Raw genomic sequence first — 49,828 nt, 5'->3', positions numbered from 1 at the left:
TTTGCGCTTTTCAAAAGTGAGCCGCTGTAAAAGCGGAACCCATAGCAGCCGTTACCGCAGAAACGGATATGTACCCGGTCCAATCCAACATCCTAGTCGGCTCTGAGGCCGCCATCGGGGGCAAGCCCCCTCCCACATTTGGACCGAGGTGTATCAGATGGGTAACCGTCGGTTGACAGGCCACCACGGGAGCCCCCTCCCACACTGACCAATTACATCCGCTACACCAGTACCTGTCGGGTACTCGCCATGTACGCGTGGATCTGCTTTTCAACCCGTGGATGAATCAGTTCCACCGGCCGCCGGCCATTGGGGCACGGCAAGGTCTTGGTGGTGCCGAACAGGCGACAGATCAGCGGGCGCTCGTCATACACGGTGCAGCCGTCGGGCCCCAGGTGCACGCAATTGAGCTCATCCATGGCCGCTGCCTGCTGGGCAGCTGTCTTGCGCGGCAGGCGCGACATTTCTTCGGGCGAAGTGGTGACCGGCCCACAGCAGTCGTGGCAACCGGGGACACACTCGAACGAAGGAATCTGTCGACGCAGCGCGCTGATTTTCTGACTGTTGCAACTCATCGAAACACACACCGAACCGCGAATAGGCGTGGATTCTGACTCAAAATGCCCCGCGCAGACAGCTTCGTCCGACCGTTGTATCCTGCGTCAAATTTTCCAAACAGGGAGGCTCCCATGATCGCCAGCGCCCGGCACACCGCGTCCTACTACGCCGCCAGCAGCGTGCCGCACCCCGATTACCCGGCGTTGACGGGTGAGGTGCGCGCCGATGTCTGCGTGATTGGCGGGGGATATTCCGGGCTCAACACCGCCCTGGAACTGGCCGAGCGCGGCTTCAGTGTCGTGCTGCTGGAAGCGCGCAAGATCGGTTGGGGCGCCAGTGGGCGTAACGGCGGGCAGCTGATTCGCGGCGTCGGCCATGGCCTTGACCAGTTCGCCAAGGTGATCGGCACCGACGGCGTGCGCCAGATGAAACTGATGGGCCTGGAAGCGGTGGAAATCGTACGCGAGCGCGTCGAGCGCTTCCAGATCCCCTGCGACCTGACCTGGGGCTACTGCGACCTCGCCAACAAGCCCCGCGACCTGCAAGGGCTCGCCGAAGACGCCGAAGAGCTGCGCAGCCTGGGTTATCGCCATCCAGTACGCCTGCTGGAAGCCGGCGAGATGGCCAGCGTGATCGGCTCCGACCGCTATGTAGGCGGAATGATCGACATGGGGTCCGGGCACCTGCACCCGCTCAACCTCGCCCTGGGCGAAGCCGGCGCTGCCCGGCAACTGGGCGTGCAATTGTTCGAGCAGTCCGAGGTGACGCGCATCGACTACGGCGCGCAGGTCAAAGTGCACACCGCCCAGGGCCAGGTACATGCCACGACCCTGGTGCTGGCCTGCAACGCCTACCTCAATGACCTCAACCCGCACTTGAGTGGCAAGATATTGCCCGCCGGCAGCTACATCATCGCCACCGAACCCTTGAGCGAAGCGCTAGCCGCCAGCCTGTTGCCGCAGAACATGGCGGTGTGCGATCAGCGGGTAACCGTGGACTATTTCCGCCTGTCCGCCGATCGCCGCCTGTTGTTCGGCGGCGCCTGCCATTATTCCGGGCGCGACCCGAGCGACATTGGCGCCTATATGCGACCAAAGATGCTGCAAGTGTTCCCGCAATTGGCCAACGTGAAGATCGACTTCCAGTGGGGCGGCATGATCGGCATCGGCGCCAATCGGTTGCCGCAGATCGGGCGCCTGGCGGATCAACCCAATGTGTATTACGCCCAGGCCTACGCAGGCCATGGCCTCAACGCCACGCACCTGGCCGGCAGGTTGCTGGCCGAAGCCATCAGCGGCCAGCAGCAGGGGCGCTTCGACCTGTTCGCCCAGGTGCCGCATATGACCTTCCCGGGTGGTAAACACCTGCGCTCGCCGCTGCTGGCCCTGGGGATGCTCTGGCACCGCCTCAAGGAACTGGTCTGATCAATTGCGCCAGAAAGCCTTCAAGCCTTCATGGCGTGCCTGCTCTGCCGTCAGCCCCACATCGCGCAATTGCTCTGGCGTCAGCGTGAGCAAGGCCTTGCGTGTATGACGGCGGCGCCGGAACAGGCTCCAGCGGTTGTCGCCAGGCAGAGTTGGCGCCCGCTCCTGCTCGGCTTCCAGTTCCTGGCTATGTAACGCCAGCCGCACATCGCTCATGCCATTCATTTTGCCGCCCCTCGTTGGCTTGCCGCCTTGAGTGGCTAGAATGAGCGCGCGAGCAAAACCAATACAGATTCAACCTCCCTTTATTTAATCCATACAGACACTGCCTATGTACCGCTGAATCCTGTATTTTGCGCCTATCTGTACTGGTCTGCTGGGAGTGACCGCCGTGACCCTCTACGTCAACCTCGCCGAATTGCTGGGCACCCGCATCGAACAAGGCTTCTATCGCCCCGGCGACCGTCTGCCTTCCGTACGCGCATTGAGTGTGGAACACGGGGTCAGCCTGAGCACCGTGCAGCAAGCCTATCGATTGCTGGAAGACAATGGCCTGGCGATGCCCAAGCCCAAGTCCGGCTATTTTGTGCCGGCGGGGCGTGAACTGCCGGCGCTGCCCGAGGTGGGTCGCCCGGCCCAGCGGCCGGTAGAGATTTCCCAGTGGGACCAGGTGCTGGAATTGATTCGTGCCGTGCCGCGCAAGGACACCATACAGTTGGGCCGTGGCATGCCGGATGTGTTATCGCCCACCCTCAAGCCATTGCTTCGCAGCCTGGCCCGCGTCAGCCGCCGCCAGGATCTGCCGGGGCTTTACTACGACAACATCATGGGCTGTATGGAATTACGCGAACAAATCGCGCGACTGTCGTTGGATTCCAGTTGCCAGCTGACGGCCGAGGATATCGTCATCACCACCGGCTGCCACGAGGCGTTGTCCGCCAGTATCCACGCGATTTGCGAGCCCGGCGATATCGTTGCGGTGGATTCGCCAAGTTTCCACGGCGCCATGCAGACCCTCAAGGGCCTGGGCATGAAAGCCCTGGAAATCCCCACCGACCCGATCACCGGCATCAGCCTTGAAGCCCTGGAACTGGCGCTGGAACAGTGGCCGATCAAAGTTATCCAGCTCACTCCCAATTGCAACAACCCATTGGGCTACATCATGCCGGAGGCGCGCAAACGCGCACTGCTGACCCTGGCCCAGCGCTTCGACGTGGCGATCATCGAGGACGATGTGTATGGCGAACTGGCCTACAGCTACCCGCGCCCGCGCACGATCAAATCCTTCGACGAAGACGGCCGCGTCCTGCTGTGCAGTTCGTTCTCCAAGACCCTGGCGCCCGGCCTTCGCATTGGCTGGGTCGCGCCGGGGCGCTACCTGGACCGGGTGCTGCACATGAAATACATCAGCACGGGCTCGACCGCCACCCAGCCGCAGATCGCGATTGCGGAATTTCTCAAAGGCGGCTATTTCGAACCGCATTTGCGCCGGATGCGCACGCAATACCAGCGTAATCGCGACCTGATGCTCGACTGGGTCAGCCGCTACTTCCCCGCCGGTACGCGCGCCAGCCGGCCCCAGGGCAGTTTTATGCTGTGGATAGAATTGCCGGAGGGCTTCGATACCCTCAAGCTCAACCGTACGCTGATGGACCAAGGCGTCCAGGTGGCCGTAGGCAGCATCTTTTCCGCATCCGGCAAATACCGTAACTGCCTGCGTATGAACTACGCTGCCAAACCGACGCCGCAGATTGAAGAGGCGGTGCGCAAGGTCGGTACCGCTGCGCACGCCCTGCTGGCCGAAGCGGCAGACTGACCTTTTCCGAGCAATTGCCGTCATATGCCGACAAACGCCTGACCTGGATGCCGCTTCCTTGATGATTAAACGGCTTTTACCGCTTTTCCTGTTGGGAGCACTGGCACTGGGTGGCTGCGCGACGGCCTACACACCGCGCGTGCCCAGTGATGCGCTACCGGCGGCACAGTCCTCCTTCGGCCGTTCGATCCAGGCCCAGGCGGCGCCTTACCAGGGCCGCTCCGGCTTTCGCCTGCTGCCCAACAGCAGCGAAGCGTTCATGGCCCGCGCCGAACTGATCCGCAATGCCCAGACCAGCCTCGACCTGCAGTACTACATCGTGCATGACGGTATCAGCACGCGCATGCTGGTGGATGAACTGCTCAAGGCCGCCGACCGCGGCGTGCGCGTGCGCATCCTGCTGGACGACACCACCAGCGACGGGCTCGACCAGATCATCGCAACGCTTGCCGCCCACGCCAACATCGACATTCGCCTGTTCAACCCGCTGCACCTGGGCCGCAGCACCGGCGTGACACGTGCCATGGGGCGCCTGTTCAACCTGTCGCTGCAACACCGGCGCATGCACAACAAACTGTGGCTGGCAGACAACAGCGTGGCGATCGTGGGCGGGCGCAACCTGGGGGATGAGTATTTCGATGCCGAACCCAACCTGAATTTCACCGATATCGACATGCTCAGTGTCGGGCCGGTGGCCGAGCAATTGGGTCACAGTTTCGATCAGTACTGGAACAGCGCGCTGAGCAAGCCTATCGATGAGTTTGTCTCAACGATGCCTTCCAGGATCGACCTCGCTGTCGCGCGTGGGCGCCTGGAGGCCTCGCTGACCCAATCGCGCCAGCAGAACCACGCCCTGTATAACCGCCTGCGCACCTACCAGACCCAGCCGCGCATGGATATCTGGCGACGAGAGCTGATCTGGGCCTGGAACCAGGCGCTGTGGGATGCCCCGAGCAAGGTGCTGGCCAGGGCCGACCCGGACCCGCAATTGCTCCTCACCACGCAACTGGCGCCGGAGCTGGAAGGTGTCAGCCGTGAGCTGATCATGATTTCGGCGTACTTCGTTCCCGGGCCGCCCGGGCTGGTGTACCTGACGGGCCGCGCCGATGCGGGCGTGTCGGTGAACCTTTTGACCAACTCCCTCGAAGCCACCGATGTACCCGCCGTGCACGGCGGCTACGCGCCCTATCGCAAGGCGCTGCTGGAGCATGGCGTGAAACTCTATGAGCTGCGTCGACAACCCGGCGACCCCAGCGCAAGCAGCGGACCGCACCTGTTTCGTCGCGGCAGCCTGCATGGCTCCGACTCCAGCCTGCACAGCAAAGCGATGATTTTCGATCGGGAAAAATCGTTTATTGGCTCGTTCAATTTCGATCCGCGCTCGGTGCTGTGGAACACCGAAGTCGGCGTACTGGTGGACAGCCCGGAACTGGCGGAACACGTGCGCAACCTCGCGCTGCAAGGGATGGCGCCAGCGCTGAGCTACGAGGCGAAACTGCAGGATGGGCAGATCGTGTGGGTGACGGAAGATAACGGCCAGTTGCACACCCTGACCCGGGAGCCCGGCAGTTGGTGGCGCCGGTTCAATGCCTGGTTCGCCACCAGTGTCGGCCTGGAGCGCATGCTCTAGAAATCAGGTATACCCCATGTGGGAGGGGGCTTGCCCCCGATTGCCATACGTATCTACACACCACCGTAGCACCCAACCGTAACCACGATGCGAAGCGAGTCGCTCTTGATCTGGCTTTTGATCTTGATCTGCTTGTGATCCTAGGCGCCCCGTTAAACCACGCTGGCCGAACGCAGGCTTGAATCCGTGGGTAACCCGGCAGGACGCCGGGTTAGCCGCACTGGGCCAGGGATGGCCCATTGCGGCGGCCCACGGATTCAAGCCTGCGTTCGGGCACACCGAGCCTAAGCGAGGTGCCGAGTGGTGGGGCAAGAGCGTTTTGCTTACTTTTGCGCTTTTCAAAAGTGAGCCGCTGTAAAAGCGGAACCCTAAGCAGCCGTTACCGCAGAAACGGATATTTACTCAACCCAATCCAACACCCTGGTCGGCCCAGAGGCCGCCATCGGGGGCAAGCCCCCTCCCACCGTTGCCCTGTGCTGTTTCCAGCAGGGTTACAGCTTGATCCAGGTCGCCTTCAGTTCGGTGTATTTGTCGAACGCATGCAGCGATTTATCGCGACCGTTACCCGACTGCTTGAAGCCCCCGAACGGAGCGGTCATGTCGCCGCCGTCGTACTGGTTGACCCACACGCTACCGGCACGCAGGGCCTTGGCAGTCAGGTGCGCCTTGGAAATATCCGCCGTCCACACCGCCGCCGCCAGGCCATATTGGGTGTCGTTGGCGATGGCGATAGCTTCTTCGGCGCTGTCGAAGGTGATTACCGACAGTACCGGACCGAAGATTTCCTCTTGGGCAATTTTCATGGCGTTGGTCACACCGTCGAAAATGGTCGGCTGGACGTAGGTGCCACCGGTTTCTTCCAGCGTGCGCTTGCCACCGGCGACCAGCTTGGCGCCATCGGCATGGCCCGCTTCGATGTACGAGAGCACGTTGTTCATCTGCTGGGTGTCCACCAGCGCACCCACGTTGGTGGCAGGGTCCAGCGGGTTACCGGGCTTCCAACCCTTGAGGGCCTCGATGACCAGCGGCAGGAAGGTGTCCTTGATCGAACGCTCCACCAGCAGGCGCGAACCGGCAGTGCAGACTTCGCCCTGGTTGAAGGCGATGGCGCTGGCGGCGGAGTTGGCGGCGGCTTGCAGGTCCGGCGCATCGGCAAACACAATGTTCGGGCTCTTGCCGCCAGCTTCCAGCCACACGCGCTTCATGTTCGATTCGCCGGAGCGGATCAACAGCTGCTTGGCAATTTTGGTGGAGCCGGTAAACACCAGGGTGTCCACGTCCATGTGCACCGCCAGCGCGTTACCAACGGTGTGGCCATAGCCCGGCAGCACGTTGAGCACGCCTTTTGGAATGCCGGCTTCAACGGCCAGGGCGGCGATACGGATGGCGGTCAGCGGGGACTTTTCCGACGGCTTGAGAATTACCGAGTTACCGGTCGACAGCGCCGGGCCGAGTTTCCAGCAGGCCATCATCAGCGGGAAGTTCCACGGAACGATCGCACCGACTACGCCGACGGGCTCACGGGTCACCAGCCCCAGTTGGTCATGGGGCGTGGCCGCCACTTCATCGTAGATCTTGTCGATTGCCTCGCCGCTCCAGCTCAGGGCATTGGCGGCGCCGGGGACGTCGATGTTCAGGGCGTCGCTGATCGGCTTGCCCATGTCCAGGGTTTCCAGCAGCGCCAGCTCTTCGGCATTGGCCTTGAGCAGTGCGGCGAAACGGATCATGACGGACTTGCGCTTGGCCGGTGCCAGGCGCGACCAGACCCCGGAATTGAAAGTGGCACGGGCGTTTTCCACGGCACGCTGGGCGTCGGCGGCGTCACAGCTGGCCACGGTGGCGAGCAGACGACCATCGACCGGACTGATGCATTCGAACGTGTCACCGGAAACGGCGGCGGTGTACTCGCCATTGATGTACGCGCGGCCTTCGATTTTCAGGTCCTTGGCGCGTTGTTCCCAGTCGGCACGGGTCAGGGTGGTCATGCAAGTCTGCTCCTCTTATTGGATACAAGGGCCTGGAAGATTGATCCCGGCGCCTCCACGAATGCTTGCCTGGCCAGCCTGCTGTTCGGCTCAAGGCACTTGCCACCCTAAACCAGCGGCTGGGGATGTTTCAATATATTTGACATAACGCCGGCAAACGCCCTTGCGATGTTCATTTTAATAAACATAGACTTTGGGCTCTCCAAACGCAGGCCAGACGGGATAAGCACATGAGCATCCAGGACATCGTCGATTTCAGCCAAGCCAATACCGCCCCCGATCGCTATCGCCCTGCCGCCGAGAAAATCCTCAAGGGCGACCCTGAACAGACGATCTACAACCACTACAACAGCCCCTGCGGGCAAATGAACGCGGGCGTCTGGGAAGGCGAAGTCGGGCAGTGGACGGTCAATTACACCGAGCATGAATACTGCGAGATCGTGCAGGGAGTTTCCGTACTGCGCGATGCCCAAGGCAATGCCAAAACCTTGCGCGCCGGCGACCGCTTCGTCATCCCGGCCGGCTTCAGCGGCACCTGGGAAGTGCTGGAAGCGTGCCGCAAGATCTACGTGGTGTTCGAACAGAAAGCCTGATCAGCGAATCCCAGGCAAAAAAAAGCCCGTATCGTGAGATACGGGCTTTTTTTCACAAGGAAGGAAATCAATTACTTGATTTTGCCTTCTTTGTAGATCACGTGCTTGCGAACGCGCGGGTCGAACATTTTCTTTTCGAGCTTGTCCGGGGTAGTACGCTTGTTCTTGTCGGTAGTGTAGAAGTGACCAGTACCGGCGCTAGAGATCATTCGAATCAATTCACGCATGATAGAGCTCCTTAGATCTTGCCGGCGGCGCGGATTTCGGCCAGCACGACAGTGATGCCACGCTTGTCGATGATACGCATGCCTTTGGCAGATACACGCAGGCGAACAAAACGTTTCTCTTCTTCAACCCAGAAGCGGTGATGCTGCAGGTTCGGCAGGAAACGACGACGGGTTTTGTTATTTGCGTGGGAAATGTTATTCCCAGTCACCGGACCCTTACCGGTAACTTGACAGACTCTCGACATGCCTCAGCCCTCTAAAACCACATGCCCAACCCGGCATGGGTTGGCCGCTTAATCTCTCAGTCATTTGGCGCCAGGCGCCGCGTTTCTTTAGGGTCTTACCGGCTACACCTACAAGCGAAGGAACCGGGCCCCTAGAAAAGAGCGCTGCTTTATACCAGAAAGACCCAGGTGCAACAACAGCGAGTGTGTTTTTACCTGAGCAAATCTCGGCTATTGGCGCCTGAACCGTTGCCAGGAGGGGCCGCTGTAACAGCCGACCGCTCGTCGCACAGAATGATTTTCAGCGCCTGCAAGCACTCTGACCTGCACGTTGAAACGCGCTGAGGCGCCATCAAAACAGCATTTTGGCCAAAAGCACAGGCAAAAATGGGCTAGTCATTTAATCAACAGGCCACTACGGTAGGGCTTTTCCAGACTGCACTCGCAGATGGGCCTTCGATCTGCACAGGAAACCGAATATGCGCCTCGCTGCCCTACCGCTATTGCTAGCCCCCCTTTTCATCGCTCCGATGGCCGTTGCCGCCACCAATTTAAGCGTTTGCACCGAGGCCAGCCCCGAAGGGTTCGACGTGGTGCAGTACAACTCGTTGACCACCACCAACGCCTCGGCGGATGTGCTGATGAACCGTCTGGTGGACTACGACGCTACCGCCGGCAAGCTGGTGCCGAGCCTGGCAGACAGCTGGGACGTCTCCCCGGATGGCCTGACCTACACGTTCAAATTGCACCCGGACGTGAAATTCCATCGCACCGAGTATTTCACCCCCAGCCGCACCCTGACGGCCGAAGACGTGCGCTTCAGCTTCGAACGCATGCTCGACCCGGCCAACCCGTGGCACAAGATCGCCCAAAGCGGCTTTCCCCACGCGCAGTCCCTGCAATTGCCGACGCTGATCAAGAAGATCGATGCCCTCGACCCGCTGACCGTGCGCTTCACCCTGGATCACGCCGATTCCACGTTTCTTGCAGCGCTGAGCATGGGCTTTGCCTCGATCTACCCGGCCGAATATGCCGACAAACTGCTCAAGGCCGGCACCCCGGAGAAGCTCAACAGCCAGCCCGTCGGCACCGGCCCGTTCGTTTTCGTGCGTTTCCAGAAGGATGCGGTGGTGCGCTACAAGGCCAATCCGGACTACTTCGCCGGCAAACCGACTGTGGATAACCTGATCTTCGCCATTACGCCGGATGCCAATGTGCGCCTGCAGAAACTGCACCGCGACGAGTGCCAGATCGCCCTGTCGCCCAAGCCCCTGGATGTGGGCGAAGCCGAAAAAGACCCGGCGCTGAAGGTGGAAAAAACCGCCGCCTTCATGACCGCCTTCGTCGCCATCAACAGCCAGCACCCGCCACTGGACAAGCCCGAGGTACGCCAGGCGATCAACCTGGCCTTTGACAAAGGCAGCTACCTGAAGGCGGTATTCGAAGGCACCGCCGAAGCGGCCAATGGGGTTTACCCGCCCAATACCTGGAGCTACGCCAAGGACTTGCCGGGTTATCCACAAGACCTTGCCAAAGCCAAGGCGCTGTTGAACCGCGCCGGCCTCAAGGACGGCTTCAAAACCACAATCTGGACCCGCCCTACCGGCAGCCTGCTGAACCCCAACCCGAATCTTGGCGCTCAATTGCTGCAGGCCGATCTGGCCAAGGTCGGCATCCAGGCCGACATCCGCGTGATCGAGTGGGGCGAGTTGATTCGCCGCGCCAAAGCCGGCGAACACGACCTGCTCTTCATGGGCTGGGCCGGTGACAATGGCGACCCGGATAACTTCCTGACCCCGCAATTTTCCTGCGCAGCCGTCAAATCCGGTACCAACTTCGCCCGCTACTGTGACCCTGCGCTGGACAAGCTGATCAGCGCCGGCAAGACCACCAGCGAACAGGGCGTGCGCACCAAGCTCTACCAGCAGGCCCAGGCGCAGATCCAGCAGCAGGCGCTGTGGCTGCCCCTGGCGCACCCCACGGCGTTTGCCCTGACACGCAAGAATATCGAGGGCTATCAGGTGAGCCCGTTTGGCCGGCAGGATTATTCCAAGGTCAGCGTCAAGCCTTGAGCTGCAAGCTGCAAGCCGACTTGTGGCTTGCAGCTCTAAACGTGCAGCCCCCTACATCCATCCGTATTCCGCCATCGACAACGGATCACCATCGCCCACGATGATGTGGTCCAACACCCGCACGTCCACCATTTCCAGGGCTTTTTGTAGAACCTTGGTCAATTTTCGATCAGCCGGGCTGGGGTCCACGCTTCCCGAAGGATGGTTGTGGCACAGGATCAACGCTGCCGCGTTATACGCCAGCGCACGCTTGACCACTTGCCGGGGATAGACCAGGGCGGTATCGATGGTGCCTTCGCAGAGCGCCTCGAAACCCAGCACCCGATGCTTGGAGTCGAGAAACAGGCAGCCAAACACTTCGTGAGACTCATGACGCAGCAGCGCCTTGAGATATTCGCGTACGGCCAGCGGGCTTTCCAGCACCGAATCGTTGCGCAGGCGCTCGGCCATGTGGCGCCGGGACATTTCCAGCACCGCCTGCAATTGGGCAAACTTCGCCGGCCCCAGGCCCAGTTGCTGATTGAACAGCGCCTGGCTGGCCTCCAGCAGCGGGCGCAACCCACCGAATTGCGCCAGCAGATGACGCGCCAGGTCCACGGCGCTCCTGCCGGATACGCCAGTGCGCAGGAAAATCGCCAGCAATTCGGCATCGGACAGACTGGCCGCGCCCCACTCCAACAGCTTCTCTCGCGGCCGCTCGGCAGCAGGCCAATTGCGAATACTCATCCCACCTCCTTTCCATGATGTACGCCGTATGCGCCGCTGTTGCCGGGCGGACGCTGTGTTATCGTAGGCCCTCTTTTTTGCATGCGATTTCACCTGGGGAGGGGTCATCGCAGGCGTCACTGAACTGGCTTCACTGAACTGGAAAGGCAAACCAATGCAGCGTCTGTATCGGAAACGCGTCGTTCTCGGCGTCGGCGGCGGCATTGCCGCCTACAAGAGCGCGGAACTGGTTCGCAGGCTCCTGGACCAGGGCGCCGAAGTGCGCGTGGTCATGACCCGTGGTGGCAGTGAGTTCATCACCCCGCTGACCATGCAGGCCTTGTCCGGCCACCCGGTTCACCTGGACCTGCTGGACCCGGCGGCCGAAGCCGCCATGGGCCATATCGAACTGGCCAAATGGGCCGACCTGGTGCTCATCGCGCCGGCGACCGCCGACCTGATCGCGCGCCTGGCCCAGGGCATCGCCGATGACTTGCTGACCACCCTGGTACTGGCCACCGACGCCACCGTCGCCATTGCCCCGGCGATGAACCAGGCCATGTGGCGCGACCCGGCCACCCAGGCCAACACCCAACTCCTGCAAAGCCGTGGCCTCAAGGTCTTCGGCCCGGCGTCCGGCAGCCAGGCCTGCGGCGACGTCGGCATGGGCCGCATGCTCGAAGCCACCGACCTGGCGCTGTGTGCCGCCGAATGCTTCCAGCACCTGGCCCTGACCGGCAAACACGTACTGATCACCGCGGGCCCGACTCAGGAAAACATCGACCCGGTGCGCTACATCACCAACCATAGCTCAGGAAAAATGGGCTTTGCCCTGGCTGAAGCTGCGGTTGAGGCAGGCGCACGTGTGACCCTGATCACCGGCCCGGTGCATTTACCGACGCCCGATCGTGTGACCCGAATCGACGTAGTCAGCGCCCGCGACATGCTGGCGGCCTGTGAAGCGGCGATTCCGTGCGACCTGTTCATCGCCTCGGCAGCGGTTGCGGACTACCGGCCGGAAGTTGTTGCACCGCAAAAGCTCAAGAAAGACCCTACAAGCGGCGATGGTCTGCTCCTGCAAATGGTGCGCAACCCAGACATTCTGGCCACCATCGCCACACGTGCGGACCGTCCGTTCAGCGTCGGCTTCGCCGCCGAGACCGAACATTTGCTGGACTACGCCGCGCGCAAATTGAAAGACAAAAACCTCGACCTGATCGTTGCCAATGATGTCGCCAACCCGAGCATCGGCTTCAACAGTGAGGAAAATGCCATCAGCGTGATCGACCGCGAGTTGCACGCCACCGTTTTCGCCCAGACCAGCAAGGGCAAGATTGCCCGCCAACTGATCTCTTTTATCGCCCAACGGCTGAACCAGGTTTAATGTCCATGCACGCTTTGCAAGCCAAGATCCTCGACCCACGTATCGGTAGCCAATTCCCCCTTCCGGCCTACGCCACCCCAGGCTCCGCCGGCCTGGACCTGCGCGCCATGCTCCAGCAGGACACGGTCCTGGAGCCGGGCCAGACGATCCTGATCCCCACCGGCCTGTCGATCTACGTCGGCGACCCGGGCCTGGCGGCCCTGATCCTGCCGCGCTCCGGCCTGGGCCACAAACACGGCATCGTGCTGGGCAATCTGGTGGGCCTGATCGACTCCGACTACCAGGGCGAATTGATGGTGTCGTGCTGGAACCGCGGCCAGACCGCGTTCAACATTGCGGTCGGCGAGCGTATCGCCCAACTGGTGCTGGTGCCGGTGGTCCAGGCGCAGTTCGAACTGGTGCAGGAATTCGACGAAACCCAGCGCGGCGCAGGTGGTTTTGGGCATTCCGGCAGTCACTGACTAAGCTGAACAGGGCCGGGCGCAATTGCCCGGCCAGACGCCACCGCCAGGTTTTTCAGGATGAAGAATGCGCGAAAATTATCAGCGGATTTTATTAAATAAAATCAACAGGTTACGCAGGCATGAGCGCAGAACCGAAGCGCCGATGGCATTTTTACACCACGAACTCTCTGCCGAAAACGTCGTCATACCCTTCAGTTTGAGCCTGCCGGCCAGCCACATCAGGCCAGCCTTGCCCCCTTTCAGATGGAGTTCCCCCCGCGATGAGTACCGCAGCCCGCGTAGCCCCGAGCTTTCCCGACAGCATCTTCCGTGCCTATGACATTCGTGGCGTGGTGCCCAAGACCCTGACCGCCGAAACCGCCTACTGGATTGGCCGCGCCATCGGCTCACAGAGCCTGGCCCAGGGCGAGCCGAACGTGTCGGTCGGTCGTGACGGTCGCCTGTCCGGCCCGGAGCTTGTGGAGCAACTGATCCAGGGCCTGGCGGACAGCGGGTGCCATGTCAGCGACGTCGGCCTGGTGCCCACGCCTGCGCTGTATTACGCCGCCAATGTCCTGGCCGGCAAGTCAGGCGTCATGCTGACCGGTAGCCACAACCCGTCGGACTACAACGGCTTCAAAATCGTTATCGCCGGCGACACCCTCGCCAACGAACAGATCCAGGCCCTGCACACTCGCCTGAAAACCAACGACCTGAGCAGCGGCACCGGCAGCATCACCAAGGTCGATATCCTGCAGCGCTACTCCGACGAAATCACCCGCGACGTCAAACTCGCCCGCCGCCTCAAAGTGGTGGTGGATTGCGGCAACGGCGCGGCCGGCGTAATCGCTCCGCAATTGCTCGAAGCCCTCGATTGTGAAGTGATTCCCCTGTTCTGCGACGTCGACGGCAACTTCCCCAACCACCACCCGGACCCCGGCAAGCCGGAAAACCTGGTGGACCTGATCGCCAAGGTCAAGGAAGTGGGCGCCGACGTCGGCCTGGCCTTCGACGGCGACGGCGACCGCGTAGGCGTGGTGACCGAAACCGGCGAGATCGTGTACCCGGACCGCCTGCTGATGCTGTTCGCCCGTGACGTGGTGGCGCGCAACGCCAACGCCGAAATCATCTTCGACGTGAAGTGCACTCGTCGCCTCACGCCGCTGATCAAGGAATACGGCGGTCGCCCGCTGATGTGGAAGACCGGTCACTCGTTGATCAAAAAGAAAATGAAGGAAACCGGTGCCTTGCTGGCCGGTGAAATGAGCGGTCACGTATTCTTCAAGGAACGCTGGTTCGGTTTCGACGATGGCATTTACAGCGCTGCGCGCCTGCTGGAGATCCTCAGCAAGGAAAAATCCACCGCGCAAGCGCTGTTTCAGACCTTCCCGAATGATATTTCTACGCCAGAGATCAATATCCATGTGACCGAGGAGAGCAAATTCAGCATCATTGACGCATTGCACGACGCGCAATGGGGCGAAGGCGCCAACCTGACCACCATTGATGGTGTGCGAGTCGATTACGCCAAAGGCTGGGGCCTGGTTCGTGCGTCCAACACCACACCGGTGCTGGTGCTGCGTTTCGAGGCGGATACCGAGGCTGAGTTGCAGCGCATCAAGGACGTCTTTCACGTCCAGTTGAAACGTGTTGCCCCTGATCTCCAATTACCGTTCTGATTTTTCTACCGGAGCCCTGAATGACCCTCGAACGCGAAGCCGCTGCCAACACCGCCAAGGTCCTGTCCGAAGCGTTGCCTTACATTCGACGCTACGTCGGCAAGACGCTGGTGATCAAGTACGGCGGCAATGCCATGGAAAGCGACGAGCTGAAAACCGGCTTTGCCCGCGACATCGTGCTGATGAAAGCCGTGGGGATCAACCCGGTTGTCGTCCACGGCGGTGGGCCGCAAATCGGCGACCTGCTCAAGCGTTTGTCGATCGAGAGTCATTTCATCGATGGCATGCGCGTCACTGACGCGCAGACCATGGACGTGGTGGAGATGGTACTCGGTGGCCAGGTCAACAAGGACATCGTCAACCTGATCAACCGCCACGGCGGCAGCGCCATTGGCCTGACCGGCAAGGACGCGGAACTGATCCGCGCGAAAAAACTGACCGTGACGCGCCAGACACCGGAAATGACCCAGCCGGAAATCATCGATATCGGCCAGGTGGGCGAAGTGATCGGCATCAACACCGATCTGCTCAACCTGCTGGTCAAGGGTGACTTCATCCCGGTGATCGCGCCTATCGGCGTGGGCGCCAACGGTGAGTCGTACAACATCAACGCCGACCTGGTGGCGGGCAAGGTGGCCGAGGCACTGAAGGCTGAAAAGCTGATGCTGCTGACCAACATCGCCGGCCTGATGGACAAGGAAGGCAAGGTGCTGACCGGCCTGACGACGCAACAAGTCGACGAACTGATCGCCGATGGCACCATCTACGGCGGCATGCTGCCGAAAATCCGCTGCGCGCTGGAAGCCGTACAAGGCGGCGTCGGCAGCTCGCTGATTTTGGATGGCCGGGTGCCGAATGCGATCCTGCTGGAAATCTTCACCGATACGGGTGTAGGTACGCTGATCAGCAATCGCAAGCGTCCGTAAAAACGCTAAAAAAAATGTGGGAGGGGGCTTGCCCCCGATGGCGGCGTATCAGTTGGAGTATCCAGCACTGATGCACCGCTATCGGGGGCAAGCCCCCTCCCACATTTGCCTGCGCCTGCAATACTTCCGGTTTAAACGCCAAACTGCTCACGGTACGCACGCACCGCCGGCAGGTGCTGCTTGAGCTGCGGATCATCCTCCAGGAACTGCAACACCTGGTTCAACGACACAATGCTCACCACCGGAATGCCGAAGTCACGCTCCACTTCCTGGATCGCCGACAATTCGCCGTTGCCACGCTCCTGGCGGTTCAGCGCGATCAGCACGCCGGCGGCCCTGGCGCCGTCCTGGGAGGCGATGATCTGCATCACCTCGCGGATCGCGGTGCCGGCGGTGATCACGTCATCGATGATCAGCACATCGCCGGTCAACGGGGCTCCGACCAGGCTGCCACCTTCACCATGGGCCTTGGCTTCCTTGCGGTTGAAGCACCACGGCAGGTCCTGCCCATGATGTTCCGCCAGGGCCACCGCCGTCGCCGCAGCCAGGGGAATGCCCTTGTAGGCCGGACCAAACAGCACGTCGAAGGAAATACCGCTTTCAACAATGGCGGCCGCGTAGAAACGCCCCAACTGAGCCAGGGCCGAGCCGGAGTTGAACAAGCCTGCGTTGAAGAAATACGGGCTGGTGCGCCCGGACTTGAGGGTGAACTCACCGAAGCGCAAAACCCCGCGATCGATGGCAAAACGAATGAAATCGCGTTGATACGCCTGCATGAAAAAAGCCTCAGATACCACGGATTTAGCTAATTAGGTGGACGGCGTGTATCATACACGCACGCGATTTTTGGGGCCATTTATGCGGATCATCAGTGTGAACGTTAATGGTATTCAGGCTGCAGTCGAGCGTGGTTTGCTCAGTTGGCTGCAAGCACAGAATGCCGACGTCATCTGCCTGCAGGACACACGCGCCTCCGCCTTTGAACTGGACGACCCAGCCTTCCAACTGGATGGCTACTTCCTTTATGCCTGCGATGCCGAAGTGCCCACCCAAGGTGGCGTGGCTTTGTACTCGCGGTTGCAACCCAAGGCGGTCATCAGCGGCCTCGGCTTCGAGACAGCCGACCGCTATGGGCGTTACCTGCAAGCCGATTTCGACAAGGTCAGCATCGCGACCTTGCTGCTTCCTTCGGGGCAGAACGGCGATGAAGACTTGAACCAGAAATTCAAGCTAATGGACGATTTCGCCCGTTATCTGGATAAACAGCGACGCAAACGTCGCGAGTACATTTATTGTGGCTCGCTGTACGTGGCGCAACAGAAGCTGGATATCAAGAACTGGCGCGACAGCCAGCAATCCCCGGGCTTCCTGGCGCCGGAACGGGCCTGGATGGACGAGATTGTCGGCAACATGGGCTATGTCGACGCCCTGCGCGAAGTCAGCCGTGAAGGCGACCAGTACAGCTGGTGGCCGGATAACGAACAGGCCGAAATGCTCAACCTGGGCTGGCGTTTCGACTACCAGTTGCTGACCCCGGGCCTGCGCCGGTTCGTGCGCAGTGCACGCCTGCCGCGCCAGCCGCGTTTCTCTCAGCACGCGCCGCTGATCGTGGACTACGACTGGACCTTGACCATCTGAGGTCTTTCTCCAGGTACAAAAAAACCGACAGTGATGTCGGTTTTTTTGTGGGCAATCCGCTTACTTGATCAGGCGCCAAGTCCACGGATAACGGTAGGCGATGCCCTTATTCGCCTTGATACCGGCAATGATCGTCAGTATCAACGCGCCAATCACCAGCACGGTCATCAACAAAAAGCCGATGACCACGAAACCCAGCAACAGGCACACCAGCCAGGCGATCGCCACCGTGATCTGGAAGTTCAGGGCTTCCTTGCCCTGATCATCGATCAGCGGGTCCACGTCCTTCTTGAACTGCCACAGGATCAACGGCCCCAACAAACTGCCGAAGGGGAATACCAACCCTGCAAACGCGGCGAAATGACACAACATCGCCAACTGGCGTACTTCCCTGGACGGTGCCGGAACCGGTAACTGGCTGTCATTCATCGCGCTTCTCCTGAGGACCGGCTTAGTCAGCCAGTGCGGCGTTCTGCAGTTCGAAAATTTCCGTCATGCCTTTCTGGGCCAGGGCCAGCATGGCGTTCAGCTCGGCCGGCTGGAATGGCGCGCCTTCGGCGGTGCCCTGCACTTCGATGAAGCCACCGGTGCTGGTCATGACCACGTTCAGGTCGGTCTCGGCGGCCGAGTCTTCCAGGTAGTCCAGGTCCAGCACAGGCTCGCCCTGGTACATGCCGACCGAGACGGCGGCGATCATTTGCTTGAGCGGGTCACCGCCCTTGAGGCCACCGCGCTTCTTGATCACTTTCAGCGCGTCGACCAGGGCCACCATGGCACCGGTAATCGACGCGGTGCGGGTGCCGCCATCAGCCTGGATCACGTCACAGTCGACGTACAGGGTCACGTCGCCCAGCTTGGACATGTCCAGGGCCGCGCGCAGGGAACGGCCGATCAGGCGCTGGATTTCCAGGGTACGCCCGCCCTGCTTGCCACGGCTGGCTTCACGCTGATTACGCTCGCCCGTGGCGCGCGGCAGCATGCCGTACTCGGCGGTCAACCAACCCTGGCCCTGGCCCTTGAGGAAACGCGGCACGCCGTTCTCGACGCTGACGGTGCAGATCACCTTGGTATCACCAAACTCGACCAGTACGGACCCCTCGGCGTGTTTGGTGTAGTTGCGGGTGATGCGGATCGAGCGGAGCTGATCGGCAGCGCGACCACTTGGACGTTTCATAGGGAATTCCTGTACTGAGGACGAAAAACTGCCGAGCATTATAGAGCCGCCAGCCGATTCGGGGCACTTCTAAAAATCCGGTTACGAATACGCGCGTTTGGGCGTGCTCGCCCCACTGCGCTACAATCGCGCCCCTTCGTTACTGTGCAGGAGCGAGCTTGCTCGCGAAAAACGTCAACGATCACGCGCTCCTCCTGATTTAACGCGGCGCCCTGGAGTTCTTCGCGAGCAAGCTCGCTCCTACAGGTCGGCCTGGCCAATCTCTATTTCTCCAACGCGAGGTACCTCCATGGTGCACAGCATGACCGCCTTTGCCCGTGTCGAAAAAGCCGGCGCCCAAGGCACCCTGAGCTGGGAATTGCGCTCGGTCAACAGTCGTTACCTGGAGCCGCATCTACGTCTGCCCGAGTCTTTTCGCGACCTCGAAGGCGCCGTACGTGAAGCGTTGCGCCAGGGCATTTCCCGCGGCAAGCTGGAATGCACCCTGCGCTTTACTGAAGAAACCACCGGCAAACCGCTGCAGGTCGACCGCGACCGCGCCGCGCAACTGGTCGCCGCCGCCGAAACCATTGCCGGCCTGATCAAGCAGCCCGCCGCACTGAACCCCCTGGAAGTCCTGGCCTGGCCCGGCGTGCTGGTGGCCGACGCCGCCGACCCGCAAGCCTTGAACGCCCAGGCGCTGGCACTCTTCACCCAGGGGCTGGACGAACTCAAGGCCGGCCGTGAACGCGAAGGCGCCGAACTGGCCCGCCTGATCAACGAGCGCCTGACGTCGATCGAAGCGGACGTCGTCACCCTGCGCGAACTCGTACCGCAGATGCTCGCCACCCAGCGCCAGAAGGTCCTGGACCGCTTCGCCGACATGCAGGCCGACCTCGACCCCGTGCGCCTGGAGCAGGAGATGGTGCTGCTGGCCCAGAAGAGCGACGTCGCCGAAGAGCTCGATCGCCTGAGCACCCACATCCTCGAAGTGCGCCGCGTGCTCAAGTCCGGCGGTGCCGCCGGTCGGCGCCTGGACTTCCTGATGCAGGAACTCAACCGCGAAGCCAATACACTCGGCTCCAAGGCGTTCGATCCGCGCAGCACCACGGCGGCGGTCAACCTCAAGGTGTTGATCGAGCAGATGCGCGAACAAGTACAGAATATTGAGTAAGGCAACCTCCATGACCCACAGCACCGGCACCCTTTACATCATTTCCGCCCCCTCGGGCGCGGGCAAGAGCAGCCTGGTCAAGGCCCTGACCGACGCTGACGAGCAGATCCGCATCTCGGTTTCCCACACCACCCGCGCCATGCGCCCGGGTGAAGTGAACGGCGTGCACTATCACTTCGTCGAGCGTACCGAGTTCGTCAAGATGATCGAACACGGCGACTTCCTGGAGCGCGCCGAAGTGTTCGGCAACCTCTACGGCACCTCGCAAAGCCACCTGCAGCAGACGCTGGATGAAGGCCATGACCTGATTCTGGAAATCGACTGGCAGGGCGCCGAACAGGTACGCCAGCTGATGCCCAGGGCGCGCTCGATCTTCATCCTGCCGCCCTCGCTTGAAGCCTTGCACCAGCGCCTGACCAACCGCGGCCAGGACAGTGACGAGATCATCGAAGGTCGCATGCGTGAAGCCGTCAGCGAAATGAGCCACTACGTCGACTACGACTACCTGATCATCAATGACGATTTTGCCCACGCGCTGGACGATTTGAAGGCGATTTTCCGCGCCAATCAGCTGCAGCAAAAGCGCCAACAGCAGCGTTTCGGCAAGTTACTCGCCGAACTGCTCGGCTGATTGGCCCTTCCCAAAACGGCTGCAAGGGCTTTACATTGGCACTTGTAGCGGTTTTGCGAGGGCCTGAGAAAAATCAGCGCTTCCCTAAACGCTGGTGATTTTTTAAACTGCTCAGTCCGCTCGCCCAACCGGGCAGCGCGCATCTTGCATTCGCTCCGAGGAATACCATGGCCCGCGTAACCGTTGAAGACTGCCTAGAACACGTGGATAACCGCTTTGAGCTGGTCATGCTCTCTACCAAGCGTGCCCGTCAACTGGCCACTGGCGGCAAAGAGCCCCTGGTCCAGTGGGAAAACGACAAGCCTACCGTTGTGGCCCTGCGCGAAATCGCTGAAGGCCTGATGAGCTACGAGTTCATCGCCAACGCTGAAATCGTTGAAGACGAACCGCTGTTTGCAGCGTTCGAGGACGAGTCCAACGAGGCCGTCTAAGCCTATGCCTGGTCGACGTAGCACGGCGCGGGGTCACAGCCTTCGGCAGGAGTTCACACTTTGCCGAGCATAGACGCCCTCGCCGATCGCTTATCGGCCTACCTCGGCCCCGACCAGGTCAACCTTGTCCGCCGAGCGTATTTCTACGCCGAACAAGCCCACGACGGCCAACGCCGTCGTAGCGGCGAGGCGTATGTCACCCATCCTCTTGCGGTGGCAAACATTCTTGCCGACATGCACATGGACCATCAGAGCCTGATGGCCGCGATGCTGCATGACGTGATCGAAGACACCGGCATCGCCAAGGAAGCGCTCAGCGCGCAATTTGGCGAAACCGTGGCCGAACTGGTCGACGGGGTCAGCAAACTGACCCAGATGAATTTCGAGACCAAGGCCGAAGCCCAGGCGGAAAACTTCCAGAAGATGGCCATGGCCATGGCCCGCGATATCCGCGTGATCCTGGTCAAGCTGGCCGACCGGCTGCACAACATGCGCACGCTGGAAGTGCTCTCCGGCGAAAAACGCCGGCGCATCGCCAAGGAAACCCTGGAAATCTACGCACCCATCGCCAACCGGCTGGGCATGCATGCCATTCGTATCGAGTTCGAAGACCTCGGCTTCAAGGCCATGCACCCCATGCGCTCGGCGCGCATCTACCAGGCGGTCAAGCGCGCCCGGGGCAACCGCAAGGAAATCGTCAACAAGATCGAAGAGTCCCTGAGCCATTGCCTGGCGATCGACGAGATCGAAGGCGAAGTCAGCGGACGGCAGAAACACATCTACGGCATCTACAAGAAGATGCGCGGCAAGCGCCGGGCCTTCAACGAGATCATGGACGTGTATGCGTTCCGGATCATCGTCGACAAGGTCGATACCTGCTACCGCGTGCTGGGCGCTGTACATAATTTGTACAAACCCCTGCCCGGCCGCTTCAAGGATTACATTGCGATCCCCAAGGCCAACGGCTACCAGTCGCTGCACACCACGCTGTTCGGCATGCACGGCGTACCGATCGAGATCCAGATCCGTACCCGCGAAATGGAAGAGATGGCCAACAACGGCATCGCCGCCCATTGGCTGTACAAGTCCAGCGGCGATGAGCAGCCCAAGGGCACCCACGCACGTGCCCGCCAGTGGGTCAAGGGCGTGCTGGAAATGCAGCAACGTGCCGGTAACTCCCTGGAATTCATCGAAAGCGTGAAGATCGACCTGTTCCCGGACGAGGTCTACGTGTTCACGCCCAAAGGCCGCATCATGGAGCTGCCCAAAGGCTCCACAGCGGTCGACTTTGCCTATGCCGTGCACACCGACGTGGGCAACAGCTGCATCGCCTGCCGGATCAATCGTCGCCTCGCGCCGCTGTCCGAACCGCTGCAGAGCGGTTCCACGGTCGAGATCGTCAGTGCACCCGGCGCGCGCCCGAACCCGGCCTGGCTCAACTTCGTAGTCACCGGCAAGGCGCGCACGCACATCCGCCACGCCTTGAAACTGCAGCGCCGTTCCGAGTCCATCAGCCTGGGCGAACGCCTGCTGAACAAGGTCCTCAACGGTTTCGACAGCGCCCTGGACAAGATTCCGCAGGAGCGCGTGCAAGCGATGCTCCACGAGTACCGTCAGGAAACCATCGAAGACCTGCTGGAAGATATCGGCCTGGGCAACCGCATGGCCTACGTGGTTGCGCGCCGCCTGCTCGGCGAGGGCGAACAGTTGCCAAGCCCGGAAGGCCCGCTGGCAATTCGCGGCACCGAGGGCCTGGTGCTCAGCTACGCCAAATGCTGCACACCGATCCCGGGCGATCCGATTGTCGGCCACCTGTCGGCGGGCAAAGGCATGGTGGTGCACCTGGACAACTGCCGCAACATCACCGAAATCCGCCACAACCCGGAAAAATGCATCCAGCTTTCCTGGGCCAAGGATGTTACCGGCGAATTCAACGTCGAGCTGCGCGTGGAGCTGGAGCACCAGCGCGGCTTGATCGCCTTGCTGGCCAGCAGCGTCAACGCGGCCGACGGCAATATCGAGAAAATCAGCATGGACGAACGCGATGGGCGCATCAGCGTGGTCCAGCTGGTGGTCAGCGTGCACGACCGCGTGCACCTGGCCCGCGTGATCAAGAAGCTGCGCGCGCTGACCGGGGTGATTCGCATCACCCGCATGCGTGCATAACCCTGCCAACAAGCCATCGCCCATTACAAGGAGTCATTCATGACCAAGACAGTAATCACCAGCGACAAAGCCCCGGCCGCCATCGGTACTTATTCCCAGGCGATCAAGGCGGGCAACACCGTCTACATGTCCGGCCAGATCCCGCTGGACCCGAAGACCATGGAACTGGTGGAAGGCTTCGAAGCACAGACCGTACAGGTCTTCGAAAACCTCAAGTCCGTGGCTGAAGCGGCCGGCGGCTCGTTCAAGGACATCGTCAAGCTGAACATCTTCCTGACCGACCTGAGCCACTTCGCCAAGGTCAACGAGATCATGGGCAAGTACTTCGAACAGCCGTACCCGGCCCGCGCCGCCATCGGTGTTGCTGCCTTGCCAAAGGGCGCGCAGGTTGAAATGGACGCGATTCTGGTCATCGAGTAAAAACACCCGGCGCAGCTTCAATAGCTGCGCCGACTTCGTTTCAGAAGGATTTAGTCATGCGCAAAGCGCTTGTAGCCTCTTCGTTGCTCGCCCTGCTGCTCGGCGGCTGTGCCAGCAACCCTGCCAATCTGGATGTCAGCGGGACCTGGGTCAACCAGGCCGCCATCGATGCGGCAGCCAAGGGCGGCCCTTTGCGCGAAGCCTTGCAGACCTTTGGCCCGAACCTGGAATGGGAGGTCAACACCAAGGCCTTGCAGGCACGCTACTACAACGGTTTTGAAGTAGCGGAAGGCAAGTTGCTGACTGACAAGCCCGGCGCCTGGAGCGTGGACTTCTACGGCAGCTCGGCCACCGAGCTCAAGCGCAGAGGCAAAAAGCTGCTGCAAGTGGCCAACGACAATGAGCCCGAGCAACTGTTCATGCGCCCCAAGGATCCGGCTCCGGACGGCGCGCCACTGGGTGCCAACTTCGAGCGGGCGCTGTATGCGGCCTACATGGGCGGGGACTGGAAGATCACCGACGGTGTCGGCAATGGCGCCACCGTACAGTTCCAGGCTGATGGCAAGATTGTCGGCCTGCCTGGGGTGGACCGCTATTCCCTGTGCCTGGCAGGCGATTGCGCCTCGATGAGCGGCGGTTATGACAGCATCTGGCTGCAACTGAACGGCGTGGGCAATCCGTGGATCTTTGCGCGCAAGGGCAAGCAACTGGAGATTTTCCAGGCGATCAACACGGCGCAAGCGGATGAAGTGCCGCAGTTCACGCCTGGCCCTCGCCAATGGTTGCTTGAAAAGTAATAACCGACCAGATACGCAGCTGAATGTGGGAGGGGGCTTGCCCCCGATAGCGGTGTATCAGCCAGGACAACGGTGGCTGACCCCCTGATATCGGGGGCAAGCCCCCTCCCACATTCCAGACGGTGTTTCAATCCTTGAGGATGGCGGCATACCCTTCCCGGTAAGTCGGATAGGTCGGTGCCCAACCCAGCGCCTTGGCCCGCGCGTTACTGCATTGCTTGCTGCCCGCCCGCCGCACACTGGCGTCCTCGGACCACTCTGTAACGCCCAAATACTCACGCAACCAGCCCACCACTTCGGCCAAGGGTGCGGGCGCGTCGTCGACGCCGATATAGACCTTGTCCAGCGAACCGCCCTGCTCCACATGACGCAGCAAAAACGCCAGCAAACCCGCCGCGTCATCCGCGTGAATCCGGTTGCCATATAAAGGCGGGTCGATCGCCACGCGGTAGCCCTGGCGAACCTGGGTCAACAGCCACTCACGGCCCGGGCCGTAAATGCCGGTCAATCGCACCACGCTTGCAGGGATGCCGCTGTTGAGCGCCACCTGCTCGGCTTCGAGCATGACCTGGCCGGAATAACCTTTGGCTCGGGTTTCAGAGGTTTCGTCGACCCACTCGCCATTCTGTTGCCCATACACGCTGCTGCTGGACACGAACAGCAGATGCCTGGGCGCCTGGCCGTAATCCTGCAACCACTCCAGCACATGCTTCAAACCCTGCACATACGCTGCGCGATAGCCGGCCTCGTCGTGGTCGGTGGCTGCGGCGCAGTACACCAGGTAATCCACCCCGCCGATCGGCCAGGTCTCAGGGCAGTCTTTATTGAACAGGTCGCCGGCAATGCCGATAACGCCCTCGGGAAGGCGTGAAATATCGCGGCGCAGGCCATGAACCTCCCATCCTCCGGCCAGCAATTGGCTAGCCAGCCGACTACCCACATCACCGCAACCGGCAATCACAACAGAAGGCGCAGACATCATAAAACTCCATTATCAAAGGCCCAGATTAGCCGCGCGAGAGGATCAACGGCCAGTAAAAAGCGAAATAAAGTAACAGTGCCACTTTAGTTAACAAGAATTACTTGCAATAATAACCACCCATTTGTCCTCGGCCCACAGGGGTCTGGCAGGACGATCAACCCTTTATTTTCACTCAGGTCCGGCCAGCATGACACGTAATACAAACCCCGCTTCGCCAACCAAGCCTCACAGCCCATCCCGCGCCTGGCGTGCGATTGCTGCGATGCTGTTCAGCATACTGCTGGCGCCGACCGCCGCTTTCGCTGATGCCACCGCACCTGCCGCTCCAGCCGCTGCCGAGCAGAACGCCGCCACTCCGGCTGCTCCAGCCGCCGCGCCAACCGCCGACCCGGTTCCGGCTGCAGCACCTGCCGAAGAAACCGGCGTAGTGCTGGAAGAAGACAACACCCTGGGCATGGCACACGACCTGTCCCCGTGGGGCATGTACCAGAACGCCGACCGGGTGGTGAAAGCCGTGATGATCGGCCTGGCCATCGCCTCCATCATTACCTGGACCATCTGGATCGCCAAAGGCTTCGAGCTGCTGGGCGCCAAGCGTCGTCTGCGCACTGAAATCGTCCACCTGAAAAAAGCCACCACCCTCAAGGAAGCGAGTGAAACCGCGACCAAGAAGGGCACCCTGGCCAATACCCTGGTGCACGACGCGCTGGAAGAAATGCGCCTGTCGGCCAACACCCGCGAAAAAGAAGGCATCAAGGAGCGTGTCAGCTTCCGCCTTGAGCGCCTGGTTGCCGCCTGCGGCCGTAACATGAGCAGCGGCACCGGCGTGCTGGCCACCATCGGTTCCACCGCGCCCTTCGTCGGCCTGTTCGGTACCGTGTGGGGCATCATGAACAGCTTTATCGGCATCGCCAAGACCCAGACCACCAACCTCGCCGTGGTCGCCCCCGGCATCGCCGAAGCCCTGCTGGCGACCGCCCTGGGCCTGGTTGCCGCGATTCCTGCGGTGGTGATCTACAACGTCTTCGCCCGTTCGATTGCCGGCTACAAGGCCCAGGTGTCGGATGCCTCGGCAGAAGTCCTGCTGCTGGTCAGCCGCGACCTCGATCACCTGCCTACCGAGCGCAGCTCGCAACCGCACATGGTGAAAGTGGGGTAATCGGCCATGGGCCTGCATTTGAATCAAGGCGACGACGAGCTCGTCGAGAACCACGAAATCAACGTCACACCGTTTATCGATGTGATGCTGGTGCTGCTGATCATCTTCATGGTGGCCGCACCGTTGGCCACCGTGGATATCAAGGTTGACCTTCCCGCCTCCAGCGCCAAGCCGGCGCCACGGCCGGAGAAGCCGATTTTCCTCAGCGTGAAAGCGGACCAACGTCTGTTCCTGGGTGAAGAAGAAGTCAAGGCTGAAACCCTGGGGCCGGTGCTCGACGCCAAGACCCAGGGCAAGAAAGACACGACGATCTTCTTCCAGGCCGACAAGGGCGTGGACTACGGCGACCTGATGAGCGTGATGGATGCCCTGCGGGCAGCCGGCTACCTCAAGGTAGGCCTGGTCGGACTTGAGACGGCAGCCAAGAAATGATCACGACGCGCCACAAACTGACGCGTTATGGCACCAGCCTCGCAGTCGTGCTGGGCGTGCATGCCGTCGCGATCATCATCGCGCTCCAATGGTCCGCGCCCCAGGCGATCCAGTTGCCGCCGGCCGCGATGGTCATCGACCTGGCACCCTTGCCGGCGCCACCGCCGCCTCCGGCACCGCCCAAGGTCGTTGCACCACCGCCACCACCGGTCGAGGAGCTACCTCTGCCGAAACTGGCCGAGGCGCCCAAGCCAACGATCCAGGTGCCCAAGCCGGTCAAGCCCAAGCCCAAGCCTCAACCGCCCAAGCCGGTGGAGAAGAAGCCCGAGCCGCCCAAGGAAAAACCTTCCGAGGAGCCACCGAGCGAGACCCCGCCGAGCAACGCACCTGCGCAAAAATCAGCGCAGCCCGCTCCCGGCCCATCGGCACAACAGATGGCCGCCCAGGCATCCTGGCAAAGTACCCTGCTGGCACACCTGCAGAAGTACAAGAAGTACCCGCCGGGCGCGCAACAGCGTGGCAAGGAAGGCATGAACCGCCTGCGCTTCGTGGTTGATGGCGAAGGCAATGTGCTGTCCTATGAGTTGGAAGGCCGCTCCGGCAACGCCGACCTGGACCGCGCGACGCTGGACATGATCCGCAAGGCTCAACCCCTGCCCAAACCGCCAGCCGACCTGTTGAAAAACGGCAGTGTGGAACTCGTCGCACCGTTCGTTTACAACATCGACAAGCGGCGCCGCTAGCCGGGCAATGTGGGAGGGGCCGGTTCCCTCCCACATTCGCTTGCTCGCTTCAGCAAAATTCCCGCCACTCCACGCTCAATCCCCAGCAAAGTTCTGATAACGTGCGTCTATCGATTGCAGCCGGTATGCTTGGCCCGCAACTTCATGGACGCCCGCTATGACTCTTACAGAATTACGCTACATCGTGACCCTCGCCCAGGAACAGCATTTCGGCCACGCGGCCGAGCGCTGCCACGTCAGCCAGCCGACGCTGTCGGTGGGCGTGAAAAAGCTTGAAGACGAACTCGGTGTACTGATTTTCGAGCGCAGCAAAAGCGCCGTGCGCCTCACCCCCGTGGGCGAAGGCATCGTTGCCCAGGCCCAGAAAGTGCTGGAGCAGGCGCAAAGCATTCGCGAACTGGCCCAGGCCGGCAAGAACCAGCTGACCGCACCGCTCAAGGTCGGCGCCATCTACACCGTCGGCCCCTACCTGTTCCCGCACCTGATCCCGCAACTGCACCGCGTCGCGCCGCAGATGCCGCTGTATATCGAAGAAAACTTCACCCACGTCCTGCGCGACAAACTGCGCAACGGCGAGCTGGACGCGATCATCATCGCCCTGCCGTTCAATGAGGCGGATGTACTGACGCTGCCGCTCTACGATGAGCCGTTCTACGTCCTGATGCCGGCCTCCCACCCGTGGACCAAAAAGGACAGCATCGACGCCGGCCTGCTCAACGACAAGAGCCTGCTGCTGCTCGGTGAAGGCCACTGCTTCCGCGACCAGGTGCTGGAAGCCTGCCCGACCCTGACCAAGGGCAACGACGGCGCCAAGCACACCACGGTGGAATCCAGTTCCCTGGAAACCATTCGCCATATGGTCGCTTCCGGCCTGGGCATTTCGATCCTGCCGTTGTCGGCGGTAGACAGCCATCACTACGCCCCCGGCGTGATCGAAGTACGCCCACTCACGCCACCGGTGCCCTTCCGCACCGTGGCCATCGCCTGGCGCGCCAGCTTCCCGCGCCCCAAGGCGATTGAGATCCTCGCCGACTCGATCCGCCTGTGCTCGGTGGCCAAACCGCCTGCTGCGAGCTAAGTAACGGTATGACAGAGCTGTCGCAGGTGCCGGTGACGGCACTCAAGGGTGTCGGTGAAGCCATGGCCGAGAAACTGGCCAAGGTCGGCCTGGAAAACCTTCAGGACGTGCTGTTCCACCTGCCGCTGCGCTACCAGGATCGCACCCGGGTCGTGCCCATCGGCCATTTGCGTCCCGGCCAGGACGCAGTGATCGAAGGCACTGTCAGCGGCGCCGACGTGGTCATGGGCAAGCGCCGCAGCCTGGTGGTGCGCCTGCAGGACGGTACCGGCGGCCTGAGCCTGCGCTTCTATCATTTCAGCAATGCGCAGAAAGAAGGCCTCAAGCGCGGCACCCGCGTGCGCTGCTACGGCGAAGCGCGTCCGGGGGCCTCCGGCCTGGAGATCTACCACCCGGAGTACCGCGCCATAACCGGCGACGAACCGCCGCCGGTGGACACCACCCTCACGCCTATCTACCCGCTGACCGAAGGCCTCACCCAGCAACGCCTGCGCCAGTTGTGCATGCAGACCCTGACGATGCTCGGCCCGCAAAGCCTGCCCGACTGGCTGCCGCTGGAACTGGCGCGCGACTATCAACTGGCACCGCTGGCCGATGCGATTCGCTACCTGCACCACCCGCCGGCCGACGCCGATGTCGACGAGCTCGCCCTCGGCCATCACTGGGCACAGCATCGCCTGGCCTTCGAAGAATTGCTGACCCATCAACTGTCCCAGCAGCGCCTGCGCGAAAGCATGCGCTCGCTGCGCGCTCCGGCGATGCCCAAGGCCACGCGCCTGCCCGCGCAATACCTGGCCAACCTGGGCTTTGCCCCCACCGGCGCCCAGCAACGCGTCGGCAACGAAATTGCCTACGACCTCAGCCAGCAGGAACCGATGCTGCGCCTGATCCAGGGCGATGTGGGCGCGGGCAAGACCGTGGTCGCTGCCCTCGCCGCCTTGCAGGCCCTGGAAGCCGGTTACCAGGTCGCGCTGATGGCACCCACGGAAATTCTCGCTGAACAACACTTCATCACCTTCAAACGCTGGCTCGAGCCGCTGGGGTTGGAAGTCGCGTGGCTGGCCGGCAAGCTCAAGGGCAAGAACCGCGCGGCCTCCCTCGAGCAAATCGCCGCCGGCGCGCCCATGGTGGTGGGCACCCATGCACTGTTCCAGGACGAAGTGCAGTTCAAGAACCTGGCGCTGGTGATCATCGACGAACAGCACCGCTTCGGCGTGCAACAGCGCCTGGCCCTGCGCCAGAAAGGCGTCGGCGGGCGCATGAACCCGCACCAGTTGATCATGACCGCCACGCCGATCCCACGCACGCTGGCCATGAGCGCCTACGCCGACCTCGACACCTCGATCCTCGACGAACTGCCGCCCGGCCGCACGCCGGTCAACACCGTGCTGGTCACCGACACGCGGCGCGTCGAAGTGATCGAGCGGGTGCGCGGCGCCTGCGCCGAAGGCCGCCAGGCGTACTGGGTGTGTACGTTGATCGAAGAGTCCGAAGAGCTGACCTGCCAGGCCGCCGAAACCACCTATGAAGACCTCACCAGCGCCCTGGGCGAACTCAAGGTGGGGCTGATCCATGGCCGGATGAAACCGGCCGAAAAAGCTGCGGTGATGGCCGAGTTCAAGGCCGGCAACCTGCAATTGCTGGTGGCCACCACTGTGATCGAAGTGGGTGTGGACGTGCCCAACGCCAGCCTGATGATCATCGAAAACCCCGAGCGCCTGGGTCTGGCGCAACTGCACCAACTGCGCGGCCGCGTCGGTCGGGGCAGCGCCGCCAGCCATTGCGTGCTGCTGTATCACCCGCCGCTGTCGCAGATCGGCCGCCAACGGCTGGGCATCATGCGCGAAACCAACGACGGTTTTGTCATTGCCGAAAAAGACCTCGAGTTGCGCGGTCCTGGTGAAATGCTCGGCACCCGCCAGACCGGCCTGTTGCAATTCAAGGTCGCCGACCTGATGCGCGACGCCGACCTGCTGCCCGCCGTGCGCGATGCGGCGCAAGCCCTGCTGGAGCGCTGGCCGGAACATGTCAGCCCGCTGCTCAACCGCTGGCTGCGGCACGGGCAGCAATACGGCCAGGTCTGACGCGCCTCCCCTTGTAGGAGCGAGCTTGCTCGCGAAAATCGTTAACGATAACGCTGGCATTCTGGATGACCGCGTCGTCAGGGCGGTTTTCGCGAGCAAGCTCGCTCCTACAAGGGCCGCGCACTCGATCACAAACCAAAGTTAGTCAACCAACAGGTGTAACAAGCTGGTTATACTTCGGTGACTGTACGAAATTGGATCAGGCCATGTCAGAAGTCGCCCTCGCTACAGCCCCACTGACCGCCCCGCCGGTCATTCGGGCGCTGCTCGCAAAGCTCGCCATTCCCTACACGGAAGTCATCGAACAGCCTGGCCTGAACCCTGCGCGAAAGGTCCAGGCGGTACTGCTCGAAGATGCTGTGGGCGAACTCATGGTGCTGTTCCCCCAGAGCCAGTTGCTCGACCTCAACCGCCTTACCGAACTCACCGGGCGCCGGCTTACCGCCGTGGCACCGGAGCGCGTTGAGCGCATATTGGGCAAACATGAACTGAGCCTGCTGCCGGGCCTGCCGCCACTCACCAGTTCGCCTTGCCTGTATGAAGGCAGCCTGCTCAACGAGTCGAGCCTGTTGGTGCATTCGGGCGAAGCCGGGTTGCTGCTGGAAATCGCCAGCGAGCACTTCAAGACCATGCTGACCAAAGCCAGCGCCGCGCATTTCGGCGAGCCGCTGAGCAAGATTCGCCCCAACCTCGACCGCCCCAATGATGACCGCGAGGAAATCACCCAGGCGATGCAGGCCTTCACCGCCCGCCGTATTCAGCAACGCCTGGAAGCGACCATCGAGATCCCGCCGCTGGCCGATACCGCGCAGAAGATCATCAAACTGCGCGTCGACCCCAACGCCACCATCGATGACATCACCGGAGTGGTGGAGACCGACCCGGCCCTGGCCGCCCAGGTGGTGAGCTGGGCAGCGTCACCCTACTACGCTTCGCCGGGCAAGATCCGCTCGGTGGAAGACGCCATCGTGCGGGTGCTGGGCTTCGATCTGGTGATCAACCTGGCGCTGGGCCTGGCCCTGGGTAAAACCCTGAGCCTGCCCAAGGACCGCCCGCACCAGTCCACGCCGTACTGGCACCAATCAATCTACACCGCCGCCGTGATTGAAGGCCTGACCCGCGCCATGCCCCGCGCCCAGCGCCCCGAAGCCGGCCTGACCTACCTCGCCGGCCTGCTGCATAACTTCGGCTACCTGCTGCTGGCCCACGTATTCCCGCCGCACTTCTCGCTGATCTGCCGCCACCTGGAGGTCAACCCGCATGTGTGCCACAGCTATGTCGAGCAACACCTGCTCGGTATCAGCCGTGAACAGATCGGTGCGTGGTTGATGCGCTACTGGGACATGCCGGACGAGCTGTCCACCGCCCTGCGCTTCCAGCACGACCCCACCTATGACGGGCAGTACGCTGAATACCCGAACCTGGTATGCCTGGCCGTGCGCCTGTTGCGTAGCCGGGGGATTGGGTCCGGGCCGGATGAGGCGATTCCGGATGCGTTGCTTGAGCGTCTGGGCTTGAGCCGGGAAAAGGCTGAGGAAGTGGTGGGCAAAGTACTCGATGCGGAAGTGCTGCTGCGCGAACTGGCCTCCCAGTTCAGTCAGGGCTGAATCGGTAGCCTGTAAAACCTATCGGGGGCAAGCCCCCTCCCACATTTGATCGCGTTCCGGCCTTGGAATATGGCCGTTTGTGGGAGGGGGCTTGCCCCCGATGAATCCAACTCGGTCTCCCTGAAAGCCTACTTCTTTTTCTTCAGCTTGGCTGGCGCAAAGCCAAACAACTGTCCGTTCGGCCAGGTACTGGGAAAACAGAAACGTCTTACAAGGCGTTGAGGTTGCCCCTAGGACACTCAATCTCTAGTCTCCGTACACCGCTGCACACGCAGCGGTCGGGCGTCGCGGCCCGGATTGATTAAGCATTGCCTCCTTTCAGTTGACGCTTTTTTATCGTCTACTGTGCGGCGCTATGGTGGCTGTGCGCGGGATACCTTCTGGTATGCCGGCTTCCTTAATCTCCGGTCCGCGAACCTGCGCACAGCTGCCACCCTCCATCGCATCGCGGCGATCAGTGGCAGCTCCACCTAGATTAAGGAACTTCACAATGATCAAACCCACCCCAAATCCCCCCATGCGGCTATTTACCGTGGCCGATGGAATCAGCACTGAAGATCTGTTGGTCAACCTCAGCGAAACACTCGCCTCGGCCAATGCGCTGAGTTGCGACCTGGCCTTTGACCTTGAAGGACCGAAACGAGAGGAACTGCTGGGCGTTACGCAGTTAATCGAACTGGCACAGTTGCTGGCTGATCGAGTAGTCACTGTCTCGGGTCAAGTAAACCCGTGAGATGACGGGCACAGAACCTGTTGTGTCTGGGTAGCCTGTGAGGACGCTATCGGGGGCAAGCCCCCTCCCACATTTGACCGGGTTCCAACTGTGGAATGCGGGCGAATGTGGGAGGGGGCTTGCCCCCGATGAATCCAGCTCGGTCTCCCTGAAAGCCTACTTCTTTTTCTTCGGCTTCAAATACTTGGTCAACCCCTGGAACCAGATCACCAGCGCCGGGTTGCCCTTGATCTGGATCGACTTGTCCTGAATCCCCGTCATGAACGCCAGTTGCTTGTTCTTCGCCTGCATCGTGGCGAAGCCGTAGGCGGCATCCTTGAATGCAATCGCGAACGCCGGCGTCGGGTGTACGCCCGAGTGGCTGGTGATGCGCTGGTCTTTGACGATGAAGTGACGGGCAACCTTGCCGTCGAGGGTCTGCAACTGGAAGGCCAGGTCTTTGTCACCCAGCTGCTGCTGAAAGGCGGGATTGGTGCGGCTGGCTTTGCCCATCATCAGGCCCAGCACCCACAGGAGAAGACGAAATTTCATGCACACGGCCTCGGTGTAATTATTGAGTGGCCGCAGCAGTGTAACGATTTGCAAAGAGAACGCCACCGATCTCGCGCTTTAGCGGGAGATCGGTTGGCGTTTAACGCTTATAGCAACATGTTGCTTAAACGTTAGGGCAAGGCACCGGCGCCCAGTCGGCCAGGTTTGGATCGCGGCAGCTGCCTTCGAGCTGAGCCTTGCCGGCGCTGGCGACCTGCTTGCTTTCAGCTTGCTTGGCCTGCACGGTCTGGATGCTCTTCTCGGTGGTCACCGCTTCTTTTGGCACCACTGGCAGCACTTTCTTTTTCGCCGGCTTGACGACTTTCTTGCCTTTGGCCGGCGGCGCGACCTGTGTGGTGTCGGCAGTGGCGACGGTGACCACGTCGTTACGCTGCACACCCACTTGCTGCAGGTCTTTCTCGTAGGCCTGGGTGTAGTTGTTCAGGTCTTCGCTGGCTTTGCCGTTGACCGCAACGATCAGGTCGTTGGATTCCTTCAAGCCTGCCACGATTTCCGCCAGGCGCTTGCGGCCTTCGGTGTCGTTAACGGTCTTGGCCTTGCGGTCTGCCACCAGCTTGGTGAATGCGCTCTGGTAGCACTGCTGCGAAGCCTTGGCATAGGCGGTGCTGCGGTCGATGTCGGAGGCGCTTTTGTTGAAGTCGGTGGAGTAGGAAGCGATGCGCTGGTTGTCATCGGCGATCTGCTTCTGACGCTCGGTGTAGTAGCCCGCCGCGCCGCCCGCCAGGGCACCGCCCGCTGCGCCGATAGCCGCGTTACGGCCGCGCTTTTCCTTGTCGCCGGTCAGGGCGCCGAGCAATGCACCACCGGCCGCGCCGATCGCGGCACCGGTCACGACCGACTTGGTCATGTTCGAGTCGGTGGCGCGCAGGTGCTGCACCGGCTCGTAGCAGTTCGGGTAGTACTCGACCTTGGTGCTCGACGCGACCTTGGACGCAGGCGACGTAGCGCAACCGGTCAGCACGGTGCTGAAACCGGCCGCGATCAGCAGCAGGTGACGCTTGGAAACCGACTTACGGGAAAAAAGCATAGGTGTGATCTCTATTAAGTTTGACTTGCCCAGCACGGCCCACCGCCGTCTGAGTCCCTTCCAAGCTCGCCGGACAGCCAACGATCAAGACCGCTGACCGCTTGCTGCGAGCAATTCCTTCAAGATCGTTGCCGGGTCGGCCCGCTGTTGCTTGCGGTAGTTGCCGACATGGCGAACGAACAGTGTTGCGCGCGTCACCAGGCTCTTGCCGAGCACCGGCTTGCGATCCAACTCTTCCTTGATCCGTTGAAACTGGGCCTGGATCACCGCATCGGTGTAGCGCGTGCCGGTGGCCAGGTTGTCGATATAAATCGCCACTGCGCCATCCAGCGCGCTGCGCCCATTGGCAATGGCCATGTCGAATAACTGCGCGCTGGCCGTGTCCTTGTTATCCACGGCCTGCTGGCGACTCTTCTGCAGGTTGGCCAGGCGGATGTTGTAGTTGCTGATGGTCTCGGCCACCAAGGCAGCGGACTGGATCAGGTTGCCCGCCGCCTCTTCGCGCTGCTGGGCGATCAGCGACACGTTGCGCTTGAGTTCTTCGTTGACCAGTCCCAGTTCGGCTTGCAGCTTGGGATCGACGCTGGCGGCAATGATGCTGTCCAGACGCTTGGTCGGGTCCTGGGCGTCGTCGATGGCGTCGGTCAGCGAGGCAAGGCGACCTTCTTTCTGCCACTGGGCGAACAGTTCCTTGTAGCGCGAACGCGGCGCCGACAGCGCGCCAATCGCCACGCGAAATCCGGTGGTCTCGTTGCTTTGCTCGGTGCCGTCGGCGGCAAACAGCGGGTATTCGCGGCGCATGCCGGTGAACAACGTGCCTTCGCCCTCCAGGTAATTGCCGCCCTTGACGACGAAGCCGCCATAGGTGCCCTGGCGGCGCCCGGCGTGCACCAGCTGGAAGGATTCCTGGACCATTTCCGCAGCGTTGCCGATCACGTCGAACATACCGATCGGGTTGGGCAATTTGGTGCCGATGGGCATCAGCCGCGCGGCCTGCCCGGTGCCACCGGCGACCTGGTTGAACACGGCGTAATCGCCCAGTGGCCCGTCGCTTTCGCTGCCCTCGACGCGGCGTGGAAACAGGCGCCCTTCCAAATCCTGGCGACTCACCGCCTGGCCACCGCGTGCGGCGTACTCCCACTCCACTTCGGTGGGCAAGCGCACAAAGCCCAGGCCGCCATCGTCGGCCGAGGCGCCACGGCCGCTCACCGGCAGCAACTCGCGGTGGTATTTCATCAGCCAGGCGCTGTACACCGCCGAGAAACGCTCGGCCTCGAAACGCGACAATTTCACTTTGGGCAGACGCCCGGCCATGCCCTCAGGCGCATCGCAGGCCGGAGCCGGCTCGCCGCTGGCCAGGGACTGCGCCTGGGACATTACCTGGGCGTACTGGCGGGCCGTCACTTCGTACTTGCCGATGAAGTAGAGCATCGGCTTGAGCGGGGTTTTGGCGTCGGTCTTCGGCATCAGCGGCGCGATGACCTTGTTCCAGTCTTTCGGCAGATCCTTGAGGGTGAACTGGCCGTTGATGAAGTCGCGCCGGTAACCGGAAATAAACGACTGCTGGTAGCCCGCCTCGCCTTCGGCAAAGGGATAGCCGAGGCTGACCTCGCGGTCGTCCAGGGTGCCCTGGGCCAACACATAGGCGTAGCGGAACACCATCTGGCCTTCGCACGGCAGTGGCAGGCTCACGTCGTCCGGCAACGGCTTGGGGTTGTCGAGCTTGTCGCTTGCCTCATCGGCCCAGGCCAGCGAGGCCAGGCTCAGCGCCACACAGGCGCCCAGTAACTTAAACATCTCTGATTCCTTCAGAAGCCTGGATACGCGCCACTCGCCACCCCCCACACGCCGCCGCCACGGCGCTGACGCCGAGCACGGCAGCCAGGGCCAGGCCGTAGTGACGCGCCAACAGATGACTGGCGTATTCGCCCGGCACCTGCACGAATAATCGATTCAAACCCGCTTCGGCCAGGCCATACAGCCCGGCACTGAGCACCGCGGCAACACTCGCGCTGTACAGCGCCTGCAGCACCACGAACAGCAACAGCGCGGCGGTGGAAAACCCCAGCAGGCGCAACACTGACAACTCCCGACGCTTGCGCGCCACCGCCGCCAACGCGCCGGCGAAGATCGCCGCAAACGCACCGGCCAAGGCCAACCCGCAGATGATCCAGAAGACCACCGACAGGTTACGACTCAACGACTGCACCTGGGCGATGGTCTGCGCCTGGGTCGACACCAGCAGATTCTGCCCGGCGAAATACAGGCGCAGCGGTTCCACGTCGGTGAGTCCGCGCGCATACAAGCGAAACGCCGGGTACACCCGCTGCTCGCCCACCGCCACGGCATCACCCGCCCATCCCAGCGCCGGCACGGCGCGGCCATCGCGATAATCTTCCACCGCCTCCAGCAACGCCAGGTCCGCAAACAGCCCGTCACGGGCGAAGGCCTCCAGCGGCAATACCGCGCGCACCTGCACCCGCGTCCGCTGGGCCTCGACGCGCCCCGCCAGTTGCCGCGCAAAGCGCGTCTCCAGCCAGTCGCCGGGCCGCGCCGCGAGCTTCTCGGCGGCGGTATGGCTGAGCACGATCTGGTCCAGGCCCGCAGGGATCGGCGAGCCGGCCAGCAGCGGGTCACCCGGCGCGGTCGGCAGCATTTCCAAAACCAGGGCACCCACTTGCGCGGTCGCCGCAATCTGCCGCGTACGCGCTATGGAAAACGCTACATCGTTGCGCTGGCTTAGCTGCTCGACGAAAGCGCTGCTGAATCGACCGCCGCCCAACGGAATAATTTCACGGGTCGCGGGGTCGGTCTCCAGGCGTTGGGTCAAACTGCCAACCAGTCCAAATTTCAGGCCAAATAACACCAGCAACGGCGCGATGACTGCCACCAGCGCCAGCACCGAGCAGGCCGACAGCCACGCGTCGTTGCGGTAGTCCTGCCAGGCAAGGGACGCCACCAGGCCGATGCGCATCAGCAGGCCTCCCCGAGCGTCGCGGTGACACCGCCGTCGGCATCGCGACGGCAACCGATGCGGCGCACCTGCAAGCCACTGGCGCGGGCCAGGGGTTCATCATGGGTGGCGATCACACAGGCGGCGCGGTGTTCACGGGCCTGGGCCAGCAGGGCTTGCATCACGCGCTCGGCATTGAGCGGGTCCAGGGACGCCGTCGGCTCGTCGGCCAACACCAGTTGCGGTGAATGGGCCAGGGCGCGGGCGCAGCTCACGCGTTGGCGCTGGCCCACCGACAGCGCCGCCGGACGCTTGTGCAGTTGATCGCTGATTTGCAATTGCTCGGCCAGGCGCGCCACGCTGCCGTCGTCCTTCAAACCCAGCAACTGCCGGGGCAAGCCGATATTGCCGCGCACATCGAGAAACGCCAGCAGCCCTCCGGTTTGCAGCACATAGCCCAGATGCCGGCTGCGCAACTGGGCCAGGTCGGTTTGCCGGTCGGCGCGCCACAACCCATCAATGTCGACTTGGTTGAATTCGAACTGCCCGATCCGGTCCGGCGCCAGCACCAGCGCCAGCATGTCCAGCAAGGTGCTCTTGCCGCAGCCGCTGGGCCCGACAATCGCCAGTTGCTCACCCGCGCGCAGGTGCAGCGCCGGAATTATCAGGCTGTAGCGCTGGCTGCCGACGCCCCGGCTCTTGTGCACCGCGTTCAGGCTCAGCATCACGGCAGCGTCGACAACGGCACGCGGTACAACGCATCGCCCGGCTCGGCATCGCCGAACCGCACCCAGTTGGCCAAGTCGTTGTGGAAGGTCTCGTAGAGACGGATTTTCGAATCCAGCTCGTCGATGAAATCCTCCTGCTCGGCCACGCTCAACGACAACCACAGGTCCTGGGTCATGTTCAGCGATTTGCTGCGGTACGGCAGTCCCTCCAGGTACTCGCCCAACAGGCCGCCGTCGGCCAGGTTGCCGCCCTTGCGCAGGGCTTGCGGGTCACGGCTCATGTAGGCCGAGGCGCTGGCGATTTCCTGGAAGAAGTCCTTGGGCGAGCTTTGGGTCTTGCGCGCCGCATCCACGATCAACTTCAGCGACTGTTGCAGGTCGTTGAGCTGCAGCTTGGTCAGCATCACGCACACCTGGAACGCCGGCAGCGCCGGGTTGGTCAGGTCGCGGTCGGCGGTCCAGGCGCTGACCAGTTGCGGCGCCTGGCTGGCGGACTTGCGGCCGAGGAAATCCATGTGCATGGCATAACCGACGGCTGCGGATTTGTCCGCCAGGCTCGGCGCGGCACTGAGCAACGGCACCGGCTGCGGTGTGTTGCTGCGCACTTGGTGCACAAGGTTGGCGAACACCGTGCCGATCTCATCGACGCGCTCGCCCAGTTTGCGCACATCGCCGCCCGGCACGGGGGTGTACAGGTCGCCGATCTGCGGGTTGGCGTCGGCGGTCAGCACGCGATACTGACTCTCGGCGCCGGCATGGGTTTTCTTGCCGGCATCGGTGCGCAGATGCAGCGCGTAGATCTTGATCTGCTTGCCCAGCGCCGCCTGGCGTACTTCGGCTTCGTTCATCTGGGTGGCCGCGAACGGGTCGTTCTTGCGCAGCGCGCCGGCATCGGAGACCAGCAGGATGATGCGCCCGCCGTAGCCGGACCAGTCCATGCCGTCCACCGCCTGCATTACCCCGGCAAACGCGTCTTCGTTGAACGAGTGGCTGGACACCGTCGAGGCCTTGACCTGCCGCGCCAGGTCGAGGAAACGCTGCGGATCACGGCCCTGATCGAGGGTGATCAGGGTTTTGGCCACGTATTCCAGGCCGGGGGTTTTCTTGATGCTGTTGCGAAAGCCCACCAGGCCGAAGCTGACGCTGTCCAACTCGCCGCGCTCGGCGATGCGCGTTTGCAGTTCGTGGACCACATCGCGCACCTGGTCGATATAGGGCTGCATCGACACGGTGGTGTCGACCACCAGCACCACGGCGGTACGGAAGGCGTCGGCATAGGCGCTGATTGCGGGCGCCGAAGGCTTGGCGACTGCGCTGCTGCCAGGGTCGATGGAGGCGACATTGAGCAACTGCACCGGCTGGCCGTTTTCGTCGAAGCTCTCTTTGGAATCAAAAATCGGCAACAGGTAGAACTGGTTTTGCGGCACCGCGCTGGCGGTGGGTTCCAGGGCCAGGACTTGCTGGTTGTCCTCACGGTTGTTCTGCGCCCTGGCCAACGCGCTTTTCGCCGCAGCAGGATCGGCCAGCAGTTTTTCCACCTCGCCGGACTGGCGCAGGAACATCACTGGCGCACGCCCCGAGCGTTCGGTGAATTTCAATACCAGGCTTTGTTTCCAGTCGCTGACCTGGGCGGCCGGCAGCCAACCGTCGCTGCGCCCGTCGGTGGCGGCGCCGATACGTACCCAAGGGCTGCCGTCGATATCCTTGCGCTGGTACACATAAAGCACCGAAAACGCTGGCAAGGCTTTGCCCGGCGCGCTGCCCGCCTCGTTGGAAAGCTTGGCGCCGGGCTTGCTGAGCACGCGCTGGAACAGGGTTTTCTTGCCCGCCATCAGCAGCGGACGCTGGCCGCCATCGGCCACCGCGACGGCCGCTGCCGGCACCGCTTCAGGCACCTTTTCACGCATCACGGCAGCGGGCGGCTTGACCGGTTCGTCGGCGCCGCTCAACCACCAATAGCTGGCACCACCAATGGCCAGTGCCACTGCAACCGCCACGGCGGCCAATGCCAGCACCGGCCCACGGCGCTGTTCGGACGGGGCGTTGTGCTGCGTTGGCGTCACGACCGGTTGGCGCACTATCGGCTGCGGCTGCGGTTTGTCGGTGGGTATGTCGACGGTGACAGGCGTGATGCCCGCCAGGTCAAAACTCAATGGAATCGGCAGCGGCCGCACCAAGGTGGCCTCCGGCGAGTCCGCCGGCAGGTTGTCCAGGGCCCGCACTAATGCGTCGGCATCGGCGAAACGCTCCGCCGGGTCCTTGGCCAACAACTTGCGCAGCACCTCCTGGTAACGGCCGTGGTGCACCGGCAATTCCGGCAACGGCTCAGTCAGGTGCGCGAGGGCCGTCGACAGCGCATCGGTTCCACGGTAGGGCAGCTCGCCGACCAGAATCTCGTACAGCACCACGCCCAGCGCATACAGGTCGGCGCGCCCGTCGATCTCCTGGCCGCGTGCCTGTTCCGGGCTCATGTAGCTCGGTGTGCCCACGGCGAAACCGGCCTGGGTGAATTGGGTGCGGTCGTCCAGGGACTTGGCGATACCGAAGTCCGACAACACCGCCGTGCCATCGGCGCGGAACAGGATGTTCGCCGGCTTCACGTCGCGGTGCACCAGCCCCTGGGCATGGGCATAACCGAGCGCCGAGGCGATCTGGCGGATCAGCGTCACGCCCTGCTCCGGAGTCAGCCCGGCGGCGATGCGTTCTTTGAGCGTACCGTTGGGCAGGTATTCCATGGCCATGTAATACAGCTCACCGACATTGCCGATGTCATGGATGGTCACCGTGTGCGGGTGCGACAGGCGCGCCAGGGTCTTGCCCTCGCGCAGGAAGCGTTCGCAGAACGTCGGGTCGGCCGCCAGGGCCGCCGCCATCACCTTCAACGCCACCTTGCGTTCCAGCGAGCGCTGGGTCGCCAGGTAGACGTTGGCCATGGCGCCTTCGCCGATCTCGCCTTCGATGACATAGCCCGGGATCTCGATCTTCATGACGAGACCTTCACAACGATCGTGGTGATGTTGTCCGGCGCGCCGCGATTGAGCCCCAGGTGCACCAGGCTGCGCACGATTTCATCCGGCGCGTCGTGGCCGAGCACTTCGCCGATCTCATGATCCTCGACGGTCTTGGTCAGGCCGTCGCTGCACAGCAGGTAGCTGTCGCCGGGGGCGATCAACAGCTCCACCGACGCCACGTTCAGTTGCGCTTCCACGCCCACTGCGCGGGTGACGATATTGGCCCGTGGGTGCACGCGGGCATCGGCTTCGCTGAGCAGGCCGCTGTCTTGCAGGTCCTGCACGTAGCTGTGGTCGCGGGAGAGGCTTTCCAGCTCACCGTCGCGCAGGCGATACAGGCGACTGTCGCCGGCCCACAGGCACACTCCGCGCAAGCCGCGCGCGGCCAGCACCACTACGGTGCTGCCCATCATGGTCACGCCACGGTTGGCGGTTTCTTCACGTACCGCCGCATTGATGCGGATCAGGTCGTTGCGCAAGGCGGCCGCGTATTCGTCGAGGGAGCGCCCCACCGGGACGGCGCGCAGGCTGTCGACGATCAGGCTGCTGACGTAATCCCCCGCCGCGTGCCCGCCCATGCCATCGGCGACCACCCACAGGCGGTTCTCCGGCAGCTCCAGGCACGCATCTTCGTTGACCTGGCGGACCATGCCCACATGGCTTTTGCTCGCGGATTTGTAAGTCGCCCCCATCTACACCACACCTTCTTGTCCGAGCAGAAACTGCGCAAAATCGCTGGCGGCAGGCAAGCCCTGACACCGTAATAAACCGGGAGAAATACGCTGCGAACCGCGTCCCCACCACAGGCTGGCACCTTCGCAGGCTTGTTCGGCCAGCGCGGTCATGCGCCCGTGGGGCTCGGTGGCGGCCACGCGCTGCAGGCCGGCGAAACGGCTGTCGACCGCACGCGGCTCACTCGCCGGAACGCCCAGGGCGTCGAGGCCGGCGTTGAAGTTTTCGAAGGTAGCGCCACTGTCCAGGGTGCTGAGCAACAGCTCTTCGGCCTGCTCAAACCAGGCATCCGGCCCGCCGACCAGAGACGCGGGGTTGGTGTCGTGGTCGAGCAACACCACCACGGCCAAGGGGAAATACCGCCCGACCCGGTCGATACTCGGCATCACCACACCTGCCGCCGCATCCGGTCCGCACACCCCGGGCGCCAATACAAAGCGCCACAGCGGGCTGACCAGGTAAGCGTTGAGCCAGTCACCGCCCAGGCTGTTCTGGCTGGCGAGCAGCCCCGCCGCCAGCCAGCTGTCCCAGGGGCCGATAAAACTCTGGGGCAAGGCGCGGCTGACAAAGTCACCGCGACTGGCCAACTTGCCGTAGAAACCCAGCGTCGTCATAGCCGCTCCGGCAGGCTGAAGCCGCTGAGCACGCGGCTCTTGAACGGGTTGAAGGCGCTGTTGGCGCGCAACTCGTAAGCGATGCTCGCGCCGTCGACCCGCAGGCGCAGGTTGAAACGGTCCGGCGAGTTGCCGGGGGTGAGGTCCGATTGCTCCAGCAGGCGGAACCAGGCCCACGGGCCGTCCAGCGTCACACCGGAACGCCCGCTGGCCGACGGCGGCATGATGGAAATACGCACCACGCCAATGCTGCCGGGGTTCGGCCATTGCATCGCCACTGGGCGGCTCGGGCCGTGGTCGTAGCTCAGTTGCTGGCCGTCGAGGTCCAGCAGGAATTGGGTGATGGTCGGGTCCATCGACACCGGCTTGAGTTCGAAGCGCACCACAGGTTGCGTGCCCCCGGACCTGAAGAACGCATCACGGATCGTCGCCGCGCGCTGGAAGGTTTGCAGCACACCCGGCGCTATACCGAGCTTCTGCGCCGCGCCCGGCTGCCAGCGCCAGGTCTGCGCCGAGGTGTCCACATAGGGCTGCAGGTACTTGCGGAAGTAGTTATCCATCACCCCGCCGACGCCGAAGAACTGGCCGAAGTCATCCAGGGTCGCGTCCCGCGCACTGCCGGGCGACATCGGGTAGCGCCCGGCCAGGGACTGGCGATACACGTTGACCACTTCGCTGGCCCAGGCCGCGTTCAGCTGGTTACGCACCCCGCCCATCATGCTGTTGGTGGTGGAATTGACCACCGACTTGACCATGCCCTGCACCAGCGGCGGCTGGCGCTCGGCGTTCAGGCTGACCCGCGTGGCCGCAGCCGCCGCCTGGTTCTTCGCTTCGCCAAGCAACGCATCGCCGCTGGCACCGACCATTGCACTGACCTGCACATACAACGCATTCATATCCGCCAGCAGGCCGTCGATGGCCGCCGGTTCGCCTTCGTTTTTACTGACGATGCTGTTGAGTTCCGCAAAGTGCGCGGTGACCGGATCATCCGTCGCTGCGGGCGCGCTGGCGCTCGGCTGCTCCTGGCCCAGCAGGCTGCCCAGACGCTCCTTGAGCTTGTCGACGCCGCCCTCCACCGGCACGCCCTTGGCGGCCAACTGGCGTTCTTCGGCCTGCAGGTCGGTTTCCCTGGCCACTGCCACCAACAGTTTCTTCAATGGCGAGGTGGGACCGGAAATCACTCGCAGCACATCGGCCGCCTGGGCCACGCTGGTGATCGGCACAAAGTCGATGTCGGCGAGCAACGCGTCCCACTGGCGCTGATAGTCCTGGAAATACAGGCGGCGCACATCGGCGGCCAGGCTCACCACGTTCTGCTGGTCGGCCTGTGCCTGGCCCAGTACCCATTGCTCTTCAGCCAGGGTGCCGGTCTGGTTCAGGCTGCTCAGCAAGAAGGCCTGGCGATAGCCCTTGGCGGTGAAAAACCCGCTCAACGGCTCGCCCAACGGCTTGCCGCTCTTGCGGCTGAACACCAGTGCGGCATCACGGCCCGCCGCTTCGTTGAGGCGAAAGTCCGGTACCCCTTCAGGCAGTTTCTGGCGCTTGACCCGGTCGTAGACACGCTGGGCCACCGGCAGTTGTTGCAGTTGGCGGCGCAGGTCGTCGATCAGGCGTGGGTCAAGACGCGCATTCGGTGGGTGACGGTCAAACAGCGCTTGCAAGTGCTCGGTCAAGGCCTGGCGCTGATCGGCCGGCAGGTCGCGTGGCAGGTTGCGGTCCCAGTCGAGGGCGATCCAGGCCTTGATGAAGTCCGGGTCGTAATGCTCGTTGTCGGCCAGCATCAGGTAGGCCTTGAGGCCTTCGTAGAGGAAGTCCGAGTTGCCGCCGCCGTGCAGTTGCTCTTCGATGCGCGTGACCAGGCGCGGGGCGAAGACCGCGATCAGCAACTTGCGATAGACGCTTGCAGATTCGGCTTCGAGCATGTCGCCCTGGTACAGCCCCAGCCCCTCTGACCAGCTGGGCGAATCCCCGGCCAGGTGCTTGACCGCGTTGAGCAAGGGCAGCACGGCCACTACGTCACGCTGCGCCGGGCTCAGGTTCTGCACGGTCTGGCCCAGGGGTGAGACCTTCTGATCGACCTGGGCGATATACGTCTGGTTGGCGCGATAACTCACCCACCACAGGCTGCTGACCACCACCACCAAGGCCACCGTCGCCGCGAGAACACCTCGGGCGACCCACTTGCGGCGCCGCTCGACTTTCGGGTTCACCCCGACCAGGCCACGTTCGGCAAAGGCCACGGCGGTGAAGAGTTTTTCGATGAAGTAACTGCGCCCGGTGCCGCTCTGGCGCGCCAGATGCTGGCGATCCAGGTTCATGCTCTGGGCCATGGTGCCGATCAGGCGGTCAATCGGGCTGCCTTCCTGGGTGCCGCTGGTGAAGTACACGCCGCGCAGCAGCACGCGCTCTTCAAAGGCATTGGGTTTGAATACGCCCTCGAGGAAACTCTGCAGGCAGTCCTTCAAGGCGCCGAACTGCTGCGGGAAACCGTAGATCAGATCGCGGCGCGCCGGGTCGCGCTCCTGTTGCAGGCGTTCGACCAGGCGTTCGTTGAGGCGCTGCTCCAGGCCGGCGAATTCGCTTTGCAGGTGCGCCAACGGGCTGTCGCTGTGCTTGCCGTCGTCCAGGGCAAAGGTCATGCCCCACACCTGGGCGCGCTCTTCCTTGCTCAGGTTGTCGAAGAACTCCATGAAACCCGGCACCAGGTCGAGCTTGGTCAGCATCAGGTAGATCGGGAAGCGCACGCCCAGTTGGGTATACAGCTCCTGGATGCGCAGGCGAATCGCAGCGGCATGGGCGGCGCGCTCGGCGTCTGTACCCAGCAGCAAGTCCGACAGGCTGATGGCGATGAAGGCACCGTCGATGGGTCGACGCGAGCGCTGTTTTTTCAGCAGGTCGAGAAAGCCCAGCCACGCGGCTTTATCCACTGTGGAGTTGCTGTCCTGGGTGGTGTAGCGCCCGGCGGTGTCGAGCAGCACGGCCTGGTCGGTAAACCACCAGTCGCAGTTGCGCGTGCCGCCGACGCCGCGCACCGCACCGGCGCCCAATTGCGCCGCCAGCGGGAAGTGCAGCCCGGAATTGACCAGTGCGGTGGTCTTGCCCGAACCCGGCGGGCCGATGATCACGTACCACGGCAGCTCATACAGATTGCGCCGTTCGTCGCCGCCGAGCTTGGCTTTCTTGAGCAGCGTCAGGGCTTCGTCCATGCGCTGGCGCAGGGTCGAGAGCTCTTCGGCGGTGGCCACGCTGTTGGGGTCGGCCGGGGTTTCGGCGGCCAGGCTGCGCATCACTTCGGCGGCCTGGCGGCGGGCCTGGATGATGCGCAACACGCGGTAGACAATCCACAGCGCGAACACCAGGATGATCAGCGCCCAGCGGCGTCCCTCGGGCACCAATACGTCGAGCAACGGCCCGACAAACCAGATGATCAGGCCCAGGGCGATCAACCCCAGTACGGGGATCACCCAGCGAATCATGAAACTGAAAAACGCCTTCACTCGACGCCCTCCGCCAATACGGTGATTTCAACCCGACGATTGCGGGCACGGCCTTCGGCAGTACTGTTGGTCGCCAACGGCTCGGTGTCGCTGCGGCCTTCGGCGCTGAAGCGGTCACCTTGGCCGGTCTTGGCCGCCAGAATCTCCAGCACCGACTTGGCCCGCGCTTCGGACAGCGCCCAGTTCGACGGGAAGCGCAACGTCGCAATCGGACGGTTGTCGCTGTGACCGGTGACCCGCACCTGGCCCTTGACCTTGCGGATGGCGTCGGCAATGCGCAGCATCAGCGGCTGATAGTCATCGACGATGCTGGAACTGGCGGACGCAAACAGTTCATCGCCACGAATCGTCACCACAGAGCGGTCCACCTTGTCTTCCACGGCCACGCGGCCGGCCTTGATGTCTTCCGCCAGGAAGCCGGCCAGGCGCGGCCGCTCGATCACTTTCGGTTGCGCCACCGGACGGTCGATGGCCTGCACCGGGATCTCGCCCAGGGCATGGATATTCTTGAACACCGGCTCCGCATCCGAGGCCAGTTTCATGCGCAGGCCAAACAGCAGCGCCAGCAGCAGCGCCAGGCCAATCGCCACGGCGATCCACGGCGGCATGAATTGCGCCAGGCGATCCCGCGCCACGGTCACGCCGCGCCAGTGCGGCGACAGCTCACGCTCGTGTTCGCCACGGGCACTGCGAATCGCGGCGGCAGTGCGCTCGCGCAAGGCTTCCAATTGACTGCGCCCGTCGTTCATCACGCGGTAGCGGCCCTCAAACCCCAGGCACATGCACAGGTACAGCAGCTCCAGCAGGTACAGGCGTTCCCGTGGGCTTTGCAGGCAATGGTCGAGCAGTTGAAAGACCTTTTCACCGCCCCAGGCTTCGTTGTGCACGGTGATCAGCAAGCTCTGTTTGCCCCAATCGCTGGTGCTGCCCCAGGGCGTACTCAGCACGGCTTCGTCCAGGGCGGTGCACAGCGCGTAACGGGCCAGCAGCACTTCGTTGCGCGCCACGCCGGCGGCTTCGGCGCGCTCTTCGAATTGGCGCAGATAGGCCAACAGTTGCGCACGCAGGCTGGCCGGCGCCGGGTGCGCGATGGTGTTGCGCAACCGCGTCAGCAAGGCCAGCAAGGGGCCGGCGGCACTTTCCAGCGGGTTGAGGCCCTGGCTTTTGCCGGTGAGCATCGGCGCGGCCGGCATCGATAAAGGTGCGGGTTCCGCGCGCGCAGGTTCGGGTGCTCGGCCGCCCGGGCGCGGCATGAACTGAGTGCGGTCATCATCATTGGGATGCATCGCGGATTATCCTCGGATCGCCCAGAAGGCCAGGTTCAAACCCGGGAACTGCCCGGCGATGTGGAAGGCGAAACCACCGGAATTGCTCAACTGCTGCCAGTGCTCGCTGCCGCGGTCCAGCTCGTAATAGGTGCTGCCCGCGTGATAGGGCAATTGGCGTGGCGCCACCGGCAATGGCAGCAGGCCGATGCCCGGCAATTGCAGGTTGACCATGTCGCGGATGTGCTCCACCGCGCCGACTTTGCTCTGCTGGCCGAAACGCGCGCGCAGGGTTTCGCCGGGCACGTCGGCACGTACCACGAGGATGAAACTGGCGCTGTCGAGCAAAGTCTTGTCCGCCAGCATCGCCACATGGATACCGTAGGCTTTCTCCACAATCGGAATCGGCGTGGCCTTGCTGTCGATCAGCATCGACAGCGCCTCACGCAGGGCCGCCATGACCGGCGTGAAGCTCAGGGCCAGGTCGTCGTGCTGGTACTGCGGATATTCCTGGGGGCGGCGGCCAGAGGTGGAGAATGTCGAAAACTCACCGGCCAGGCTCACCAGCTCACTGAAGAAACGCTCCGGGTGCAACGGACTCAACTGGCTCACATGCTGGATCAGCGGCTGGGCGCGGTTGACCAATTGCAGCAGCATGAAGTCGGCGATTTCCGATGCGCCACCGGCACCGGACGCGACCACGCGGCCGGCCAGGGCTTCGCCACGCTGGTGCAGCAGGCCGAGCAGTTCGCTGCGAAAGGCCGTCAGCGGCTTGCTCGCGGCCACGTCCAATACCGGCGGGATGTAGCTGTCGTCGAGCACCAGCGCACGGTCGGCGCGCTTTTCCTTGATGCGCACCAGCCCGATGGCGGCGTAGTCGCTGATGCCGTCCTGGGCGGTCAACAGACGCAGGGCGCGGGAACCCACGGCCACCGGCGCGCGGTTTTCGAAGGGCGCGTTGTCGTCGCGCACTTCGCGCACCTGGCTCACATAACGCGCGGCTTCCAACGCCTCGCCTTCCTCCACCGTGTCACGCGCACCGGCACGCTTGAGCGGCAGGGCCAGGTACACCAGGCCGTCGCGCAGGCTGTCGTCGATGTTCAGCGGACTCGGCGCCAGATCGTCCTGGGGGATATTGAACGGCGTACCGTCAGGCAGCAGGCCACGGGCCGACACGATTGCCAGCTTGCCCTGGGCGAGCAGGCCCTGGTCGATCAGCAACTCGGAAAAACCCCAGGCACCCGCGGACAAAGGGCGGCTGCGGGCGTCGATCAGGTTTTCCAGGTAACGGTCATGCTGCTGGAAGTGCTGCGTTCCGATGAACATGCCTTCCGACCAGACCACGCGATTGTTCCAGGACATGGGGGCTCCGATTGCTTGTTATTGGGCTGGGCTGGAGGGGGTAGCCACGACGTCGGCGCGCACGGCACGCACATCGAGGCTGATCTGATATTCGCTGTATTGGCGTGGCGGCACGTTGATAACGGCGCGCCATTGCGCACGGTCCAGCTCGCGGTAGCCCACCAGCAGGCCGATCTGCCGGGTGGCCGGGTCAAGATCGCGCTGAATGCTCAGTTGCTGGCCGGGCTGGATCACCACTTCGTCCTGGTCCAGCAGGTCCAGGCCAAGGGTGGATTGCGCACGGTCAGCCAGGGCGAAGTAGTCGGAGCGCGCGAACGTCGCGGCGTTTTTCAGCTCGAAAATACGCACCCGCACCGGCGCGGGCTGCCCGCTGGCACCGGGGTTGAGCCCGGCGATCGCGTGAAAATGCAGCTCGACGGCGGCCGTGTCCGCTTCAGCGTCGGCGGCGGTTTCGGGTTTGGTCGCGTCTTTGGCACACGCCGTCAGCAGCAGCGCGGTGGCGGCTGCAAGTAAAAACCTGGGAATCATCCTGCGTCCTCAATGACGTGTTTAGCTATCCGTTTTATCCATTACTGCGACGCGGTTCAGCGTCGCTGTCGTGCACTGTGCGCTTCGTAGGCCCGGCTGAATTCGCGGCCGAACAGGTCCTGGAAATCTTCCTGGGCCTCGCGGGAAATATTGCTGTAGAGCTCGGTGAATTGCTGCCAGTACTGGGCCTGGCGCGAGCCGTTGAAAATACTTGAGAGGCCACCGGGCTTGCCCATGCGTTCCTCCAATTGCGCCGGTTCAAAGCGCAGCAGCAAGTGCTTGAGCGCCGCTTCCACACCCGCCATCACGGCCAGTTGGTGCGCGCGCAGATCGTCGAAACTGTCACGCACGGCAGCGTCCGGGGCCATGAAGGCCGGATTGCCGTGACGAAGCAGCAGCAGTAACGCTTCGTCGGCATTCGGAGCGAATTTCAACGGGTTGTTTTCGGCGGGGCGGATCATGGTTTGCTGCATGCGAAATTCGCCCTTGAGGCTGGCGCGGGCACGCAACACGTCGATCAGGCCTTCGACCATCAGCCGGTAGCTGCGGCCGATACTTTCCATCTGGGCGCAGGCATCGGCCCGATCCAGACGCAACTGATCGAGGCCGGCACCGCGCAGGAAGGCTTGCAAGAGGTCGGCGTGTGGCTGGGCGTCACCGGCGGG

Annotated in this window: 45 protein-coding genes and 1 pseudogene; 23 read left to right on the top strand and 23 right to left on the bottom strand. The window is 62.7% G+C overall.

Annotation, left to right across the window (positions count from 1 at the left end; translation table 11 throughout):
* Window positions 1-221 precede the first annotated feature (221 nt).
* Window positions 222-575: a YkgJ family cysteine cluster protein gene (locus BFP89_RS19100; protein WP_065886953.1), complete on the bottom strand. Its 354-nt coding sequence runs from the start codon at window positions 573-575 to the stop codon at window positions 222-224.
* A gap of 114 nt (window positions 576-689) precedes the next feature.
* On the opposite strand from BFP89_RS19100, the gene BFP89_RS19095 reads away from it, so the two are divergent.
* Entirely contained in the window at window positions 690-1,982 is a 1,293-nt protein-coding gene (locus tag BFP89_RS19095; RefSeq protein WP_065886952.1) for an NAD(P)/FAD-dependent oxidoreductase, read from the top strand.
* On the opposite strand, the gene BFP89_RS19090 is transcribed toward BFP89_RS19095, so the two are convergent.
* The gene (locus BFP89_RS19090) at window positions 1,983-2,207 is read right to left on the bottom strand and encodes a DUF1127 domain-containing protein (RefSeq protein ID WP_065886951.1); all 225 of its coding nucleotides are present in this window, start codon (window positions 2,205-2,207) and stop codon (window positions 1,983-1,985) included.
* A 166-nt stretch (window positions 2,208-2,373) separates the two neighbouring features.
* On the opposite strand from BFP89_RS19090, the gene BFP89_RS19085 reads away from it, so the two are divergent.
* The gene (locus BFP89_RS19085) at window positions 2,374-3,798 is read left to right on the top strand and encodes an aminotransferase-like domain-containing protein (protein ID WP_065886950.1); all 1,425 of its coding nucleotides are present in this window, start codon (window positions 2,374-2,376) and stop codon (window positions 3,796-3,798) included.
* Between the two features lie 61 nt (window positions 3,799-3,859).
* A complete protein-coding gene (locus BFP89_RS19080) occupies window positions 3,860-5,428 on the top strand; it encodes a phospholipase D family protein (RefSeq protein ID WP_065886949.1) in 1,569 nt (522 codons plus the stop codon).
* 491 nt (window positions 5,429-5,919) lie between these two features.
* Here BFP89_RS19080 and BFP89_RS19075 read toward each other — a convergent pair whose 3' ends face one another.
* On the bottom strand, window positions 5,920-7,413 hold the full coding sequence (locus BFP89_RS19075) for an aldehyde dehydrogenase (RefSeq protein WP_065886948.1): 1,494 nt from the start codon (window positions 7,411-7,413) through the stop codon (window positions 5,920-5,922).
* Between the two features lie 230 nt (window positions 7,414-7,643).
* On the opposite strand from BFP89_RS19075, the gene BFP89_RS19070 reads away from it, so the two are divergent.
* Window positions 7,644-8,006, top strand: coding sequence for a cupin domain-containing protein (locus BFP89_RS19070; RefSeq protein ID WP_065886947.1), 363 nt, complete (start codon window positions 7,644-7,646; stop codon window positions 8,004-8,006).
* Between the two features lie 71 nt (window positions 8,007-8,077).
* Here the strand turns inward: BFP89_RS19070 and rpmG are convergent, their stop codons facing one another.
* Together rpmG and rpmB are read right to left on the bottom strand one after the other, a co-directional pair.
* Window positions 8,078-8,233, bottom strand: coding sequence for a 50S ribosomal protein L33 (rpmG, locus tag BFP89_RS19065; RefSeq protein ID WP_003176906.1), 156 nt, complete (start codon window positions 8,231-8,233; stop codon window positions 8,078-8,080).
* A gap of 11 nt (window positions 8,234-8,244) precedes the next feature.
* A complete protein-coding gene (gene rpmB / locus BFP89_RS19060) occupies window positions 8,245-8,478 on the bottom strand; it encodes a 50S ribosomal protein L28 (protein WP_003176907.1) in 234 nt (77 codons plus the stop codon).
* A 458-nt stretch (window positions 8,479-8,936) separates the two neighbouring features.
* Here rpmB and BFP89_RS19055 point away from each other — a divergent pair, with 458 nt between their 5' ends.
* On the top strand, window positions 8,937-10,529 hold the full coding sequence (locus BFP89_RS19055) for an ABC transporter substrate-binding protein (protein ID WP_065886946.1): 1,593 nt from the start codon (window positions 8,937-8,939) through the stop codon (window positions 10,527-10,529).
* Between the two features lie 51 nt (window positions 10,530-10,580).
* On the opposite strand, the gene radC is transcribed toward BFP89_RS19055, so the two are convergent.
* The gene (radC, locus tag BFP89_RS19050) at window positions 10,581-11,255 is read right to left on the bottom strand and encodes a RadC family protein (protein ID WP_065886945.1); all 675 of its coding nucleotides are present in this window, start codon (window positions 11,253-11,255) and stop codon (window positions 10,581-10,583) included.
* Window positions 11,256-11,409: 154 nt separating this feature from the next.
* Between radC and coaBC the strand changes: the two genes are divergently transcribed.
* The 4 genes and pseudogenes from coaBC to argB all read left to right on the top strand — a co-directional run bounded on the left by coaBC (window position 11,410) and on the right by argB (window position 15,666).
* Window positions 11,410-12,618 (top strand): bifunctional phosphopantothenoylcysteine decarboxylase/phosphopantothenate--cysteine ligase CoaBC, encoded by a 1,209-nt coding sequence (gene coaBC / locus BFP89_RS19045; RefSeq protein WP_065886944.1) that lies wholly within the window; start codon window positions 11,410-11,412, stop codon window positions 12,616-12,618.
* Between the two features lie 5 nt (window positions 12,619-12,623).
* Window positions 12,624-13,079 (top strand): dUTP diphosphatase, encoded by a 456-nt coding sequence (gene dut, locus BFP89_RS19040; protein ID WP_065887079.1) that lies wholly within the window; start codon window positions 12,624-12,626, stop codon window positions 13,077-13,079.
* Between the two features lie 257 nt (window positions 13,080-13,336).
* Window positions 13,337-14,740, top strand: a pseudogene (locus BFP89_RS19035) (phosphomannomutase/phosphoglucomutase); the annotation flags it as partial.
* 20 nt (window positions 14,741-14,760) lie between these two features.
* Window positions 14,761-15,666, top strand: a complete 906-nt coding sequence (gene argB / locus BFP89_RS19030) for an acetylglutamate kinase (protein ID WP_015886532.1) — start codon at window positions 14,761-14,763, stop codon at window positions 15,664-15,666.
* A 131-nt stretch (window positions 15,667-15,797) separates the two neighbouring features.
* On the opposite strand, the gene pyrE is transcribed toward argB, so the two are convergent.
* Window positions 15,798-16,442, bottom strand: coding sequence for an orotate phosphoribosyltransferase (gene pyrE / locus BFP89_RS19025; RefSeq protein WP_015373297.1), 645 nt, complete (start codon window positions 16,440-16,442; stop codon window positions 15,798-15,800).
* A gap of 82 nt (window positions 16,443-16,524) precedes the next feature.
* On the opposite strand from pyrE, the gene BFP89_RS19020 reads away from it, so the two are divergent.
* The gene (locus BFP89_RS19020) at window positions 16,525-17,304 is read left to right on the top strand and encodes an exodeoxyribonuclease III (RefSeq protein ID WP_003195493.1); all 780 of its coding nucleotides are present in this window, start codon (window positions 16,525-16,527) and stop codon (window positions 17,302-17,304) included.
* A gap of 60 nt (window positions 17,305-17,364) precedes the next feature.
* Here BFP89_RS19020 and BFP89_RS19015 read toward each other — a convergent pair whose 3' ends face one another.
* Both BFP89_RS19015 and rph read right to left on the bottom strand, forming a co-directional pair.
* Window positions 17,365-17,733, bottom strand: coding sequence for a DUF4870 domain-containing protein (locus BFP89_RS19015; protein WP_057723312.1), 369 nt, complete (start codon window positions 17,731-17,733; stop codon window positions 17,365-17,367).
* A gap of 22 nt (window positions 17,734-17,755) precedes the next feature.
* Entirely contained in the window at window positions 17,756-18,478 is a 723-nt protein-coding gene (rph, locus tag BFP89_RS19010; RefSeq protein WP_016975928.1) for a ribonuclease PH, read from the bottom strand.
* Between the two features lie 289 nt (window positions 18,479-18,767).
* Here rph and BFP89_RS19005 point away from each other — a divergent pair, with 289 nt between their 5' ends.
* From BFP89_RS19005 to BFP89_RS18980, 6 genes are all read left to right on the top strand, one after another.
* Window positions 18,768-19,631 (top strand): YicC/YloC family endoribonuclease, encoded by an 864-nt coding sequence (locus tag BFP89_RS19005; protein WP_065886942.1) that lies wholly within the window; start codon window positions 18,768-18,770, stop codon window positions 19,629-19,631.
* A gap of 10 nt (window positions 19,632-19,641) precedes the next feature.
* Window positions 19,642-20,262 (top strand): guanylate kinase, encoded by a 621-nt coding sequence (gene gmk, locus BFP89_RS19000; protein WP_065886941.1) that lies wholly within the window; start codon window positions 19,642-19,644, stop codon window positions 20,260-20,262.
* Between the two features lie 167 nt (window positions 20,263-20,429).
* Window positions 20,430-20,693 (top strand): DNA-directed RNA polymerase subunit omega, encoded by a 264-nt coding sequence (gene rpoZ, locus BFP89_RS18995; RefSeq protein WP_003176920.1) that lies wholly within the window; start codon window positions 20,430-20,432, stop codon window positions 20,691-20,693.
* A 60-nt stretch (window positions 20,694-20,753) separates the two neighbouring features.
* Entirely contained in the window at window positions 20,754-22,859 is a 2,106-nt protein-coding gene (gene spoT / locus BFP89_RS18990) for a bifunctional GTP diphosphokinase/guanosine-3',5'-bis pyrophosphate 3'-pyrophosphohydrolase (protein WP_058424246.1), read from the top strand.
* Window positions 22,860-22,898: 39 nt separating this feature from the next.
* A complete protein-coding gene (locus BFP89_RS18985; protein WP_003176922.1) occupies window positions 22,899-23,279 on the top strand; it encodes a RidA family protein in 381 nt (126 codons plus the stop codon).
* A gap of 56 nt (window positions 23,280-23,335) precedes the next feature.
* Complete coding sequence (locus BFP89_RS18980) at window positions 23,336-24,076, top strand: hypothetical protein (RefSeq protein WP_065886940.1); 741 nt, start codon at window positions 23,336-23,338, stop codon at window positions 24,074-24,076.
* A 127-nt stretch (window positions 24,077-24,203) separates the two neighbouring features.
* On the opposite strand, the gene BFP89_RS18975 is transcribed toward BFP89_RS18980, so the two are convergent.
* Window positions 24,204-25,055 carry an SDR family oxidoreductase gene (locus BFP89_RS18975; RefSeq protein ID WP_065886939.1) on the bottom strand — a complete coding sequence of 284 codons (852 nt, stop codon included), beginning with the start codon at window positions 25,053-25,055 and terminating at the stop codon, window positions 24,204-24,206.
* A gap of 190 nt (window positions 25,056-25,245) precedes the next feature.
* Between BFP89_RS18975 and exbB the strand changes: the two genes are divergently transcribed.
* The 7 genes from exbB to BFP89_RS18940 all read left to right on the top strand — a co-directional run bounded on the left by exbB (window position 25,246) and on the right by BFP89_RS18940 (window position 32,894).
* Window positions 25,246-26,217, top strand: a complete 972-nt coding sequence (gene exbB, locus BFP89_RS18970; RefSeq protein WP_065886938.1) for a tonB-system energizer ExbB — start codon at window positions 25,246-25,248, stop codon at window positions 26,215-26,217.
* A 6-nt stretch (window positions 26,218-26,223) separates the two neighbouring features.
* Window positions 26,224-26,649, top strand: coding sequence for a TonB system transport protein ExbD (gene exbD, locus BFP89_RS18965; protein ID WP_003195519.1), 426 nt, complete (start codon window positions 26,224-26,226; stop codon window positions 26,647-26,649).
* Window positions 26,646-27,392, top strand: a complete 747-nt coding sequence (locus BFP89_RS18960) for an energy transducer TonB family protein (protein WP_065886937.1) — start codon at window positions 26,646-26,648, stop codon at window positions 27,390-27,392. Before exbD ends, BFP89_RS18960 begins: the two co-directional genes overlap by 4 nt.
* A gap of 157 nt (window positions 27,393-27,549) precedes the next feature.
* Complete coding sequence (locus tag BFP89_RS18955) at window positions 27,550-28,470, top strand: hydrogen peroxide-inducible genes activator (RefSeq protein ID WP_057723306.1); 921 nt, start codon at window positions 27,550-27,552, stop codon at window positions 28,468-28,470.
* An 8-nt stretch (window positions 28,471-28,478) separates the two neighbouring features.
* Entirely contained in the window at window positions 28,479-30,554 is a 2,076-nt protein-coding gene (recG, locus tag BFP89_RS18950; protein ID WP_065886936.1) for an ATP-dependent DNA helicase RecG, read from the top strand.
* Window positions 30,555-30,760: 206 nt separating this feature from the next.
* Window positions 30,761-32,161: an aminoacyl-tRNA deacylase and HDOD domain-containing protein gene (locus BFP89_RS18945; protein WP_065886935.1), complete on the top strand. Its 1,401-nt coding sequence runs from the start codon at window positions 30,761-30,763 to the stop codon at window positions 32,159-32,161.
* 490 nt (window positions 32,162-32,651) lie between these two features.
* The gene (locus BFP89_RS18940; RefSeq protein WP_065886934.1) at window positions 32,652-32,894 is read left to right on the top strand and encodes a DUF6124 family protein; all 243 of its coding nucleotides are present in this window, start codon (window positions 32,652-32,654) and stop codon (window positions 32,892-32,894) included.
* A gap of 156 nt (window positions 32,895-33,050) precedes the next feature.
* Here BFP89_RS18940 and BFP89_RS18935 read toward each other — a convergent pair whose 3' ends face one another.
* The 13 genes from BFP89_RS18935 to tagH all read right to left on the bottom strand — a co-directional run.
* A complete protein-coding gene (locus tag BFP89_RS18935) occupies window positions 33,051-33,425 on the bottom strand; it encodes a hypothetical protein (RefSeq protein WP_057723695.1) in 375 nt (124 codons plus the stop codon).
* 124 nt (window positions 33,426-33,549) lie between these two features.
* Entirely contained in the window at window positions 33,550-34,473 is a 924-nt protein-coding gene (gene tagQ, locus BFP89_RS18930; protein ID WP_065886933.1) for a type VI secretion system-associated lipoprotein TagQ, read from the bottom strand.
* Window positions 34,474-34,557: 84 nt separating this feature from the next.
* The gene (locus BFP89_RS18925; protein ID WP_065886932.1) at window positions 34,558-36,270 is read right to left on the bottom strand and encodes a formylglycine-generating enzyme family protein; all 1,713 of its coding nucleotides are present in this window, start codon (window positions 36,268-36,270) and stop codon (window positions 34,558-34,560) included.
* Window positions 36,263-37,447, bottom strand: coding sequence for an ABC transporter permease (locus BFP89_RS18920; protein ID WP_065886931.1), 1,185 nt, complete (start codon window positions 37,445-37,447; stop codon window positions 36,263-36,265). Before BFP89_RS18920 ends, BFP89_RS18925 begins: the two co-directional genes overlap by 8 nt.
* Complete coding sequence (locus BFP89_RS18915; RefSeq protein WP_065886930.1) at window positions 37,447-38,151, bottom strand: ABC transporter ATP-binding protein; 705 nt, start codon at window positions 38,149-38,151, stop codon at window positions 37,447-37,449. Before BFP89_RS18915 ends, BFP89_RS18920 begins: the two co-directional genes overlap by 1 nt.
* The gene (locus BFP89_RS18910) at window positions 38,151-41,141 is read right to left on the bottom strand and encodes a serine/threonine-protein kinase (protein WP_065886929.1); all 2,991 of its coding nucleotides are present in this window, start codon (window positions 41,139-41,141) and stop codon (window positions 38,151-38,153) included. Before BFP89_RS18910 ends, BFP89_RS18915 begins: the two co-directional genes overlap by 1 nt.
* Window positions 41,138-41,857, bottom strand: a complete 720-nt coding sequence (locus BFP89_RS18905; protein ID WP_065886928.1) for a PP2C family protein-serine/threonine phosphatase — start codon at window positions 41,855-41,857, stop codon at window positions 41,138-41,140. The genes BFP89_RS18910 and BFP89_RS18905 overlap by 4 nt, the downstream gene beginning before the upstream one ends.
* A complete protein-coding gene (gene tagF, locus BFP89_RS18900; protein WP_065886927.1) occupies window positions 41,858-42,511 on the bottom strand; it encodes a type VI secretion system-associated protein TagF in 654 nt (217 codons plus the stop codon).
* Window positions 42,508-46,008 carry a type VI secretion system membrane subunit TssM gene (gene tssM, locus BFP89_RS18895; RefSeq protein ID WP_065886926.1) on the bottom strand — a complete coding sequence of 1,167 codons (3,501 nt, stop codon included), beginning with the start codon at window positions 46,006-46,008 and terminating at the stop codon, window positions 42,508-42,510. The genes tagF and tssM overlap by 4 nt, the downstream gene beginning before the upstream one ends.
* The gene (locus tag BFP89_RS18890) at window positions 46,005-47,294 is read right to left on the bottom strand and encodes a DotU family type VI secretion system protein (RefSeq protein ID WP_065886925.1); all 1,290 of its coding nucleotides are present in this window, start codon (window positions 47,292-47,294) and stop codon (window positions 46,005-46,007) included. The genes tssM and BFP89_RS18890 overlap by 4 nt, the downstream gene beginning before the upstream one ends.
* Window positions 47,295-47,300: 6 nt before the next feature.
* The gene (gene tssK / locus BFP89_RS18885) at window positions 47,301-48,635 is read right to left on the bottom strand and encodes a type VI secretion system baseplate subunit TssK (protein ID WP_065886924.1); all 1,335 of its coding nucleotides are present in this window, start codon (window positions 48,633-48,635) and stop codon (window positions 47,301-47,303) included.
* A gap of 18 nt (window positions 48,636-48,653) precedes the next feature.
* Window positions 48,654-49,163 carry a type VI secretion system lipoprotein TssJ gene (gene tssJ, locus BFP89_RS18880; protein WP_065886923.1) on the bottom strand — a complete coding sequence of 170 codons (510 nt, stop codon included), beginning with the start codon at window positions 49,161-49,163 and terminating at the stop codon, window positions 48,654-48,656.
* A 56-nt stretch (window positions 49,164-49,219) separates the two neighbouring features.
* Window positions 49,220-49,828, bottom strand: a 609-nt coding sequence (gene tagH, locus BFP89_RS18875; protein ID WP_141689110.1) for a type VI secretion system-associated FHA domain protein TagH, incomplete at its 5' end; no start/stop codon positions are given.

Origin of the sequence: Pseudomonas sp. 31 R 17, from assembly GCF_900004915.1 — a bacterium.
GTDB lineage: Bacteria > Pseudomonadota > Gammaproteobacteria > Pseudomonadales > Pseudomonadaceae > Aquipseudomonas > Aquipseudomonas orientalis_A.
The sequence above is the reverse complement of the archived record's forward strand: the minus strand, read 5'-3'. Positions and strand labels throughout refer to the sequence as shown.

What these genes read in the sequence shown, in the direction of transcription:
- rpmG (WP_003176906.1), bottom strand. Translation starts at nt 8,233, where the DNA reads ATGCGTGAATTGATTCGAATGATCTCTAGCGCCGGTACTGGTCACTTC.
- BFP89_RS18890 (WP_065886925.1), bottom strand. Translation starts at nt 47,294, where the DNA reads ATGCATCCCAATGATGATGACCGCACTCAGTTCATGCCGCGCCCGGGC.
- argB (WP_015886532.1), top strand. Translation starts at nt 14,761, where the DNA reads ATGACCCTCGAACGCGAAGCCGCTGCCAACACCGCCAAGGTCCTGTCC.
- BFP89_RS19015 (WP_057723312.1), bottom strand. Translation starts at nt 17,733, where the DNA reads ATGAATGACAGCCAGTTACCGGTTCCGGCACCGTCCAGGGAAGTACGC.
- recG (WP_065886936.1), top strand. Translation starts at nt 28,479, where the DNA reads ATGACAGAGCTGTCGCAGGTGCCGGTGACGGCACTCAAGGGTGTCGGT.
- BFP89_RS19090 (WP_065886951.1), bottom strand. Translation starts at nt 2,207, where the DNA reads ATGAATGGCATGAGCGATGTGCGGCTGGCGTTACATAGCCAGGAACTG.
- tagF (WP_065886927.1), bottom strand. Translation starts at nt 42,511, where the DNA reads ATGACGACGCTGGGTTTCTACGGCAAGTTGGCCAGTCGCGGTGACTTT.
- radC (WP_065886945.1), bottom strand. Translation starts at nt 11,255, where the DNA reads ATGAGTATTCGCAATTGGCCTGCTGCCGAGCGGCCGCGAGAGAAGCTG.
- BFP89_RS18955 (WP_057723306.1), top strand. Translation starts at nt 27,550, where the DNA reads ATGACTCTTACAGAATTACGCTACATCGTGACCCTCGCCCAGGAACAG.
- dut (WP_065887079.1), top strand. Translation starts at nt 12,624, where the DNA reads ATGCACGCTTTGCAAGCCAAGATCCTCGACCCACGTATCGGTAGCCAA.
- BFP89_RS18925 (WP_065886932.1), bottom strand. Translation starts at nt 36,270, where the DNA reads ATGTTTAAGTTACTGGGCGCCTGTGTGGCGCTGAGCCTGGCCTCGCTG.
- BFP89_RS18905 (WP_065886928.1), bottom strand. Translation starts at nt 41,857, where the DNA reads ATGGGGGCGACTTACAAATCCGCGAGCAAAAGCCATGTGGGCATGGTC.
- gmk (WP_065886941.1), top strand. Translation starts at nt 19,642, where the DNA reads ATGACCCACAGCACCGGCACCCTTTACATCATTTCCGCCCCCTCGGGC.
- exbB (WP_065886938.1), top strand. Translation starts at nt 25,246, where the DNA reads ATGACACGTAATACAAACCCCGCTTCGCCAACCAAGCCTCACAGCCCA.
- BFP89_RS18985 (WP_003176922.1), top strand. Translation starts at nt 22,899, where the DNA reads ATGACCAAGACAGTAATCACCAGCGACAAAGCCCCGGCCGCCATCGGT.
- BFP89_RS19005 (WP_065886942.1), top strand. Translation starts at nt 18,768, where the DNA reads ATGGTGCACAGCATGACCGCCTTTGCCCGTGTCGAAAAAGCCGGCGCC.
- BFP89_RS19055 (WP_065886946.1), top strand. Translation starts at nt 8,937, where the DNA reads ATGCGCCTCGCTGCCCTACCGCTATTGCTAGCCCCCCTTTTCATCGCT.
- rpoZ (WP_003176920.1), top strand. Translation starts at nt 20,430, where the DNA reads ATGGCCCGCGTAACCGTTGAAGACTGCCTAGAACACGTGGATAACCGC.
- rph (WP_016975928.1), bottom strand. Translation starts at nt 18,478, where the DNA reads ATGAAACGTCCAAGTGGTCGCGCTGCCGATCAGCTCCGCTCGATCCGC.
- BFP89_RS18980 (WP_065886940.1), top strand. Translation starts at nt 23,336, where the DNA reads ATGCGCAAAGCGCTTGTAGCCTCTTCGTTGCTCGCCCTGCTGCTCGGC.
- BFP89_RS19020 (WP_003195493.1), top strand. Translation starts at nt 16,525, where the DNA reads ATGCGGATCATCAGTGTGAACGTTAATGGTATTCAGGCTGCAGTCGAG.
- BFP89_RS19070 (WP_065886947.1), top strand. Translation starts at nt 7,644, where the DNA reads ATGAGCATCCAGGACATCGTCGATTTCAGCCAAGCCAATACCGCCCCC.
- BFP89_RS18945 (WP_065886935.1), top strand. Translation starts at nt 30,761, where the DNA reads ATGTCAGAAGTCGCCCTCGCTACAGCCCCACTGACCGCCCCGCCGGTC.
- pyrE (WP_015373297.1), bottom strand. Translation starts at nt 16,442, where the DNA reads ATGCAGGCGTATCAACGCGATTTCATTCGTTTTGCCATCGATCGCGGG.
- BFP89_RS18960 (WP_065886937.1), top strand. Translation starts at nt 26,646, where the DNA reads ATGATCACGACGCGCCACAAACTGACGCGTTATGGCACCAGCCTCGCA.
- BFP89_RS19100 (WP_065886953.1), bottom strand. Translation starts at nt 575, where the DNA reads ATGAGTTGCAACAGTCAGAAAATCAGCGCGCTGCGTCGACAGATTCCT.
- BFP89_RS18975 (WP_065886939.1), bottom strand. Translation starts at nt 25,055, where the DNA reads ATGTCTGCGCCTTCTGTTGTGATTGCCGGTTGCGGTGATGTGGGTAGT.
- BFP89_RS18915 (WP_065886930.1), bottom strand. Translation starts at nt 38,151, where the DNA reads ATGCTGAGCCTGAACGCGGTGCACAAGAGCCGGGGCGTCGGCAGCCAG.
- BFP89_RS18920 (WP_065886931.1), bottom strand. Translation starts at nt 37,447, where the DNA reads ATGCGCATCGGCCTGGTGGCGTCCCTTGCCTGGCAGGACTACCGCAAC.
- exbD (WP_003195519.1), top strand. Translation starts at nt 26,224, where the DNA reads ATGGGCCTGCATTTGAATCAAGGCGACGACGAGCTCGTCGAGAACCAC.
- BFP89_RS19075 (WP_065886948.1), bottom strand. Translation starts at nt 7,413, where the DNA reads ATGACCACCCTGACCCGTGCCGACTGGGAACAACGCGCCAAGGACCTG.
- BFP89_RS19095 (WP_065886952.1), top strand. Translation starts at nt 690, where the DNA reads ATGATCGCCAGCGCCCGGCACACCGCGTCCTACTACGCCGCCAGCAGC.
- BFP89_RS18910 (WP_065886929.1), bottom strand. Translation starts at nt 41,141, where the DNA reads ATGAAGATCGAGATCCCGGGCTATGTCATCGAAGGCGAGATCGGCGAA.
- tssK (WP_065886924.1), bottom strand. Translation starts at nt 48,635, where the DNA reads ATGTCCTGGAACAATCGCGTGGTCTGGTCGGAAGGCATGTTCATCGGA.
- BFP89_RS18935 (WP_057723695.1), bottom strand. Translation starts at nt 33,425, where the DNA reads ATGAAATTTCGTCTTCTCCTGTGGGTGCTGGGCCTGATGATGGGCAAA.
- coaBC (WP_065886944.1), top strand. Translation starts at nt 11,410, where the DNA reads ATGCAGCGTCTGTATCGGAAACGCGTCGTTCTCGGCGTCGGCGGCGGC.
- rpmB (WP_003176907.1), bottom strand. Translation starts at nt 8,478, where the DNA reads ATGTCGAGAGTCTGTCAAGTTACCGGTAAGGGTCCGGTGACTGGGAAT.
- BFP89_RS18940 (WP_065886934.1), top strand. Translation starts at nt 32,652, where the DNA reads ATGATCAAACCCACCCCAAATCCCCCCATGCGGCTATTTACCGTGGCC.
- tssJ (WP_065886923.1), bottom strand. Translation starts at nt 49,163, where the DNA reads ATGATTCCCAGGTTTTTACTTGCAGCCGCCACCGCGCTGCTGCTGACG.
- BFP89_RS19080 (WP_065886949.1), top strand. Translation starts at nt 3,860, where the DNA reads ATGATTAAACGGCTTTTACCGCTTTTCCTGTTGGGAGCACTGGCACTG.
- tagQ (WP_065886933.1), bottom strand. Translation starts at nt 34,473, where the DNA reads ATGCTTTTTTCCCGTAAGTCGGTTTCCAAGCGTCACCTGCTGCTGATC.